This is a genomic window from Salinarimonas soli (genome assembly GCF_008386575.1).
GTDB lineage: Bacteria > Pseudomonadota > Alphaproteobacteria > Rhizobiales > Beijerinckiaceae > Salinarimonas_A > Salinarimonas_A soli.
Genome location: NZ_VUOA01000021.1, coordinates 54,339 through 109,144, shown reverse-complemented (window position 1 = coordinate 109,144; position 54,806 = coordinate 54,339). Strand labels below are relative to the sequence as shown.

The 54,806-nt window shown below is 70.2% G+C and carries 57 protein-coding genes (1 of these 57 only partly in view); 40 read left to right on the top strand and 17 right to left on the bottom strand.

The features are described from left to right. A protein-coding gene (locus F0L46_RS26165) for a hypothetical protein (protein WP_188311943.1) crosses the window boundary here: on the top strand, positions 1–120 show its 3' portion. 51 nt of this gene lie to the left of the window's left edge; the window shows 120 of its 171 coding nt (coding positions 52–171); the start codon falls outside the window, past its left edge; it ends in the stop codon at positions 118–120. 26 nt (positions 121–146) lie between these two features. Here F0L46_RS26165 and F0L46_RS26160 read toward each other — a convergent pair whose 3' ends face one another. Continuing rightward, positions 147–290, bottom strand: a complete 144-nt coding sequence (locus F0L46_RS26160; protein WP_188311942.1) for a hypothetical protein — start codon at positions 288–290, stop codon at positions 147–149. Between the two features lie 44 nt (positions 291–334). Then, positions 335–538: a hypothetical protein gene (locus tag F0L46_RS12280; RefSeq protein ID WP_149817889.1), complete on the bottom strand. Its 204-nt coding sequence runs from the start codon at positions 536–538 to the stop codon at positions 335–337. A 291-nt stretch (positions 539–829) separates the two neighbouring features. Between F0L46_RS12280 and F0L46_RS12275 the strand changes: the two genes are divergently transcribed. Then, the gene (locus F0L46_RS12275; RefSeq protein WP_149817888.1) at positions 830–1,918 is read left to right on the top strand and encodes an ROK family protein; all 1,089 of its coding nucleotides are present in this window, start codon (positions 830–832) and stop codon (positions 1,916–1,918) included. A gap of 16 nt (positions 1,919–1,934) precedes the next feature. Here F0L46_RS12275 and gph read toward each other — a convergent pair whose 3' ends face one another. Next, positions 1,935–2,729: a phosphoglycolate phosphatase gene (gph, locus tag F0L46_RS12270; RefSeq protein WP_149817887.1), complete on the bottom strand. Its 795-nt coding sequence runs from the start codon at positions 2,727–2,729 to the stop codon at positions 1,935–1,937. 92 nt (positions 2,730–2,821) lie between these two features. Here gph and F0L46_RS12265 point away from each other — a divergent pair, with 92 nt between their 5' ends. Continuing rightward, complete coding sequence (locus tag F0L46_RS12265; RefSeq protein ID WP_149817885.1) at positions 2,822–3,274, top strand: hypothetical protein; 453 nt, start codon at positions 2,822–2,824, stop codon at positions 3,272–3,274. Positions 3,275–3,543: 269 nt separating this feature from the next. Here F0L46_RS12265 and F0L46_RS12260 read toward each other — a convergent pair whose 3' ends face one another. The 4 genes from F0L46_RS12260 to gor all read right to left on the bottom strand — a co-directional run bounded on the left by F0L46_RS12260 (position 3,544) and on the right by gor (position 9,792). Then, entirely contained in the window at positions 3,544–5,277 is a 1,734-nt protein-coding gene (locus F0L46_RS12260; protein ID WP_240539971.1) for a methyl-accepting chemotaxis protein, read from the bottom strand. A gap of 232 nt (positions 5,278–5,509) precedes the next feature. After that, complete coding sequence (locus tag F0L46_RS12255) at positions 5,510–6,895, bottom strand: class II 3-deoxy-7-phosphoheptulonate synthase (protein ID WP_149817883.1); 1,386 nt, start codon at positions 6,893–6,895, stop codon at positions 5,510–5,512. A gap of 370 nt (positions 6,896–7,265) precedes the next feature. Further along, positions 7,266–8,396 carry a 4-hydroxybutyrate dehydrogenase gene (gene gbd, locus F0L46_RS12250; RefSeq protein WP_149817881.1) on the bottom strand — a complete coding sequence of 377 codons (1,131 nt, stop codon included), beginning with the start codon at positions 8,394–8,396 and terminating at the stop codon, positions 7,266–7,268. 4 nt (positions 8,397–8,400) lie between these two features. After that, positions 8,401–9,792, bottom strand: a complete 1,392-nt coding sequence (gene gor / locus F0L46_RS12245) for a glutathione-disulfide reductase (protein WP_149817879.1) — start codon at positions 9,790–9,792, stop codon at positions 8,401–8,403. Positions 9,793–9,974: 182 nt separating this feature from the next. Here gor and rpiA point away from each other — a divergent pair, with 182 nt between their 5' ends. The 3 genes from rpiA to F0L46_RS12230 all read left to right on the top strand — a co-directional run bounded on the left by rpiA (position 9,975) and on the right by F0L46_RS12230 (position 11,870). Continuing rightward, entirely contained in the window at positions 9,975–10,676 is a 702-nt protein-coding gene (gene rpiA / locus F0L46_RS12240; RefSeq protein ID WP_149817877.1) for a ribose-5-phosphate isomerase RpiA, read from the top strand. A gap of 69 nt (positions 10,677–10,745) precedes the next feature. After that, complete coding sequence (locus F0L46_RS12235; protein ID WP_149817875.1) at positions 10,746–11,273, top strand: DUF2059 domain-containing protein; 528 nt, start codon at positions 10,746–10,748, stop codon at positions 11,271–11,273. A 96-nt stretch (positions 11,274–11,369) separates the two neighbouring features. Further along, positions 11,370–11,870, top strand: coding sequence for a DUF2059 domain-containing protein (locus F0L46_RS12230; protein WP_149817873.1), 501 nt, complete (start codon positions 11,370–11,372; stop codon positions 11,868–11,870). A gap of 76 nt (positions 11,871–11,946) precedes the next feature. Here the strand turns inward: F0L46_RS12230 and hisI are convergent, their stop codons facing one another. Then, the gene (hisI, locus tag F0L46_RS12225; RefSeq protein WP_149817871.1) at positions 11,947–12,360 is read right to left on the bottom strand and encodes a phosphoribosyl-AMP cyclohydrolase; all 414 of its coding nucleotides are present in this window, start codon (positions 12,358–12,360) and stop codon (positions 11,947–11,949) included. A 77-nt stretch (positions 12,361–12,437) separates the two neighbouring features. After that, a complete protein-coding gene (gene folE / locus F0L46_RS12220; RefSeq protein WP_149817869.1) occupies positions 12,438–13,079 on the bottom strand; it encodes a GTP cyclohydrolase I FolE in 642 nt (213 codons plus the stop codon). Between the two features lie 163 nt (positions 13,080–13,242). On the opposite strand from folE, the gene F0L46_RS12215 reads away from it, so the two are divergent. After that, a complete protein-coding gene (locus F0L46_RS12215) occupies positions 13,243–13,683 on the top strand; it encodes an iron-sulfur cluster assembly scaffold protein (RefSeq protein WP_149817930.1) in 441 nt (146 codons plus the stop codon). A gap of 10 nt (positions 13,684–13,693) precedes the next feature. Continuing rightward, positions 13,694–14,050 (top strand): membrane protein insertion efficiency factor YidD, encoded by a 357-nt coding sequence (yidD, locus tag F0L46_RS12210; protein ID WP_149817867.1) that lies wholly within the window; start codon positions 13,694–13,696, stop codon positions 14,048–14,050. Here yidD and F0L46_RS12205 read toward each other — a convergent pair. Continuing rightward, positions 14,026–14,835, bottom strand: a complete 810-nt coding sequence (locus tag F0L46_RS12205; RefSeq protein WP_240539970.1) for a MipA/OmpV family protein — start codon at positions 14,833–14,835, stop codon at positions 14,026–14,028. The two genes, yidD and F0L46_RS12205, sit on opposite strands and share 25 nt — an antisense overlap. A gap of 204 nt (positions 14,836–15,039) precedes the next feature. Here F0L46_RS12205 and thrS point away from each other — a divergent pair, with 204 nt between their 5' ends. The 4 genes from thrS (at position 15,040) to F0L46_RS12185 (ending at position 19,384) form a co-directional block, all read left to right on the top strand. Continuing rightward, positions 15,040–17,070, top strand: coding sequence for a threonine--tRNA ligase (gene thrS / locus F0L46_RS12200; protein ID WP_149817865.1), 2,031 nt, complete (start codon positions 15,040–15,042; stop codon positions 17,068–17,070). Positions 17,071–17,179: 109 nt separating this feature from the next. Beyond that, positions 17,180–17,602 (top strand): MAPEG family protein, encoded by a 423-nt coding sequence (locus tag F0L46_RS12195; protein WP_149817863.1) that lies wholly within the window; start codon positions 17,180–17,182, stop codon positions 17,600–17,602. A gap of 127 nt (positions 17,603–17,729) precedes the next feature. Beyond that, complete coding sequence (locus F0L46_RS12190; protein ID WP_149817862.1) at positions 17,730–18,026, top strand: hypothetical protein; 297 nt, start codon at positions 17,730–17,732, stop codon at positions 18,024–18,026. A gap of 65 nt (positions 18,027–18,091) precedes the next feature. Next, a complete protein-coding gene (locus F0L46_RS12185) occupies positions 18,092–19,384 on the top strand; it encodes an RsmB/NOP family class I SAM-dependent RNA methyltransferase (RefSeq protein WP_149817860.1) in 1,293 nt (430 codons plus the stop codon). A 9-nt stretch (positions 19,385–19,393) separates the two neighbouring features. Here F0L46_RS12185 and F0L46_RS12180 read toward each other — a convergent pair whose 3' ends face one another. Then, positions 19,394–20,560, bottom strand: coding sequence for a patatin-like phospholipase family protein (locus tag F0L46_RS12180; protein ID WP_149817858.1), 1,167 nt, complete (start codon positions 20,558–20,560; stop codon positions 19,394–19,396). A gap of 318 nt (positions 20,561–20,878) precedes the next feature. On the opposite strand from F0L46_RS12180, the gene F0L46_RS12175 reads away from it, so the two are divergent. From F0L46_RS12175 to lpxB, 14 genes are all read left to right on the top strand, one after another. After that, complete coding sequence (locus tag F0L46_RS12175; RefSeq protein ID WP_149817856.1) at positions 20,879–21,907, top strand: 30S ribosomal protein S2; 1,029 nt, start codon at positions 20,879–20,881, stop codon at positions 21,905–21,907. A 118-nt stretch (positions 21,908–22,025) separates the two neighbouring features. Continuing rightward, a complete protein-coding gene (tsf, locus tag F0L46_RS12170; protein WP_149817854.1) occupies positions 22,026–22,949 on the top strand; it encodes a translation elongation factor Ts in 924 nt (307 codons plus the stop codon). Positions 22,950–23,041: 92 nt separating this feature from the next. Beyond that, on the top strand, positions 23,042–23,758 hold the full coding sequence (pyrH, locus tag F0L46_RS12165; RefSeq protein ID WP_149817852.1) for a UMP kinase: 717 nt from the start codon (positions 23,042–23,044) through the stop codon (positions 23,756–23,758). Positions 23,759–23,813: 55 nt separating this feature from the next. Then, complete coding sequence (gene frr, locus F0L46_RS12160) at positions 23,814–24,374, top strand: ribosome recycling factor (protein ID WP_149817850.1); 561 nt, start codon at positions 23,814–23,816, stop codon at positions 24,372–24,374. A 28-nt stretch (positions 24,375–24,402) separates the two neighbouring features. Next, positions 24,403–25,167 (top strand): isoprenyl transferase, encoded by a 765-nt coding sequence (locus tag F0L46_RS12155; protein WP_149817926.1) that lies wholly within the window; start codon positions 24,403–24,405, stop codon positions 25,165–25,167. Beyond that, positions 25,164–26,024 (top strand): phosphatidate cytidylyltransferase, encoded by an 861-nt coding sequence (locus F0L46_RS12150; RefSeq protein ID WP_438646672.1) that lies wholly within the window; start codon positions 25,164–25,166, stop codon positions 26,022–26,024. The genes F0L46_RS12155 and F0L46_RS12150 overlap by 4 nt, the downstream gene beginning before the upstream one ends. Next, on the top strand, positions 26,021–27,196 hold the full coding sequence (gene dxr / locus F0L46_RS12145; RefSeq protein ID WP_149817846.1) for a 1-deoxy-D-xylulose-5-phosphate reductoisomerase: 1,176 nt from the start codon (positions 26,021–26,023) through the stop codon (positions 27,194–27,196). The genes F0L46_RS12150 and dxr overlap by 4 nt, the downstream gene beginning before the upstream one ends. A gap of 38 nt (positions 27,197–27,234) precedes the next feature. Then, positions 27,235–28,398, top strand: coding sequence for an RIP metalloprotease RseP (rseP, locus tag F0L46_RS12140; RefSeq protein ID WP_149817844.1), 1,164 nt, complete (start codon positions 27,235–27,237; stop codon positions 28,396–28,398). A gap of 315 nt (positions 28,399–28,713) precedes the next feature. Next, complete coding sequence (gene bamA / locus F0L46_RS12135) at positions 28,714–31,242, top strand: outer membrane protein assembly factor BamA (RefSeq protein WP_149817842.1); 2,529 nt, start codon at positions 28,714–28,716, stop codon at positions 31,240–31,242. A gap of 76 nt (positions 31,243–31,318) precedes the next feature. Beyond that, positions 31,319–32,389: a UDP-3-O-(3-hydroxymyristoyl)glucosamine N-acyltransferase gene (gene lpxD / locus F0L46_RS12130; RefSeq protein WP_149817840.1), complete on the top strand. Its 1,071-nt coding sequence runs from the start codon at positions 31,319–31,321 to the stop codon at positions 32,387–32,389. Positions 32,390–32,433: 44 nt separating this feature from the next. Continuing rightward, complete coding sequence (gene fabZ / locus F0L46_RS12125) at positions 32,434–32,889, top strand: 3-hydroxyacyl-ACP dehydratase FabZ (RefSeq protein WP_438646673.1); 456 nt, start codon at positions 32,434–32,436, stop codon at positions 32,887–32,889. Then, a complete protein-coding gene (gene lpxA / locus F0L46_RS12120) occupies positions 32,886–33,713 on the top strand; it encodes an acyl-ACP--UDP-N-acetylglucosamine O-acyltransferase (RefSeq protein WP_149817836.1) in 828 nt (275 codons plus the stop codon). Before fabZ ends, lpxA begins: the two co-directional genes overlap by 4 nt. Before the next feature lie 26 nt (positions 33,714–33,739). Beyond that, positions 33,740–34,582 (top strand): LpxI family protein, encoded by an 843-nt coding sequence (locus tag F0L46_RS12115; protein WP_276315531.1) that lies wholly within the window; start codon positions 33,740–33,742, stop codon positions 34,580–34,582. After that, on the top strand, positions 34,579–35,754 hold the full coding sequence (gene lpxB / locus F0L46_RS12110; RefSeq protein WP_149817834.1) for a lipid-A-disaccharide synthase: 1,176 nt from the start codon (positions 34,579–34,581) through the stop codon (positions 35,752–35,754). The genes F0L46_RS12115 and lpxB overlap by 4 nt, the downstream gene beginning before the upstream one ends. Here the strand turns inward: lpxB and F0L46_RS12105 are convergent. After that, entirely contained in the window at positions 35,751–36,176 is a 426-nt protein-coding gene (locus F0L46_RS12105) for a YbaN family protein (protein ID WP_188311941.1), read from the bottom strand. The two genes, lpxB and F0L46_RS12105, sit on opposite strands and share 4 nt — an antisense overlap. 185 nt (positions 36,177–36,361) lie before the next feature. Here F0L46_RS12105 and F0L46_RS12100 point away from each other — a divergent pair, with 185 nt between their 5' ends. After that, the gene (locus F0L46_RS12100) at positions 36,362–37,087 is read left to right on the top strand and encodes a DUF502 domain-containing protein (RefSeq protein WP_149817832.1); all 726 of its coding nucleotides are present in this window, start codon (positions 36,362–36,364) and stop codon (positions 37,085–37,087) included. Here F0L46_RS12100 and F0L46_RS12095 read toward each other — a convergent pair. Next, the gene (locus F0L46_RS12095) at positions 37,080–37,727 is read right to left on the bottom strand and encodes a hypothetical protein (RefSeq protein ID WP_149817830.1); all 648 of its coding nucleotides are present in this window, start codon (positions 37,725–37,727) and stop codon (positions 37,080–37,082) included. The genes F0L46_RS12100 and F0L46_RS12095 overlap by 8 nt on opposite strands. 351 nt (positions 37,728–38,078) lie before the next feature. Between F0L46_RS12095 and F0L46_RS12090 the strand changes: the two genes are divergently transcribed. From F0L46_RS12090 to F0L46_RS27595, 4 genes are all read left to right on the top strand, one after another. Continuing rightward, positions 38,079–38,744, top strand: a complete 666-nt coding sequence (locus F0L46_RS12090; protein WP_149817828.1) for a trna delta -isopentenylpyrophosphate transferase — start codon at positions 38,079–38,081, stop codon at positions 38,742–38,744. 224 nt (positions 38,745–38,968) lie between these two features. Beyond that, entirely contained in the window at positions 38,969–41,200 is a 2,232-nt protein-coding gene (gene recD2 / locus F0L46_RS12085) for an SF1B family DNA helicase RecD2 (protein ID WP_149817826.1), read from the top strand. 88 nt (positions 41,201–41,288) lie between these two features. Then, the gene (locus tag F0L46_RS12080; protein WP_149817824.1) at positions 41,289–41,828 is read left to right on the top strand and encodes a BON domain-containing protein; all 540 of its coding nucleotides are present in this window, start codon (positions 41,289–41,291) and stop codon (positions 41,826–41,828) included. Positions 41,829–41,886: 58 nt separating this feature from the next. Next, the gene (locus F0L46_RS27595; RefSeq protein WP_149817822.1) at positions 41,887–42,405 is read left to right on the top strand and encodes a BON domain-containing protein; all 519 of its coding nucleotides are present in this window, start codon (positions 41,887–41,889) and stop codon (positions 42,403–42,405) included. Positions 42,406–42,665: 260 nt separating this feature from the next. Here F0L46_RS27595 and F0L46_RS12070 read toward each other — a convergent pair whose 3' ends face one another. After that, a complete protein-coding gene (locus F0L46_RS12070) occupies positions 42,666–44,936 on the bottom strand; it encodes a CDC48 family AAA ATPase (RefSeq protein ID WP_149817820.1) in 2,271 nt (756 codons plus the stop codon). Positions 44,937–45,034: 98 nt separating this feature from the next. Here F0L46_RS12070 and F0L46_RS12065 point away from each other — a divergent pair, with 98 nt between their 5' ends. The 6 genes from F0L46_RS12065 (at position 45,035) to F0L46_RS12040 (ending at position 50,415) form a co-directional block, all read left to right on the top strand. Next, positions 45,035–45,766 (top strand): glycosyltransferase, encoded by a 732-nt coding sequence (locus tag F0L46_RS12065; RefSeq protein WP_149817818.1) that lies wholly within the window; start codon positions 45,035–45,037, stop codon positions 45,764–45,766. Between the two features lie 151 nt (positions 45,767–45,917). Beyond that, the gene (locus F0L46_RS12060) at positions 45,918–47,000 is read left to right on the top strand and encodes a type III polyketide synthase (RefSeq protein WP_149817817.1); all 1,083 of its coding nucleotides are present in this window, start codon (positions 45,918–45,920) and stop codon (positions 46,998–47,000) included. A 6-nt stretch (positions 47,001–47,006) separates the two neighbouring features. Continuing rightward, complete coding sequence (locus tag F0L46_RS12055; RefSeq protein ID WP_149817815.1) at positions 47,007–47,708, top strand: methyltransferase domain-containing protein; 702 nt, start codon at positions 47,007–47,009, stop codon at positions 47,706–47,708. Continuing rightward, positions 47,705–48,832 (top strand): NAD(P)/FAD-dependent oxidoreductase, encoded by a 1,128-nt coding sequence (locus F0L46_RS12050; RefSeq protein ID WP_188311940.1) that lies wholly within the window; start codon positions 47,705–47,707, stop codon positions 48,830–48,832. Before F0L46_RS12055 ends, F0L46_RS12050 begins: the two co-directional genes overlap by 4 nt. A 78-nt stretch (positions 48,833–48,910) precedes the next feature. After that, positions 48,911–49,900 carry a ribonuclease Z gene (locus F0L46_RS12045; protein ID WP_149817811.1) on the top strand — a complete coding sequence of 330 codons (990 nt, stop codon included), beginning with the start codon at positions 48,911–48,913 and terminating at the stop codon, positions 49,898–49,900. Next, positions 49,897–50,415 (top strand): metallophosphoesterase family protein, encoded by a 519-nt coding sequence (locus F0L46_RS12040; protein ID WP_149817809.1) that lies wholly within the window; start codon positions 49,897–49,899, stop codon positions 50,413–50,415. The genes F0L46_RS12045 and F0L46_RS12040 overlap by 4 nt, the downstream gene beginning before the upstream one ends. 61 nt (positions 50,416–50,476) lie before the next feature. Here F0L46_RS12040 and arfB read toward each other — a convergent pair whose 3' ends face one another. Further along, entirely contained in the window at positions 50,477–50,896 is a 420-nt protein-coding gene (arfB, locus tag F0L46_RS12035) for an alternative ribosome rescue aminoacyl-tRNA hydrolase ArfB (protein ID WP_149817807.1), read from the bottom strand. A 135-nt stretch (positions 50,897–51,031) separates the two neighbouring features. Here arfB and F0L46_RS12030 point away from each other — a divergent pair, with 135 nt between their 5' ends. Further along, positions 51,032–52,099 carry a spore photoproduct lyase family protein gene (locus tag F0L46_RS12030; protein ID WP_149817805.1) on the top strand — a complete coding sequence of 356 codons (1,068 nt, stop codon included), beginning with the start codon at positions 51,032–51,034 and terminating at the stop codon, positions 52,097–52,099. 255 nt (positions 52,100–52,354) lie between these two features. On the opposite strand, the gene queF is transcribed toward F0L46_RS12030, so the two are convergent. After that, positions 52,355–52,807, bottom strand: coding sequence for a preQ(1) synthase (queF, locus tag F0L46_RS12025; protein ID WP_149817803.1), 453 nt, complete (start codon positions 52,805–52,807; stop codon positions 52,355–52,357). A 65-nt stretch (positions 52,808–52,872) separates the two neighbouring features. Then, complete coding sequence (locus tag F0L46_RS12020) at positions 52,873–53,400, bottom strand: redoxin family protein (protein ID WP_188311939.1); 528 nt, start codon at positions 53,398–53,400, stop codon at positions 52,873–52,875. A 102-nt stretch (positions 53,401–53,502) separates the two neighbouring features. Here F0L46_RS12020 and F0L46_RS12015 point away from each other — a divergent pair, with 102 nt between their 5' ends. Both F0L46_RS12015 and F0L46_RS12010 read left to right on the top strand, forming a co-directional pair. After that, positions 53,503–54,414, top strand: coding sequence for a DMT family transporter (locus F0L46_RS12015; protein WP_149817799.1), 912 nt, complete (start codon positions 53,503–53,505; stop codon positions 54,412–54,414). Between the two features lie 23 nt (positions 54,415–54,437). Then, on the top strand, positions 54,438–54,752 hold the full coding sequence (locus tag F0L46_RS12010; protein ID WP_149817797.1) for an FtsB family cell division protein: 315 nt from the start codon (positions 54,438–54,440) through the stop codon (positions 54,750–54,752). Positions 54,753–54,806: the final 54 nt, after the last annotated feature.

Genomic DNA, 54,806 nt, shown 5'->3' with positions numbered 1-54,806 from the left:
CACCTCCACCTCACGTCGGGCGCGCACTGCTTCGACCCCGGCACGACGGCCGCGGCGGGCTACATGCTTCTGGCCGTGCTCCTGACGCTCTCCGGCCGGCTGATCTTCAGCCGGGCCTAGAGCGGCTCCGAGAGGGCGCCTCGACGTCAGGCCCAGTTCCAGTCCTCGTCGCGCACCTTGGCGCCGAAATGCGGATCGAAGGGCACGACGGCCGGGCGTTCGCTCACAGGCGCGTCGTCGGTGTCGAATGTTTCGTCGGCGACGCCGTCGGGCTCGTAATCGTGGTCCATGGCAAAACCTCGAATGAATGATCGCGATGAAACGGTTCGGGCGGTCACGCCCGCCTGGCCAGCTCGCACAGGATGCCGAGCTGCGCCTTGAATCGGAAGTCGCTGAACCAGCGCGAGGACGCGATCGACGGGTCGATCTCCCGGAGGGCACCCAGAACCGCGTCGGCCGAGGTGTAGGCGCCGGATTTAGCGAGCCGGCGGGCCTGCTCGAGAACCCCGCCGCGGCGTGTCTTGGACTCTGTCGGCATGATCGATCCCTCCATGCCCACAGCTTTTTAGGATCATGGTTAACAATTCGTTAACCAAGCCGTCCCCATACTGACTGGGCGTTCGGTTCAACCGGCGCACAAAGGCCCGCCGACCGCGGATGTACCGGCGCCGGGCCTTTCGCTTTTCATGGGGGCGCTCCGGGCGGTCAGGCCCGTTCGGTGGCGAATGGAAGCAACCCCTGCGGGGCGCCGCCGCTCGCGGGAAACCGGGCTACTCACCTTGCGTTGATCCTGCTCGCGCGGCTGAGGCCGCCCGCGCCAGGAGCCCCCATGTCAACGCCCAGTCCCCTCGCTCACGGCTCGCCGCAGCTGCCGTCCGTCGTTCTGGACAACTACAATATCGAGCTGCGCGACGAGGAGGGCGGGTTCCTCGGCGACCGGGCGAGCAACCGGGCCTTTCGCGCCATCCTCGAGGATTGGCGGGAGCGTCTGCGCGAGACGAACGCGGACGGCGACGACCCGCTCGGCGACCAGCCGAGCCGCGACATCGGCAAGAAGCGCCTCGATAAGGCTCTCATCGAGGGCGATCCCGAGGCCGCGGGTCTCGTGATGGGCGCCATCGAGGAATTCGCCCAGGAGATGGCGAGCGTCACCCGCCGCTTCCTGCGCGCCAAGGGCTGGAAGGACACGCAGCGCGTGGTCGTGGGCGGGGGCTTGCGCGACAGCCGCCTCGGCGAGCTCGCCATCGGACGCGCGAGCGTCATCCTCAAGGCGGCGGGGGGGATCGAGATCACCCTCGTGCCGATCCGCCATCACCCCGACGAGGCGGGGCTTCTTGGCGCGGCCCATCTCATGCCGAGCTGGATGTTCACCGGCCACGACAGCCTGCTCGCGGTCGACATCGGCGGCAGCAACATCCGGGCGGGGATCGTCGCCCTCAACCTCAAGAAGGCGGCGGACCTGTCCCGGGCGAGCGTGTGGAAATCCATGCTGTGGCGCCACCGCGACGACGACAAGCCGACCCCCTCGCGCGACGACGCGGTCGCGCGCCTCGCCGGCATGATCGAGGAGCTGATCGGCAAGGCAGACCGGGAGGGGCTCAAGCTCGCGCCCTTCATCGGCGTGGGCTGCCCGGGGCTCATCCGGGAGGATGGCACCATCGAGCGCGGCGGCCAGAACCTGCCCGGCGGCAATTGGGAATCGAGCCGGTTCAACCTCGCCAAGAGCCTGCGCGAGGCCATCCCGAAGATTGGTGGGCACGAGACGGTGGTGCTCATCCACAACGACGCCGTCGTCCAGGGCCTGAGCGAGGTGCCGTTCATGAAGGACGTGGAGCGCTGGGGCGTCCTGACGATCGGCACCGGCCTCGGCAACGCCCGGTTCACGAACCGCGCGGCGCCGGAGGATGCGAAGCGGTAGGGGCGACCGGGCCCGATCAGCGATAGGCGCGAAGCCTCGGCCGCGCCGTGGCCTCGAGCGTGCAACGGCCGGCCGAGCCGTTGCCCTGGAGGCTGCCCCCGAGGGACTGGGCGGCGGTGGACTGCGGCCAGGCGAGCGGCACGAGGCGGTGGACCGCCTCGGCAAGCTCGTCGAAGTGGGAGATCACCCGGTCCGGGCTCAGGGTCTCGATCGGCACGTCCGTGTAGCCGAACGGCACCGCGATGACCGGAATTCCCGCCGCCCGCGCCGTCACGATATCGGTACGCGAGTCGCCCACCATCACGGCCCGCGTGGGGTCGCCGCCGGCGGCCGTGATGGTAAGGGTGAGGTGGCGCGGATCGGGCTTGCAGACGGGAAACGTGTCGCGCCCGCCGAGCGCCTGGAAGATGTCGAGGACGCCCAAGGCCGCGAGCAGGGCGCGGGCATGGGACTCGAACTTGTTGGTGCAGATCGCGAGCCTGTAGCCCTCGCCCGCGAGCCGATTCAGGGCCGCACGGGCACCGGGGTAGAGCCGGGTCTCGACGCAGACGTTCGCGGCGTAGCGCTCCAGGAACTCGGCGTAGAGGATGTCCAGCCGGCCCGGCGGCAGCGTGCGGCCGTTCGAGGCGACCCCGCGCTCGATGAGCGCGCGGGCTCCGACCCCGATCAGCGCGCCGGCCTCAGCGAGCGGCAGCGGCGCCAATCCCTCGTCGGCGAGGATGGCGTTGAGGGTCGCGATCAGGTCGGGCGCCGTGTCGGCGAGGGTCCCGTCGAGATCGAAGACGACGATGGGGTGCGCGGGTGCGGCCATGGGGATTCGCTAGCTGAGAACCGGGCGCGGGATCAAGCCGTCGCCCGCTCTGCTATTGTGCCGCTGATTCGTTAATCGAGTTGGAGGTTTTGATGCAACACGGGCAAGGCCTGATCAACCGTGCCGCGGCAGTTTCGTTCCTGGGGTTGGTCCTGGGGGCTCCGCTCGCGCAGGCGGGCGCGTACGACTTTACGCCCGCCCCGCAGACGGACCTCAACCGGATCTACCGCATCGACCGCGCGATGGGCGAGGTCTCGGCCTGCCAGTACGGGCTCCAAGAGGGATCGGTCGGCGCGACGCTGTGCTTCGGGCCCGGCGAGGGCGCGGGCGGGCAGCCGGCGGGCGATTACGGCCTCGTGGGGTCGCGCCACGAACGCGAGGGCGGGGTGTTTCGCGTCAACTTCCGCTCGGGCGAGATGAGCATCTGCTACGTCTTCGAGAGCAAGGTGGTGTGCACGCCCCAGGCGAACCCGACGAGCCCGGCGCCCGCGGCCGCGGTCCGCCCGCCGCAATCGGGCGCCACGACCTCGCCCGGCACGCGCTAAGCCTCCGCGGAGGCGCCCTTCAAAGAATCCGACAGTATGGAACCCGGGATCAGGCTGAGCCGTTGATCATCCAAATCACGGGAGATCAACATGTTGCGTGGCGGTCTGTTGTGGCTGATCGGCATTCCTCTTCCGATCATCCTGATCCTCTTCTTCCTCGGCTATCTCAGCTGAGGCGAGAAGCGTAAAGCGTAAAGCATTTGTTGCGTCGACCGGCGCCCGGGCAGCGTATCGCCCGGGCGCCGTCTCGCATTCGGGGGCTGGCGCGCTCAGCGCCAGGCGGTCAGGCTCTTTGTGATGTTCTCCACGCCTGCCGCCGCGGTGTGCATGTTGGACGAGATGTCCTGGGTCACGACGCTCTGCTCCTCGATCGCGCTGGCCGCGCCTGTGACGTAGTCCTGGACCGATACGACCGCGGTGCTGATCGCCTCGAGGGTCTTCACCACCTCCGTCGAGACCGACTGCATCGCGGTGATCTGCTCGGAGATGCGCGACGTCGCCGACGTGGTCTGGTTGGCGAGGTTCTTCACCTCGTTCGCCACGATCGCGAAGCCCTTGCCGGCCTCGCCCGCACGTGCCGATTCGATGGTGGCGTTGAGGGCCAGCAGGTTGATCTGCTCGGCGATCTTCGTGATCAGCTGCACGACGCCATCCATCGACTCCGCCGCCTGCTGCAGTTCCAGGGTCGACTTGTCGGCGTTGACGGTGTGCCCGTGGATCTGGTCCACCGCTTCCTTCGACCGGCCCATATTGACCGTGATCTCGCGCACGGAGGCGCTCATCTGCTCGGCCGCCGCCGCGACGGCCTGGACGTTGTGGAGCGTCTGGTCGGCCGCCTCGATGGCCGCGGTGCGGGCCGCCATGTTGCCCGTGATGTCGGTGGCGTATTTCACCACCTTGAACGGCTTGCCGTTCATGTCGAAGATCGGGTTGTAGGTCGCCTGGATGAAGACCTCGCGGCCGTTCTTGCCGCTGCGCTTGTAGACCGCCGAGTGGAACTCGCCGCGGCGCAGCTTCTGCCAGAACTCCTGGTACTCGCGGCTCGCCGAGGTTTGCCGGTCGACGAACATCTGGTGCGGCTGCCCGATCACCTCCTGGGCCCGGTAGCCCATCGCATCGAGGAAATTCTCGTTTGCCTGGAGGATGGTGCCGTCCATGTCGAAGTGGATCACCGCCTGGCTCTTGTTGATGGCGTCGATCTGGCCCGCGAAATCGGCGGCCCGCAGCCGCTCGGCCGTCACGTCGATCGCGTATTTCACCACCTTGAACGGCTTGCCGTTCGCATCGAAGATCGGGTTGTAGCTCGCCTGGAGCCAGAGCTCGCGCCCGCCCCGGCCGCGACGGCGGAACTCGCCGCTCTCGAACTCGCCGCGGTTCAGGCGCTGCCAGAAATTGGCGTAGTCCCAGCCCTTCGCCTCCTCCGGATCGAGGAACATCGAATGGTGCTGGCCGACCACGTCGGCGCGCTCGTAGCCCACCGCCGCGAGGAAGTTGTCGTTGGCGTCGAGGATGGTGCCGGTCATGTCGAAATGGATGACGGCCTGGCTCTTGTTGATCGCCGCGATCTGGCCGCCGAAATCCGCGTTCTGGCGCTTCTGGGCCGTGACGTCGGTGGCGAACTTCACCACCTTCACCGGCCGGCCGGCGCCGTCCAGGATGGGGTTGTAGGTCGCCTGGATCCAGACCTCGCGCCCGCCCTTGGCGAGGCGGCGGTACTCGGCGGACTGGAACTGGCCGCGCCGCAGGGCGGCCCAGAACTCCCGGTAGCCTTCGCCGTCGACTTCCGCCGGATCGACGAAGATCGCGTGCTTCTGCCCGACGATCTCGGCGAGCTCGTAACCCATGGCGGCGAGGAAGTTCGCGTTGGCGTGCAGGATCCTGCCGTCCATGGCGAACTCGATCGTGGCGAGCGACTTGTCGAGGGCGGCCAGCCTGGAATTGATCTCCCGCCGGCTCATGGAGCGCCCCTTGCTTCCTGTGGCGGCTCCGAACAGTCCGAACATGTCTCGTCACTCCGACCTTACGTTACGGGAGGCAAGGTCGCCGAAATGTCTTAATGCCGTCTTGTGACGTGAAATGAATCCGGGCGCATTCGCGCGAATTTTTCGAACAAATCGAGCTATTTTGACCTAGGTTAAAAAGGTACCGCGGCAATATGCCTGCTTTCGCGGCAGAATCGGCGAGATCGACGTTGTGCCTTCGCCCCATTCGCGGGACGAAGGCACTGGTCTCGTCCTATTCGGCAGCCTCGGTCTTCGGACGCACGCGGCCCTGGCGCTCGCGCTTGATCAGCTCGGCGGTCAGGAACGCGATCTCCAGGGCCTGCTCGGCGTTCAGGCGCGGGTCGCAATAGGTGTGATAGCGGTCCGAGAGATCCGCATCGGTGAGCGCGCGGGCACCGCCGGTGCACTCGGTGACGTTCTTGCCCGTCATCTCGAGATGCACGCCGCCGGCATGCGTCCCCTCTGCCTGGTGGACGGCGAAGAAGTTGCGCACCTCCTGCATGATCTTGTCGAAGGGCCGGGTCTTGTAGCCGGAGCCCGCCTTGACCGTGTTGCCGTGCATGGGATCGCACGACCACACCACGGTGCGGCCCTCGCGCTTGACCGCCCGCACCAGCGCGGGGAGGTGGTCGAACACCTTGTCGGCGCCGAAGCGGCAGATGAGCGTGAGGCGGCCCGGCTCGTTCGCGGGATCGAGCATCTCCATGAGCCGCAGCAGGCCGTCCGCCGTGAGCGAAGGGCCGCACTTGAGGCCGATCGGGTTCTTCACGCCGCGCAGGAACTCGACATGGGCGTGGTCGGCTTGGCGGGTGCGATCGCCGATCCACACCATGTGGCCCGACGTGTCGTACCAGTCGCCCGTCGTCGAATCGACCCGGGTCATCGCCTGCTCGAAGCCGAGCAACAGCGCCTCGTGCGAGGTATAGAAGTCGGTCACGCGCATCTCCGGATGGACCTCCGGGTCGATGCCGATGGCGCGCATGAAGTCGAGGGTCTCGGAGATCCGGTCCGCGATCTCGCGGTACCGCGACGATTGCTGCGCGTCCTTCACGAAGCCGAGCGTCCAGGAATGGACGTTCTCGAGATTGGCGTAGCCGCCGGTCGCGAAGGCGCGGATGAGGTTGAGGGTCGCGGCCGACTGCCGGTAGGCCATGAGCTGGCGGCGCGGATCGGGGATGCGGGCCTCGGGCGTGAACTCGATGTCGTTGATGATGTCGCCGCGATAGCTCGGCAGCTCGACGCCGTTCACGGCCTCCATGTCGGCCGAGCGGGGCTTGGCGAACTGCCCGGCCACGCGCCCGACCTTCACCACGGGGGAGCCGCCCGCGAAGGTGAGCACCACGGCCATCTGCAGGAAGACGCGGAAGAAGTCGCGGATGTTGTCGGCCGAGTGCTCGGCGAAGCTCTCGGCGCAATCGCCGCCCTGGAGAAGGAACGCCTCGCCCGCCGCCACCTTGGCGAGCTGGCGCTTGAGCTTGCGCGCCTCGCCCGCGAAGACGAGCGGCGGAAAGCCGGCGAGCTGTCGCTCCACGCCCTCGAGGGCCTGGGCGTCGGGATAGGCCGGCGCCTGCTGAATGGGCTTGCCCCTCCAGCTGTCGGGCGTCCACCGCTCGGTCATCGCGTTCCTCGTCTCGTGTCTGCGTCTGTCGCTGGCGTCGCGATCATCCTGGTTAACGGGAGGGCGGTCTATACACGAGGCGTCGCGCGAGGGCGAGACGGGTGTTTGCCGGAGGGAGGGCGGGGAGGGGCGGCACTCTCCAACTCCCTCATGCCGACGTGCGAGCGGGAGGAGAGCCTCGAAGCACGCAGCACGCGCGTGAGCCGGAGGGAGATCCCTGGAGCGCCCTTCGAGGCCCACCTGCGGTGGGCGCCTCAGGACGAGGATGAGAGTGGACTTGGCGGGGTGGGGGACAGCTGGATGGGCGTGGTACCCCCTCACCCCCTGGCACTGCGTGCATCCCTCTCCCCATGGGAGAGGAGAGGGTGCTTTACTTCAAGCTGTCCCGCAGAATGCGCTCGTAATCCGCGGCTCCGATCGGCCGTGGGTTCGTGGGCGTGGAGTGGTCGCGCTCGGCCTTCGCCGCGATCTCGGGCACCACGGCGTCCGGGATGCCGAGGCCCGCGAGCGAGGGCGGCAGGCCGATGCGGGTGTTGAGGGCCTCGATGGACCCGGCGAGGTCTGTGTCTGGGCTCAGGCCCATGGCCGCGGCGAGGCGGCTCTCCTTGTCGCCCGTGTGCCCCGCGTTGAAGCGCAGGACCGGCGGCAGGAGGACCGCGTTGAGGAGCCCGTGGTGGAGCGAGGGCTCCTTGAGAGAGCCAAGCGCGTGGGACAGGCCGTGGACGCCGCCGAGCCCCTTCTGGAACGTCATGCCGCCCATGAGCGCGCCCATCATCAGCTCGGCGCGGGCCTCCCTGTCCGAGCCATCCGCCACGGCGCGCTCCAGATGGCGGACGATGCGGCCCGCGCCGTCGAGCGCGATCGCGTCGGCCGGCGGGTTGAAGCGCGGCGAGAGGAACGTCTCGATGCAGTGCGAGAGGGCGTCCATCCCCGTCGCGGCCGTGAGGCGAGAGGGGAGGCCAAGGGTCAGGTCGGGGTCGCTGACGGCGCGGCGCGGGATGAGGTAGGGGCTGATGAGGCCCACCTTTCGGCCGTCGGCGAGGTTCATGAGCGAGCCGCGCCCCACCTCCGAGCCCGTGCCGGCCGTCGTCGGGATCGCGATGACGGGGGCGACCCGGTCGGTGATGCGGGCCACCCCGCCGTCGATCATCGCATATTGCGCGAGCGGCCCCGGGTGGGTCGCGAGGATCGCCACCGCCTTGGCGAGATCGATCGGCGAGCCGCCGCCGAACCCGATCACCCCGTCGCAGCCCTCGGCCCGGTAGAGATCGAGCGCCTGGAGCGCTGCCGCCTCGGTGGGGTTCGAGGGCACGTCGTCGAAGACGATGCGGGGGCGCCCGCCCAGCGCCGCGAACAGCCGCTCCACGAGGCCCGCCGCCGCGACGCCCCGGTCCGTGACGATCAGCGGCCGGCGCAATTCCAAAGCGTCGAGATCCTCGGGCAGCTCGGCCAGGACGCCTGCGCCGAAGCGGATTGTGGTGAGATAGGTGATCAGGGCCATGGTCTCACCCCACCGCCACGGGCTTCTTCACGACGAAGGGCGTGCGCATGGTGACGAGCTCCTCGGCGGCCGTCGGGTGCACCGCGACGGTGCGGTCGAAATCGGCCTTGGTGGCCCCCATCGTGACCGCGACGCCCGCCATCTGGATCATCTCGCCTGCGTCCGGCCCCATGACGTGGACGCCGAGCACCCGGTCGGAGACGCCGTCGACCACGAGCTTCATGAAGGTCCGCTCGTCCCGGCCCGAGAGCGTGGCGCGGATCGGGCGGAAGCTCGTCTTGAAGATCACCACGTCGTCGCCGTGGATGGCTCGCGCCGCCGCCTCCGACATGCCGATCACGCCGATCTCGGGCGTCGAGAACACGGCGGTGGGGATGAGATCGTGCTCCACGAGGGTCGGCTTGCCCCCGAACACCGTGTCGGCGAAGGCGTGGCCCTCGCGGATGGCGATGGGGGTGAGGTTCGCCCGGTTGGTCACGTCGCCCACCGCGAAGATCGAGGGCGCGATGGTGCGCGAATAGGAATCGACGGGGATCGCGCCTACCTGGTCCACCTCGATCCCGACCCGCTCCAGGCCGAGCCCCTCCGTGTTGGGCCGCCGGCCCGTGGCGACGAGCACCTGGTCGATCTCGATCGTGCGCCCGTCCGAGAAGGTGGCGCGGATGGCGCCGTCGCCCGTCCGGTCGAGGCGCTCCAGCGTGGTCTTGAGGAGGAGGTCGATCCCCCGCTTCACATAGGCCTCGCCGAGCAGATCGCGGATCTCATCGTCGAAGCCGCGCAGCAGGCGATCGCCCCGGTGGAGGAGCGTCACCTTCGAGCCGAGCCCCGCGAAGATGCCGGCGAACTCCACCGCGATGTAGCCGCCGCCGATGATGAGGATGCGCTCGGGCTGGGTCTCCAGATCGAACACCTCGTTCGAGGTGATGCCGAGCTCGCCGCCGGGGATCACGGGCTCCATTACGGGGCGCGCGCCCACCGCGACGAGGATGTTGCGGGCGCGGATCGTCCGGCCGGAGCGCTCCAGGTGCACCTCGTGGGGGCCCGCGATCACGGCCCGTTCGTCGAGCGTTTCGACGCCTGCCTTCTGGAGGTTGTTCCGGTAGATCTCCTCCAGACGGCCGATCTCGCGGTCCTTCTGCGCGATCAGGGCCGACCAGTCGAAGCGCGGCTCCTCTACCTGCCAGCCGAAGCCGCCCGCGTCGGTGAAGTCGTCGGGGAAGCGGCTGGCCAGCACCATCAGCTTCTTGGGCACGCAGCCCCGGATCACGCAGGTGCCGCCATAGCGGAACTCTTCCGCCACCATGACCCGCGCGCCGTGGCTCGCGCTGATCCGGGCGGCGCGCACGCCTCCCGAGCCACCGCCGATGACGAACAGGTCGACGTCGAACTCGCTCATGAACTCCTCCGCGGGGCGGCCCGGGCCGCTCGAACCCGACATGAGCGACAACATCGGCGCCCGGCGACGCTGCGGCAAGGGAAACCGGCGTCGCGGCGTGCGCGGGCGCTCGCGGCGGCGACTGGCTCCCGTGCCCGGCTTGGCGATTGCCCGCGACGGCCGGACGGGCTAAGGCCCCGTTCATGACAGATCCCGAACGCCTCAAGCGCGAAGCCGCCGCCCGCGCCCTCGCCCTCGTCTCCGACGGCATGGCCGTCGGCCTCGGCACCGGCTCGACCGCGAAGCATTTCGTCGCGCTCTTGGGCGAGCGCGTCCGCGCCGGGCTGCGGATCGTGGGCGTGCCGACGTCGGAGGAGACGCGCATGCAGGCCGAGGGGGAGGGGATCCCCCTCGCGACCCTGGACGAGCAGCCCGTGCTCGACCTGACCGTCGACGGCGCCGACGAGCTCGACGATCGCCTCCGCCTGATCAAGGGCGGCGGCGGCGCATTGCTGCGGGAGAAGATCGTCGCCGCGGCGAGCCGCCGCATGATCGTCATCGCCGACGGCTCGAAGCGCGTCGCGTGTCTCGGCCGCTTTCCGCTGCCGGTCGAGGTGAACCCGTTCGGCCTGGAGGCGACCCGGCGCGCCGTCTCGGCGGTGCTGGCCCGCCGCAATTGTCCCGATGACCTGCGCCTCAGAAGCGCCGCAAACGGCACGCCATTCGTCACCGACGGGGGGCACCTCATTCTTGACGCGCACCTGTCCCGCATCGACGACCCGGAGGCGCTGGCCGCCGATCTCGTCGCCGTTCCGGGCGTGGTGGAGCACGGCCTCTTCCTCGGTCTGGCGACCGGCGCGATCCTCGCCACATCGGAGGGGCTTGTCGAACTCGGGCAGGTCTGATCAGACGCCCCCGCGAACCCGAACAGCCCCGGCACCCCCGGACCGTGAGCCTTCCTGGAGTACGACGCGATGACCCGCCCCGCCTACCGCCTCGCCGCCACCCTTCTGGCGCTCGCCCTGCCGCTCGGCGCCGCCCACGCCCAGACGCCGCCCCGTCCCGCGGCCACCGCCGGCCAGCCGAGCGCGGCGCAGCTTGCGGTCGCCCGCGACATCGTGACGGCCTCCGGGATGAGCCGCTCCTTCGAGCCGATGATCCCGGCGCTCATGGACCAGCTCAAGCAGGCGATGGTCACCCGTCCCGAGGTCACCAAGGACCTCGACGAGGTGCTGAATGGGCTCAAGCCCGAACTCGATCAGCAGCGCCAGATCATGTTCAACACGGCCGCTCGCATCTACGCGACGAGCCTGACCGAGGCCGAGCTCAAGGACGTGCTCGCCTTCTTCAAGTCGCCCGCCGGCGTCCGCTACGTGGCGACCCAGCCTGCCGTGCTCGACGAGCTCGTGCGCGAGATGCAGAAGTGGTCGCAGGGCGTGGCCGAGTACATGATGGTGCGCGTGCGCGCCGAGATGGGCAAGCGCGGTCACGCGATGCAGTAGGCCGACCCGTCGCGCCCGCGCCCCCGAGGGGCCGCGCGGGCGCAACCGTTCGTTAACCATGCGGGCGTCCAATGGGGCATCGAAAGAGGTCGCCCCATGATCCGCCGTCTCACCCTGCTCGCCCTTGCCCTCGCCCTGCCGCTCCTGGGCGCTCCCGCCGCTCGCGCCGAGGGGCCGGTCGACGCCGCGCGCGTCGCGGCGGCCCGCGAGCTGATCGGCGCCATGCGCGCCGTCGACGGGGTCAAGGAAGCGATGCCGATGCTTGCGGGCAGCGTGCGCACGATGATCGTCAAGGCCAATCCGCAGACGGAAGCCGACATCGACGAGGTCATCGCGGTGCTCCATAACGCGATGGTGGCCCGGGTCGACGAGCTCGTCGATGACATCGCGCCGATCTACGCCGAGGGCTTCTCGCTCCAGGAGCTGGAGAGCATGACGGCGTTCTACCGCTCCCCCGCAGGCGCCAAGCTCGCCGCCCTTCAGCCGCACATGATGCAGATGACCGTGGCGGTCGGCCAGCGCTGGGGCGAGCGCATCGCAGCCGAGATCGAGGCCCAGGTGAAGGCGAGCCTGCGCGGCAAGGGGCACGCCATCTGAGGGCACGCAAGCGCCGACGGGCACCCTCCCCGCAAGGGGGAGGGGAGGGCGGTGCCGCCGGGCCAACCGCCGTCCGTCATGAGCGGGGCGTGTCGGCGCCCGTCAGCGTCCCGTCCCGCTCCACCACGCGATAGAAGCACGAGCGGCGGCCCGTGTGGCAGCAGCCGCCGTCGCCGGCGACGCGGACCTTGAGCCAGAGGGCGTCCTGGTCGCAGTCCACCCGCATCTCGACGACCGTCTGGATCTGCCCGCTCGTGGCGCCCTTGTGCCAGAGCTCGCCCCGCGAGCGCGACCAGTACCAGGCCTCGCCGGTCTCCAGCGTCCGGGCGAGCGCCTCCGCGTTCATATGGGCCACCATGAGCGGCGCCCCGGTGTCGGCGTCCGTCGCGATGCAGGTCACGAGGCCCGCCGCGTCGAAGCGCGGGGTGAGCACGGCACCCTCCTCGAGCTCGCGCTTGGAGCCAGGGGCCGGGAAGGTCGGGGCGGTCATCGGACGGTTCCGCGGATGTGAAAACGCCCGGCTCGGGGGCCGGGCGTTCGAACGTCAAGGCCGTGCGGCGGCCGGCGTCAAGACCGGCCAGCCCGCAGCAGGGTGAAGAAGCGCGCCTGCTCGGCCGGATCCTGCCGGAACACGCCCGTGAACTGGGTGGTGAGCGTCGAGGCGCCCGGCTTCTGCACGCCGCGCATGGTCATGCACATGTGCTCGGCGTCGACCATGACGGCCACGCCCCTGGGGCGCAGCACCTCGTCGATCACCTCCGCGATCTGCGCCGTCATGGTCTCCTGCGTCTGGAGCCTGCGGGCGAAGACGTCGACGACCCGGGCGAGCTTGGAGAGCCCCACCACGCCCGCGGACGGGTAATAGGCCACGTGCGCCTTGCCCATGAAGGGCACCATGTGGTGCTCGCAATGGGCATGGAAGGGGATGTCGCGCACGAGGACCATGTCCCCATAGCCCTCCACCTCCTCGAAGACCTTGTTCAGGATCTCCCGGGCGTCCTCGCCGTAGCCTGCGAAGAGCTGGCCATAGGCTTTCGCGACCCGGCGCGGGGTGTCCCGCAGGCCCTCCCGCTCGGGGTCGTCCCCCGCCCAGCGGATCAATGTCCGCACGGCGGCTTCCGCTTCCTCGCGGGTCGGCTTCTCGATCTTCGGCTTGTCGGCGGCGACCTCGGTCACACGCGCGGACAAGGACTTAACCACGGCATCCATGTGGCGCCTCCCGCTCAGTTGATGTCCAGCTTACGCTCGGTCAGCCGGCGTGGACCAGTCTCGCGGCTCTTCGCCGCACGTCCGGTCCCGACAGGTCAACGAGTCTCACATGGCGTCGGTGCCCCTCGCGGAGAAGGGGGCGGGCGACTACATAGTGATCACCATGCTGAACGACATCTACAATCGCCGCATCCTGGAGCTGGCCGCGGACATTCCCCGGATCGGCCGGCTGCCCGCGCCGCACGGCACCGCGACCGCGCATTCGCGGCTCTGCGGCTCGACCGTGACCGTGGACCTCTGCCTCGCGGACGGGGTGGTCACCGATTTCGCCCATGACGTGAAGGCCTGCGCCCTCGGGCAGGCCTCCTCCTCGGTGATGGCGCGCCATGTGGTGGGCGCGACCGAGGGCGAGCTCCGGGGCGTCCGGGACGCGGTGCGGCGCATGCTCAAGGAGGGCGGGCCCGCGCCGGACGGCAAGTGGAGCGATCTTGCGGTGCTCGAGCCCGTGCGGGAGTTCAAGGCGCGCCACGCCTCGACCCTTCTCACCTTCGACGCCGTCGTGGAGGCGATCGAGAAGGCCAAGGCCGGCGCCGCCCCGGCTTGAGGGCGGCGCCATGCCCTCGACCCTCGACCGGCTGTTCGACGGGGCCGCCGCCGCGCCCTCGCTCGCGGCTCGCGGGCTGATCCAGCTCTATCGCTATAGCCTGTCCGGGCTGGTGGGGCGCCAATGCCGGCACTGGCCGTCCTGCTCGGAATATACGGACGAGGCGATCCGCCGGCATGGGCTGTGGGCCGGCGGATGGATCGGGCTGGCGAGGATCTGCCGCTGCGGCCCCGGCGGCACCGACGGGATCGACGTCGTCTGCGAGGCTCTGCCCCCGGGCGCGCGCTGGACGACCCCGTGGCGCTACGGCCGCTGGCGCGGCGTGAACGCGCCGGGGATCGACTACCAATCGACTCCGAAGGAGTAGGAGGCCCGCAGGCCGATGTTGAACTGGTCGCGGGAGCCGAAGGCCTCCGTCACGGGGTTGTCGGCCGCCGAGCCCACGAGCCGCTTGTAGCCGCCATAGAGCGTCGTGCTGATCGAGGGCGTCCAATCGTAGGTGACCGCGGCCACGGCGCCGACCGAGGTGAACCCGGACTTGCCGCGATAGGCCGTGACGAACGGGTTCAGCGCGGCCTCGAACGGCGTCACGTCGTACACGTCGCGGGCATAACGGCCGTCGCCGAACTCGGCGCGGGGACCGAAGGAGAAGCTGACCGCCCCGGCGCGCTGCACGTAATCGAGGCCCAGCGTCCCGACCAGGCCCTGGTGGCCGAAGACCCCGTGCCGGAGCTCGACCCGGGCGCGGGCGAAGTCGGTGGGCCAGAACTCCAGGAACACGCCGGGCTCGATGGCCCAGCGCACGTCGTCGAGGCCTGCGAGCCGGCGGTCGTCGCCCGTATAGCGGCCGGGGCGATAGGCCACCACGGGACCTACCGCGAAGCCGGGCTGCTCGTAGAGCGCGATGCCGAGCCCGTCGTCGGGGGCGCTGAAGCGCGGGTTGGTGCCCGCGCGGCGCACCGAGAGCGTCGGGTAGGCGAAGAGCGTGCGCGCGTCGGAGCCCTCGAACTTCGGCGACAGGGTCACGTTCGCCCGCACGGTCACGATCCAGCCGGACGAGGCTACGGGCTCGGGCGCGAAGAGCGGATCGGCCGCGAGCGCCGGAGCGGCGGCGAGAAGGCTCAAGGCCATGAAGGCGAGACGACGGAGCACGGTGGCGGATCCTTAACCTTGAGGCTTCTCTAACCCGCCCCGGGTTAAGGCGTGTTGAACGCCCCGCGCAAGCTTTTCGGCCGAGATTGCGTCCCGCGCCCGGCCGGCGCGCGGCTTGCCTCGACTCCGGCGCCGCACTAAACGGGGCGCCCCGACACCCGCTTACCTGCCTCGTCTGCAGGAGTGAGCCCCAGGAGAAGACCGATGATCAACCTCACCTTTCCCGATGGCGCCCGCCGCGAATACGAGGCCGGCGTCACGGGCCGTGCCGTCGCCGAGGGCATCGCGAAAAGCCTTGCCAAGCGCACGGTCGCCATGGCCCTCGACGGGCGGGTCGTGGATCTCGACGACGCCATCGACCGCGACGCGCGCATCGAGTTCGTCTCCCGCGACGATCCCCGCGCCCTGGAGCTGATCCGCCACGACTGCGCGCACGTGCTGGCGGAGGCCGTGCAGAGCCTCTATCCCGGCACCCAGGTGACCATCGGCCCGGTGATCGAGAACGGGTTCTATTACGACTTCGCACGGCCCGATCCCTTCACCCCCGACGATTTCCCGGCGATCGAGGCGCGCATGCGCGAGATCATCGCCCGCGACAAGCCCTTCACGAAGGAGCTGTGGAGCCGGGACAAGGCGAAGCAGGTGTTCGCAGACAAGGGCGAGGGCTTCAAGGTCGAGCTCGTCGACGCGATTCCCGCGGGCGAGGACCTGCGCATCTATGCCCAGGGCGACTGGTTCGACCTGTGCCGCGGCCCGCACATGACCTCCACGGGCAAGGTGGGCACCGCCTTCAAGCTCATGAAGGTGGCGGGCGCCTATTGGCGGGGTGATTCCAACAACCCGATGCTCACCCGCATCTACGGCACGGCCTGGGCCACCCAGGAGGACCTCGACGCCTATATCCGGCAGCTCGAGGAGGCCGAGAAGCGCGACCACCGGCGGCTCGGGCGCGAGATGGACCTCTTCCACTTCCAGGAGGAGGGGCCCGGCGTGGTGTTCTGGCACGCCAAAGGCTGGACCGTCTTCCAGGAGCTCGTCGCCTATATGCGCCGGCGGCTCAAGGGCGACTACCAGGAGGTCAACGCGCCCCAGATCCTCGACAAGTCCCTGTGGGAGACCTCGGGGCACTGGGGCTGGTACCGCGAGAACATGTTCGCGGCTCAAAGCGCTGGTGACGAGGCCGAGGACAAGCGCTGGTTCGCCCTGAAGCCCATGAACTGCCCGGGGCACGTGCAGATCTTCAAGCACGGCCTCAAATCCTATCGCGATCTACCTCTGCGCATGGCGGAATTCGGCGTCGTGCACCGTTACGAGCCGTCGGGCGCGATGCACGGGCTGATGCGCGTGCGCGGCTTCACGCAGGACGACGCCCATATCTTCTGCACCGAGGACCAGCTCGCGGACGAGTGCCTCAAGATCAACGACCTGATCTTGAGCACCTACGCCGATTTCGGCTTCGACCAGATCGTCGTGAAGCTCTCCACGCGCCCCGAGAAGCGCGTCGGCACCGACGCCATGTGGGACCACGCCGAGGAGGTGATGACCCGCGTGCTGAAACAGATCGAGGCGGAGTCTGGCGGGCGGATCAAGACCGACATCAACCCGGGGGAGGGCGCCTTCTACGGGCCGAAGTTCGAGTACGTGCTGCGCGATGCCATCGGCCGCGACTGGCAATGCGGCACGACGCAGGTCGACTTCAACCTGCCGGAGCGCTTCGGCGCGTTCTATATCGACCCTTCGGGCGAGAAGACCACGCCGGTCATGGTCCACCGCGCCATCTGCGGCTCGATGGAGCGCTTCACCGGCATCCTGATCGAGCACTTCGCCGGCCACTTCCCGCTCTGGCTCGCGCCGGTCCAGGTCGTGGTCGCGACGATCACGCAGGAGGCCGACCCTTACGCCCGCGAGGTGATCGCGGCCCTGGAGCGCGCGGGGCTGCGGGTCGAGGAGGATCTTCGCAACGAGAAGATCACCTACAAGGTCCGCGAGCACTCGGTGGCCAAGGTCCCCGTGATCCTGGTGCTGGGCAAGCGCGAGGCGGCGGAGCGTACGGTCAACATGCGGCGGTTGGGCTCCCAGGACCAGCGCTCCATGGGTCTCGACGAGGCGCTCAAGGCGCTCACCGACGAGGCCGTCTCCCCGGACCGCCGGCGGGTCCGCGCGAGCGATCAGGGGCTCCAGAGCGCTGCGGTCGAGCTCGACGGCGAGCATGTGGTCGAGCGCACGATCGTCTGACCCGTCGGGGAAGCCGCTTCACGGCGGCTTCCCCTCGCGTACGACGCGGCGCTGGATCGAACCGGACTGACAAGGCTAAGCTTGAACCCGAGCGCATCCCGGAGCCCCGATGTCCATCGCCGCCATTCTCGCCCCTGTCTTCGTCCAGGTGGGCCTCACCTTCGTCCTGCTGTTCATGATGGGGCGCACCCGGTTCGCGGCCGTGCGGGCCGGCGAGGTGAAGATCCGCGACATCGCCTTGGGCGAGCGGGCGTGGCCGGCGCGTGTGACCCAGGTGGCGAATACGTTTCATAACCAGTTCGAGACGCCGGTGCTGTTCTACGCCCTGGTGGCGCTCGCGATCGTGACGCGGCAGGCGGATCTCCTCTTCGTGGTGCTGTCCTGGCTGTTCGTGACGGCGCGGCTCGTCCATGCCTACGTCTACACGACCACGAACAACGTCTTGACGCGCTTTCGCGTCTTTCTTGCCGGAACGGCCGTGCTGATGCTCATGTGGGCGATCTTCGCCGTTCGCATCCTGATCTCGGGCTGAGCGTGCCCGGGCGATATTTCGGCGCCGGGCCTTGGACCTTACGGTCACGTCTTGCGTTGGTCTTCCAGTTCATGCGAATCCGCTCGCGTAACATGGGGGCGGGTTCCAACCACTTGGGAGACGTCCGATGAAGACCACGTTTGCTTCGCTCTCGCTTGCGGCGCTCGGCTGCGCCTTCCTCGCGGCTCCGGCGTCCGCGCTTCCCGTCACCTCCGCCCCGTCCGTGGGCACGGGCGTGCACAACGTCCAGTTCTTCGAGAACCTCGAGCGCGCCGGCCAGCGCGGGCTGAAGACCATGCAGCGCAACTCCGACCGCCGCGAGCCCGCCTCCACCGGCACGACCGTGCACCCGAACCGCCCGGCCGTTCAGGACATCTACAGCAACCAGGTCTCGGGCGGCGATCGCGCGCGGAACCGTCGCTGACGAACCCGGCGGGGGAACGAGATCCCCGGCTTGCGGGCGGCGGTGCATGGTGCGACAAGCGCCCCATGATCCCCGCCGCCCGCATCTCCGCCGCCATCGAGGTCCTCGCCGACATCGAGACGCGCCGCCGCCCCGCCTCCGACGCGCTCAAGGATTGGGGCCTGTCCCATCGCTTCGCCGGGTCGAAGGACCGGGCCGCCATCGCGAGCCTCGTCTACGACGCGCTGCGCCGGAAGGCGTCCGCCTCCTGGCTGATGGGCGAGACCACCCCCCGCGCCACCCTGCTCGGCACCCTGCGGACGCTGCGCGGCCTCGACGTGAACGCCATCGCGGCGCTCTGTTCCGGCGACCGCTTCGCCCCCGAACCCCTGACCGCGGCCGAGCGCGAGCGCCTCGAGGCCGCCTCCCTCGACGGCGCCCCCGCCCATGTGGCGGGCGACTTTCCCGATTGGGTCGAGCCCTCGCTCCGCCGCCTCCTCGGCGACAATGTGATCCCCGAGATGACCGCCATGGCGTCCCGGGCGCCCCTCGACATCCGCGTCAACACGCTCAAGGCGGAGCGCGAGGAGGCCCATCAGGCTCTCGTCCATCTCGATATGATCGAGACCCCGCTGTCGCCGCTGGGCCTTCGCGTGCCGCCCGGACCGGACGGGCGCGGGCCAGCGGTTCAGGCGGAGCCCGAATTCGTGAAGGGCTGGGTCGAGATCCAGGACGAGGGCTCGCAGATCGCCGCGATGCTGTCGGGCGTCGAGTCCCACGAGCAGGTGGTCGACCTGTGCGCGGGCGGCGGCGGCAAGACGCTCGCGCTTGCGGCCCTCATGGGAAATGGCGGCCAGATCTACGCGACCGATTCCGACGCGCGCCGCCTCGCCCCGATCCACGACCGACTCCAGCGCGCCGGGGTGCGCAACGTCCAGGTTCGCACGCCGCGCGGCCGCAACGACGATCCCGTCGACGATCTCGACGGCCGCATGGGCTGCGTGCTCGTGGACGCGCCCTGCACCGGGTCGGGCACCTGGCGGCGCAATCCCGATACCAAGTGGCGGGTCCGCCCCAACAGCCTGGAATCGCGCCTCAAGGAGCAGCAGATCGTTCTCGACCGCGCGTCCCGGCTCGTGCGGCCCGGAGGGCGGATCGTCTACATCACCTGCTCCCTCCTGCCGGAGGAGAATGACGACGCCCTCGCCGCCTTCCTGGAGCGCAACCCCGGCTTCACGGTCGTGCCGCCTGGCGATGTCGCCGCGAGGGGGCCCGAGGGTTTCGCCGAGCGGGTGCGCCTCACGGAGCGGGGCGTGCAGATGACGCCGCTCAAGACCGGCACGGACGGCTTCTTCGTGAGCGTGCTGAAGCGGGGCTGACCCGGACGCTTATCGCCCCGCCACCGTGCGCGCCGCGATCCCGAGCGGGTCGCGGCGGAAGGCGTTGCCCGCGCGCCCGGCGTCCTCGCCATAAGCGAACAGGGCCTGCATGTAGCGGCGGTCGAAGGCCTTGCTCGTCGTCGCCTTGAAGCCGTCGTCGATATGCGCGAAGTCGATCGTGGTGCCGGTGCGGCGGGCGAATCCCGTCGCGCTCGCGATCGCCGCGCGCGTCCCGGCCTGGATCGCTGCCGCCATGGCGCGGCCGAGGATGGTCACCGTGGTCCGCTCGGTCACCTGGAAATCCGGTCTCAATCCGTAATTGATCAGGACGTAGACCCGTTCGGCGGGAAGGCGGGCCGTTCCGGCGAGAAGGGTGCGCTCGGGGGCGACGAAGAAGGGGCTCGTGACGCCGCCGTCCACATGCATCTCGCCGAAGCGCCGCCCCCCGGCCTCCGCCTCGAGATAGACGGGCGGGAAGGCGCCCGGGATGCTGGCCGATGCGAGCAGGACCCTCCGGAAAAGCGTCAACGCGTCGTCCCCGCCGCGGCTCGCGATGGCGCCCATGTCCCACACCACGGGGCGCTGGAGATCCACGTCGGTGGTGAGGACGAAGAGGCGGCGCCCCTCGGCATGACCCGCGGCGACGGCCCGCAGGAGCTCGGGCGTCACGAAGCGCTCCAGCATCTTCTGCATCGGCCACGTGTCGAGCAGGCTCTCGCCCTCGTTGCCGACCTCGAAGATATCGGCCGCGTCGATGGTGGTGTAGGCGGTTCGCAGGGACTCGTCGAAGGCGGGGCCTGCGAAGGCGAAGGGCGCGATGAGCGCGCCCGTGCTCGCTCCCGTGACCACGCCAAAGCTCGGCCGCGTGCCGGCCTTCATCCAGCCGTTGAGGACGCCGGCACCGTACGCGCCGTTCTCGCCGCCGCCCGACAGCACGAGCCAGGGACGCGTCGCTCCGGGGGCGGCCTCGACCGCGGCGCGGAACGCCTCCGGATCGTCGCCGAAGAAGCGTACCCCCGGTATGCCGACCGGCGTCGCCGCGACGGCCTCCTCCATCGTATAGGGCGTGCGATCCCGCGACCGCTCTTTGTCCGCCACCGTCCCGGCCGATGCGAGGGCAGGGGCAGCCAGCGCAAGGCCGAAGACGAATACACGAACACAACGCAAATTGGCCACGGCGACCTCCCGGGCGGAAGAGTACAATGATGAAACTCGTCGCTGGAAAGTTAGGTTCCGGCAGCCCGCCTGCTTGAAGGATGCCTCACCCTAAACTTCGGTATCACTTTACAGCCGAAGGAATGGCCGCCCGCCTGCGCGGCGGCGTCGCCCCGACTGCTCCGGTCGCGTCACGGGCGCTGCGCTTGCATTCGCCTCCGCCAGCCCGTATATGCGCGCGTATTCCACACGCGGAGCCTGCCTCGTCGCCGACGAGGGGTCCCGGTGGCCGGCAGGTCCGGCCAACCGCTCCGCGGAGGCACAACCGGAGAACTCAAGATGGCGCTTCCCGACTTTTCCATGCGGCAGCTGCTCGAAGCTGGCGCGCATTTCGGTCACCAGTCCCACCGCTGGAACCCGAAGATGCTCCCGTTCATCTTCGGCACCCGCAACAACATCCACATCATCGACCTCGCCCAGACGGTGCCGATGCTCTACCGCGCCCTCCAGGCGGTGAGCGACACGGTGGCCGCGGGCGGACGCGTGCTCTTCGTGGGCACGAAGCGCCAGGCTCAGGACGCCATCGCGGACGCCGCGAAGCGCTCCGCCCAGTATTATGTGAACTCCCGCTGGCTCGGCGGCATGCTCACGAACTGGAAGACGATCTCGGGCTCGATCCAGCGCCTGCGCAAGGTCGACGAGATCCTCGGCGGCGGGGCCAGCGGCCTGACCAAGAAGGAGCGCCTGATGCTCTCCCGCGAGAAGGAGAAGCTCGAGAAGGCGCTCGGCGGCATCAAGGACATGGGCGGCGTGCCCGACCTGATCTTCGTCATCGACACCAACAAGGAGCAGCTGGCGATCAAGGAGGCTCAGCGCCTCGGGATCCCAGTGGCAGCCATCGTCGACACCAACTGCGACCCGGACGGCATCACCTTCCCGGTCCCGGCCAACGACGACGCGGGCCGCGCCATCGCGCTCTATTGCGAGCTGATCGCCCGCGCGGCGCTCGACGGCATCTCCCGCGGCCAGGGTGACCTCGGCCTCGATATCGGCGCCTCCGAGTCCCCCATGGTCGAGGACCTGCCGGCCGCCGAGACCGCTCCGGTCGCGGCCTACGAGCCGGCCGAGCAGTTCGAGCGCCTCGCGGCTCCCCGCGGCGCGCCGGACGACCTGACGAAGCTCACGGGCGTCGGCCCGCAGCTCGAGAAGAAGCTCAACGACGCGGGCATCTATCACTACTGGCAGGTCGCCGCGATGCAGCCGGCCGACGTGACCGGCCTCGACGGCGACCTGAAGCTCAACGGGCGCATCGAGCGCGACGGCTGGGTCAACCAGGCCCGCACGATGCTCGAGACGGTGGCGGCCTGAGCCAGCCCCGGGAAGCGGCGCCGGGGCACCGGCGTCGACCCCATCGTGACGAATTCCAGCCCGGCGTTCTCTGAACCGAGCGCCGGGCTCCCTTATGCGAGCTGAGAAAGGACGAGCCATGGCGAACATCACCGCGGCGATGGTGAAGGACCTGCGCGAGAAGACCGGCGCGGGCATGATGGACTGCAAGGCGGCTCTCAACGAGACCGGCGGCGATATCGAGGCGGCGGTCGACTGGCTGCGCAAGAAGGGCCTCGCCAAGGCCGCCAAGAAGGCCGGCCGCGTCGCGGCCGAGGGTCTGGTCGCCGCCGAGTCGTCGGGCCGCACGGCCGCGATCGTCGAGGTCAACTCCGAGACCGACTTCGTGGCCCGCAACGAGCAGTTCCAGGCCTTCGCCCGCGAGGCCGCCAAGCTCGCCCTGATGGGCGAGGGCACGCTCGAGTCCCTCGAGGGCACGCACTTCCCCGGCGCCTCGACCACGGTCAAGGACCGCCTGCAGGAGCTCATCGCCACCATCGGCGAGAACATGACGCTGCGCCGCGTGGCGAAGCTCACGGTGGGCCACGGCGTCATCGCCACCTACCTGCACAACCAGGTGAGCGAGGGTCTGGGCAAGATCGCCGTGCTCGTCGCCATCGAGTCGACGGGCGACGTGGAGCAGATCTCGACGCTCGGCCGCCAGATCGCCATGCACATCGCGGCGATGAACCCTGCGGCCCTCGACGCCTCGGGCGTGGATCCCGCGGTGGTGGAGCGCGAGTCGGCGATCCTGCGTGAGAAGAACGCGGGCAAGCCCGACCACGTCATGCAGAAGATCGTCGAGAGCGGCCTCAAGAGCTACTACAAGGAGGTCACCCTCGTTGAGCAGCCCTTCGTGCACGACGGCTCGAAGACGGTGGCCCAGGTGCTCAAGGAGGCCGAGTCCAAGGTCGGCGCGCCGCTCAAGCTCACGGGCTTCGTGCGCTACGCGCTCGGCGAGGGCATCGAGAAGGAGGAGTCGGACTTCGCGGCCGAGGTCGCGGCTCAGGCGGGCGTGCGCTAAGAAGCGCGGGCCTTCCCGGTTCGAATCGGAAGGCGGCGCCCGGCGCCGCCTTTTTCTTGGAATGCCCACCTCGGCGAGACCCGGAGCCTCCTATGACCATGCCCTTCCGTCGCGTTCTGGTGAAGCTGTCGGGCGAGGCCCTCATGGCCGCCGACGGCTACTGGCTCGACACGCAGATCCTGTCGGCGCTCGCCCAGGACATCGCGGCCGCGACGCGGGCGGGGTTCGAGATCGCCATCGTGGTCGGGGGCGGCAACATCATCCGGGGCGCCCGCATGAGCGCGGCCGGCTGGATCGACCGTCCGACCGCCGATTCCATGGGCATGCTCGGGACGGTCATGAACTCGCTCGCCCTCGAGACGGCGCTCAACGCCGCCGGGGTCGCGGCCCGCACGATGTCCGCCGTCTCGATGCCCACCATCTGCGAGACCTATGCCCGCCAGCCGGCGCTTCACCACCTCGACAAGGGCCAGGTGGTGGTGCTCGCGGGCGGTACGGGCAACCCGTTCTTCACCACCGACACCTCCGCCGTCCTGCGCGCCGCCGAGCTGCGTTGCGATGCCGTCCTCAAGGCCACCCAGGTGGACGGTGTCTACTCGGCGGACCCGAAGAAGGACCCGTCGGCCACCCGCTTCGACCGCCTGTCGCACGACGACGCCATCGCCCGCGATCTCAAGGTGATGGATACCGCGGCCTTCGCTCTCGCGCGCGAGAGCCGGCTGCCCATCATCGTCGGCTGCGTGCACGCGCCGAGCTCCGTGACGGCGATCCTCGACGGGCGCTCGCGCTCGACCATCGTTGCCCCTTGAAGCCGAGCCCGCCGCGGCGTAAGCCCAAAAGGACGTTTGCGTAGGAACGAGGACCATGGCTGCGACCTTCGACCTGAACGACATCAAGCGCCGCATGCAGGGCGCCATCAATTCGCTGAAGCACGATCTCGGCGGCCTGCGCACCGGGCGCGCCTCGGCGAGCCTCGTGGAGCCGCTCACGGTCGACGCCTACGGGGCCGCGATGTCCATGAACCAGGTCGCCACGGTGAGCGTGCCCGAGCCGCGCCTCCTGTCGATCCAGGTCTGGGACCGCGGCATGGTCGCCGCCGTCGAGAAGGCGATCCGCGAGTCCGACCTCGGCCTCAATCCCCAGACGGAAGGGCAGGTGATCCGCCTGCGCATCCCGGAGATGAACGAGCAGCGCCGCAAGGAGATGGTGAAGGTCGCGCACAAATATGCCGAGGAGGCGCGCGTGGCCGTGCGCCACGTGCGGCGCGACGGCCTCGATCTCCTCAAGAAGCTCGAGAAGGACGGCAACATCAGCCAGGACGACGAGAAGCGTCAGGCCGACCAGGTGCAGAAGGCGACGGATCAGACGATCGCCGAGGTCGACCAGATCGTCGCCGCCAAGGAAAAGGAGATCATGCAGGTCTGAGGGCCTCATGATCGCGAGCGGGCACCCCATGGCCGTCGATGCGAGGAACCAAGCTGCCGTCGCCGCCGCTCCCCCGAGCGGCGGGGCGCCGGTTCACGTCGCCATCATCATGGACGGCAACGGCCGCTGGGCCGCCCGGCGGGGTCTGCCGCGCGTCGAGGGCCATCGCCGGGGCGTCGAGGCGGTGCGCCGCTCGGTGCGCGCCGCGTCCGATCTCGGCGTGCGCTACCTGACGCTCTACTCGTTCTCGTCCGAGAACTGGCGCCGCCCCGCGACCGAGGTGGCCGATCTCCTGGGCCTCCTCAAGCGCTTCATCCGGCATGACCTGGCCGAGCTCCACGCCGCCAACGTGCGCGTGCGCATCATCGGCGACCGCGACAGCCTGTCGGCCGACCTGCAGGCGCTCCTGTGCGAGGCCGAGGACCTGACGCGGGCCAATACGGGCCTCGTCCTCGCCATCGCCTTCAACTATGGCGGCCGTCAGGAGATCGTGCGCGCCGTGCGCCGGCTCGCCCGCGAGGTGAAGGCCGGACGGCTCGACCCGGAGGCCATCGACATGGCCCATATCGACGCCGCCCTCGACACCCACGGCATCCCGGATCCCGACCTCGTCATCCGCACCTCGGGCGAGCACCGGGTCTCGAACTTCCTGCCCTGGCAGGCGACCTACGCCGAATACGTCTTCCTGCCCGATCTCTGGCCTGATTTCGATCACGCGACCTTCGAGGCGGCGATCGGCGAGTTCATGCGGCGCGACAGGCGCTTCGGCGGCTTGAGCGCGCGGACCGCATGATGCCTGCGGCGAGCCCGTCCGGGCCCCAGGGGCCGCGGCCCTGGTACGCGACGGAGCTCGGCGCCCGCTTCGCCTCCGCCATCGTGCTCGGCATCGTGGCGCTTCTCGCCGCCTATCGCGGCGGCGGGCTCTTCGCCCTCTTCTGGCTCCTGGCCGGGGGTGCCATCCTTTACGAATGGACGACGGTCGCCCGCGTGCGGCCCACCCTGCCGCTGCAGGTGGCGTTCGGCCTCGCGCTCGCGGGCATGACGCTCGTGCTCGTCACGGACGCGCCCGCAGCGATCGGCTTCGGCCTCTTCGGGCTCGGCTGCATCGCCGGCGCCGTCGTCGCCCGGGACACGCGCAACCGGATCTGGGCGCTGGCGGGCTTTGCCTGCGCGGCCGTGGTGACGGTGGTGCCGCCCCTGGTGCGCGAGCACCCCGAGCTCGGCATCACGGGCCTTCTGTGGATGTTCGCCGTGGTCTGGACCACCGACGTCACGGCCTATTTCGTCGGGCGCAAGCTCGGCGGGCCGAAGCTCTGGCCGCGGGTGAGCCCCAAGAAGACGTGGTCGGGCTTCGCGGGCGGCTTCCTCGGCGGCGTCGGGGCGGGGCTCCTCGTCGCGTTCGTCGCCCAGCGGCTCGGCTGGGTGCCCGTGGCGAGCCTGCCCGTCGTCGTGCTGCTGTCCGGCATCGCCTCCCTCGTGAGCCAGGCGGGCGACCTCGCGGAATCGGCGCTGAAGCGCCGGTTCGAGGTGAAGGATTCGAGCCGCCTCATCCCGGGCCATGGCGGCGTGATGGACCGCCTCGACGGCTTCTTCGCAGTGGCGCTCCTCGTCGGCGCCGTGCTGCTCGGCGCCCGGATCGCGGCCGCATGAGCAGGCCTCGCCAGGTCACGGTCCTCGGGGCGACGGGGTCCATCGGTCGCTCGACCGCGGACGTGCTGCGCGCCGCGCCCGAGCGGTTTGCCGTCTCGGCGCTCGTGGGCGGCCGTGACGCGGCGGCGCTCGCGCGGCAGGCTGTGGAGCTCCGCGCGTCCTTCGCGGCGCTCGCCGATCCGGCCGGGCTCCCGGACCTGCGCGACGCGCTGCAGGGCACCGGCATCGCCTGCGGCGCCGGCGAGGCGGCGGTGCGCGAGGCGGCGGAGCGCGACGCCGACATCGTCGTGGCGGGCATCAGCGGCGTGGCAGGCCTTGCTCCCACCCGGGCCGCCATGAAGCCTGGGCGCAGCCTCGCGCTCGCCAACAAGGAGTGCCTCGTGAGCGCGGGCGAGGCCTTCATGGCCGACGCGCGCCGGATCGGGGTGACGGTGCTCGCCATGGACTCCGAGCACAACGCCCTCTGGCAAGCCCTGCAGGCCGGGCGTAGGGAAGACGTGGTGTCCCTCACGCTCACCGCGTCGGGCGGGCCGTTCCGCACGTGGCCGGCCGATCGGATCGCGGGCGCGACCGCCGCCCAGGCGCTGAAGCACCCCGTCTGGTCGATGGGCGCGAAGATCAGCATCGACTCCGCCACGATGATGAACAAGGGGCTCGAGATCATCGAAGCCCGGCATCTGTTCGACGTGCCTCCCGACCGGCTGGAGGTTCTGGTCCATCCGCAATCGATCGTGCACGGACTCGTCCAGTGGCGCGACGGCTCGGTCACGGCGGGCCTTGGCGCCGCCGACATGCGGATCCCCATCGCCCATTGCCTGGGGGAGGGCGGGCGGCTCGATTTCCCGGGGACGCGTCTCGATTTGGCCGCGATCGGGGCGCTTACCTTCGAGGCGCCCGACGTGGAGCGCTTCCCCTGCCTCAGGCTGGCCCGGGAGGCTCTCGTGGCGGGCGGCGCGGTGCCGACGGTGCTCAACGCCGCGAACGAGGTGGCGGTGGACGCCTTCGTCCGCGGACGGATCGGCTTCCTCGACATCGCGGGGCTCGTGGACGAGACCTGCGCGGCCTGGGGGGCACACGGCGCGAGCGCCGCACCGACCGTCGAGGAGGCCCTCGTCGTTGACCATGAGTCGAGACGGATCGCCGCCGGCCTGTTGTCCCGGCGCGGGTCGTGACAATTTAAGTTGAAGCGCTGCGACTGGAGAGCGAATCGATGGACGTGATCAGCACCGTGGGCGGTGGGGCCTGGACCCTCATCTTCGGCTATCTCCTGCCCTTTCTGGCGGTGCTGACGGTTGTCGTCTTCATCCACGAGCTCGGCCACTTCCTCGTCGGCCGCTGGTGCGGCGTGGGGGTTCACGTCTTCTCCATCGGCTTCGGGCCGGAGCTGTTCGGCTTCCACGACCGCCACGGCACCCGCTGGCGCTTCGCGGCCATCCCGCTCGGCGGCTACGTGAAGTTCGCGGGCGACGTGAACGGCGCGAGCGTGCCCGATTCCGAGCAGCTCTCCCGCATGAGCGCCGCCGACCGGGCGGTGAGCTTCCACCACAAGCCGGTCTGGAAGCGCGCGGCGATCGTGGCCGCCGGGCCGGTCGCGAACTTCATCCTCGCCGTCGCGATCTTCGCGGGCGTGCTCTTCGTCAACGGCCGGGACGTGCTCATCCCGCGGGTCGAGAGCGTGCAGCCGGGCAGCGCCGCCGAGCGCGCGGGCTTCCAGAAGGGCGACGTCGTCGTCTCCATCAACGGCCGCGAGCTCAAGGGCTTCTCGGACCTCCAGCGCATCGTCGGCACCAGCGCCGACGAGGCCCTGACCATCGTCGTGGACCGCAACGGGCGGCGCCTCTCCCTTGAGGCCACCCCGGACCGGCGCGAGACCCAGACCGCCTTCGGCCGCCAGCGCATCGGCCTTCTCGGCCTTCAGGCGACGCGCTCGCAGGAGGACGTGCGCCATCTCTCCTACGGGCCCGTCGAGGCCCTCGTCGCGGGCGCCTCCGAGTGCTGGTACGTGGTCGACCGGACCTTCAACTATATCGGCAAGCTCGCGACGGGGCGCGAATCCACGGACCAGCTCTCCGGCCCGATCCGCATCGCGCAGGTCTCGGGGCAAGTGGCGGGGCTCGGCGGCCTCACGGGGCTCATCAACCTGGTGGCGATCCTGTCGGTCTCCATCGGCCTGATCAACCTCTTCCCCGTCCCCATGCTCGACGGCGGGCACCTGATGTTCTACGCCATCGAGGCGCTGCGGGGCCGGCCCCTGAGCGAGCGGGCGCAGGAGATCGGCTTCCGCATCGGCTTCGCCCTCGTGATCATGCTGATGCTCTTCGCTACCTGGAACGACGTCCTCCACCTCGGCTCCACCTTCTCCCGAGGCTCCTGACGGCGGGGAGCGCGGCAGGGCTCTCCGGGGGCCCGGGCCGGGATCCGACGCGAACGACCGGCTCCAGCGGCCCGCCGACCCCTCGGCGGGCCGTTTCGCGTCGAAATGGTTCGTTCACCTTAAAGGTCCGTTTCCCATGCGGCCGCCGTGACACGAACGCCACGGCTCCCCAAAATGCGTGCCGGTGCCGTGGCGGGGCGATTTGCTTCCAGGCGGAACTTGAGTAGAAGCAGAACGGGACCAGAAGGGCCGGGGGCGCAGCCGCCGGTCGTGCGGCTGACAACCGCGGTACACAAAAACGAGACGGGTCACTTCATGATGTCGACGACGATGAAGCGCGGGCGGGGTACGGCGAAGTCCGCCACCATTGCCGCTCTTGCGATGGTTGCCACCCTCTCCGCCGGGAGCGCTCTGGCGCAGCAGGTGGTGATCGAGGGCAATCGCCGCGTCGATGCGGAAACCATCCGCTCGTACGTCTCGGGCTCCTCCACGGAGGAAGCGCGGCGCAACCTGCTTGCCACCGGCATGTTCTCCGACGTGCGCGTCTCGCGCCGCGGCGGCGCCACGGTGGTGAGCGTTCGCGAGAACAACCTCATCAACCGGGTCGTGTTCGAGGGCAATCGCCGCGTTCCGCGCGAGGTGCTCGAGCCCGAGGTGACGGCGCGGGCGCGCGGCCCGTTCACCGAGGCCATGCTCCAGGCCGACGCCGACCGGATCCGCGAGATCTACCGCCGCTCGGGCCGGGCGCTCGCGAACGTGACCCCGCGCGTCGTCGACCTCCCGAACGGCCGCGTCGACATCGTGTACACGATCGAGGAAGGCGGAAAGACGCCGATCCAGGCGATCAACTTCGTCGGCAACCAGTCCTATTCCGCCTCGCGCCTGCGCGGCGTGATGACCTCGGCCGAGACCAACCTGCTCAGCTTCATCAAGACGAACGACGTCTACGATCCCGACCGTCTCGCCTCGGATCTCGAGCTCATCCGCCGCTACTACCTGAAGAACGGCTACGCCGACTTCCGCGTGGTCAGCTCGGACGTGCAGTTCGACCAGGCCCAGGGCGGCTACGTGATCACGATCGCCGTCGAGGAAGGGCCGCAGTACCGCGTCGGCGAAGTGAGCGTCGATTCGCGCCTCGGCCCCGAGGTCGATCCCGCCGTGCTGCGCTCGCGCGTCACCACGAGCTCGGGCGCCGTCTACAACGCCGAGGCGGTGGAGCGTTCGCTCACGAACGTCACCACCGAGATCGCGCGCCGCGGCTACGCCTTCGCCCAGGTCCGCCCGGTCGGCCAGCGCGACCCCGCCACCCGCACGATCAGCGTCGCCTACGTGGTCGAGGAGGGCCCGCGGGTCTACATCGAGCGCATCAACGTGCGCGGCAACACCCGCACCCGCGACTACGTCATCCGCCGTGAGCTCGATCTCGGCGAGGGTGACGCCTACAACAAGGTGCTCGTGGATCGCGCGGAGCGCCGCCTCAACAACACGGGCTTCTTCAAGCGCGTCCGCGTCACCAACGAGCCCGGCAGCTCGCCGGACCGCGTGGTCGTGAACATCGATGTTGAGGATCAGCCCACGGGCGCCTTCTCGATCGCCGGCGGCTACTCGACGGCCGACGGGTTCATCGGCGAGGTCTCCGTCACCGAGTCGAACTTCCTCGGCCGCGGCCAGTTCGTCCGCCTCGCGGGCACCGCGGGCCAGAAGTCCCAGGGCGTCGACTTCTCGTTCACCGAGCCGTACTTCCTCGGCTACCGACTGGCCGCGGGCTTCGACCTCTTCACGAAGTTCTCGGACCAGACTCAGTACTCGCGCTATGAGAACCGCACGACGGGCGGCGCGATCCGTTTCGCGCTCCCGATCACGGAGGAGATCTCCGTCGGCATCCGCTACTCCCTGTTCCAGCAGGAGGTGAAGATCCCGAACTCGGAGAGCAAGCCCTACAACGACTGCTCGTTCCCGATCCCCGGCGTGACGTCGCTGCTGCCGGGTGGCATCCCGAGCCGGCTCACCACGGCCACCCCGACCGGCAGCAGCGGTTGCGAGGCGAACGGCGAGGCCTCGATCGCGATCAAGGAGGCGCAGGGCCGGACCCTGACCTCGCTGGTGGGCCTCAACTTCGTCTATAACAGCCTCGACAACTTCCGGAACCCGACGAGCGGCTTCTACGGCGAGATCAAGCCGGAGGTCGCGGGTCTCGGCGGCGATTCGCGCTACTTCCGCCTCTCCGGCGAGGGCCGCGCCTATTACGAGATCTTCGAGGAAATCGTCGGCATCGCCCGCGTCCAGGGCGGTCACATCGCGGCCTTCGGCGGCGACAACCTGCGGGTCATCGACCACTACTTCCTCGGCCCCTCGCTCGTGCGCGGCTTCGCCCCGTCGGGCCTCGGCCCGCGGGACGTCGGCACGGTCGACGCCCGGTCCAACGCTATCGGCGGCACCACCTATTTCGGCGGCTCGCTCGAGGTGCAGTTCCCGATCTTCGGCCTGCCACGGGATCTCGGCCTGAAGGGCGCGGTCTTCGCCGACGCTGGCACGCTGTTCGGGTACAAGGGCAACACGGCCTTCGACGTGAACCGCAACGGCATCATCGACGGTGTCATCGGTGGCGTCTGCACGGCCAACGCGGCGTCCCCGACCCAGCAGGAGTGCCTGAACGTCCGCGACAACAAGACGATCCGCTCGTCCGTCGGCGCCAGCCTCCTGTGGGCCTCGCCGCTCGGCCCGATCCGGTTCGACTACGCGGTCGCGCTCAGCAAGGACGAGGGCGTCGTTCTCCCGAACGGCAGCCGCGTCGGCGGCGACCGCACGCAGGCCTTCCGCTTCTCGGGCGGCACGCGCTTCTGATCGCCTGAATTCATCGCTGGGCCTCCAGGCACGGGCGTCGCTTGACCGCGACGCCCGTGCGCCTTTATGCCGGGGCATGGTCGATCCCGATTTCTTCCCGCGCACCGCGGCGATTCCGCTTCGCGACCTGGCCGAGCTGGCCGGCGCGTCCCTGCCCCAGGGCGCAGACCCCGACCGCCTCGTCGAAGGCGTCGGCCCCCTGGAGAGCGCCGGGCCCGGCGACGTGGCCTATATGGACAACCCGAAATACGCCGACGCGCTCGCGGCGACGCAGGCCGGCGTCTGCCTCGTCTCGAAGCGCTTCGCGGCCCGCGTCCCCGGGCACGTCATCGCTCTCGTGACGCCCGAGCCCTACAAGGCCTTCGCGCGGGTTCTCTCCCGCCTCTACCCCAGCGCCGACCGCCCGCAATCGGTCTTCGGCGCCACAGGCGTCTCGCCGGGCTCCTTCGTCCATCCCACCGCCCGCCTGGAGCCCGGCGTCACCGTCGATCCCGGCGCCGTCATCGGGCTGCACGCGGAGATCGGCACCGGCACGATCATCGGCGCCACCGCCGTCATCGGCCCGCATGTGCGCATCGGGCGGGGGTGCTCCATCAGCCCGAACGTCACGATCATGAACGCCTATGTGGGCAACCGGGTGATCCTGCATCCCGGCGTGCGCATCGGACAGGACGGCTACGGCTTCGCCATGGGCCTCGGCGGCCACCTGAAGGTTCCGCAGGTGGGGCGCGTCATCGTCCAGGACGACGTGGAGATCGGCGCCAACACCACCGTCGACCGGGGCGCCAACCGGGACACGGTGATCGGCGAGGGCACCAAGATCGACAACCTGGTCCAGATCGCCCACAACGTGGTCATTGGCCGCCACTGCATCATCGTCTCGCAGGTCGGCATCTCCGGGTCGTCGACGCTGGAGGATTACGTGGCGCTCGGCGGCCAGGTGGGCGTGATCGGGCACGTGCGGATCGGGGCCGGAGCCCAGATCGCCGCCACGAGCAACGTCAACAGCGACGTGCCGGCCGGCGCCCGCTGGGGCGGCACCCCCGCAAAGCCCCTGCGGGACTGGTTCCGCGAGGTGACGGCGGTCAAAATGCTTGCATCCCGCCGCGATCTCCTCAAAGACGGCTCAGGTACGGCCGAGGACTGACCCGGCCGCCTGCGCCTTGTCTTCTGGAGTACGCCATGACCGAGATGCCCACCCAGCTCGACACGGCGGATATCCTGCGGATCCTCGAACTGCTCCCGCACCGATATCCGTTCCTGCTCGTCGACCGGATCATCGAGATCGATGGCGACCGATCCTGCATCGGCATCAAGAACGTGACCTTCAACGAGCCGCAATTTGCGGGTCATTTCCCGACCCGCCCCGTTTTTCCGGGCGTCTACATCATCGAGGGCATGGCGCAGACGGCGGGCGCGATCTGCGTTGCCGCCACTCTCGCCACCAAGGCCCGTCCCAAGCAGGTCTATTTCATGACGATCGACAAGGCGAAGTTCCGCAAGCCCGTGCAGCCGGGCGACGTGATCGAGTACCACATGCGCAAGACGAACAACCGGCGCAACATGTGGTGGTTCTTCGGCGAGGCGAAGGTCAACGGCGTCGTGGTCGCCGAAGCCGAGGTGAGCGCCATGTTGGTGACCGAATGACGGATCGCGCCCAGATCCACCCCAGCGCCGTCGTCGAGGACGGCGCCCAGATCGGCGCGGGCTGCCGCATCGGCCCCTTCTGCCACGTTGGACCCGACGCGGTTCTCGGCGAAGGCTGCGAGCTGAAGAGCCATGTGGCGGTCGCGGGCCATACCCATATCGGGCCGCGCACCCTGATCTTCCCCTTCGCCTCCATCGGCCACCAGCCCCAAGACCTTAAGTTCAAGGGCGAGGTCACGCGCCTGCGGATCGGCGCGGACTGCATCATCCGCGAGGGCGTCACCATGAACCCGGGCACCGTCACGGGCACGTCCGAGACGGTGGTGGGGGATCGCTGCGTGTTCCTCACGGGCTCGCATGTGGCGCACGACTGCATCGTCGGCAACGACGTGATCTTCTCCAACAACGTGATGATGGCGGGCCATTGCACGATCGGCGACTTCGCCATCATCAGCGGCGGGGCGGGCGTGCACCAATTCGTGCGCATCGGCCATCACGCCTTCGTGGGCGGGCTGTCGGCGATCGAGAACGACATCATCCCCTTCGGCATGGCGCTGGGCAACCGGGCATATCTGGCGGGCCTCAACATCATCGGCCTGCGCCGCCGGGGCTTCTCCCGCGACGAGATCCACGGCCTGCGCCGCGCCTACCGCCTGCTCTTCGCCAACGAGGGCACCTTGAAGGAGCGCGTCGAGGACGTGGCGGCGGAGTTCGCGACCCACGCCACGGTGCAGGAGATCATCGACTTCATCCGCGCGGGCGGCGACCGGGCGATCTGCACGCCGCGCGACACGGGGGCACGCGAGACTTCGGGCACGGCGTGAGCGAGGCGGGCGGCGGAGGACCCCTGGTGATCCTGGCGGGCGCGGGCCGCCTGCCGGCGCTGCTCGCCGACGAGATGGCCCGCTGCGGCCGTGCCCACCGGCTCCTCGCCTTCCGGGGCTTCGCCGAGCGCGACGTGCGCCGCCGGGCCGACGCCGTCATCGATCTCCTCGACGTCGGACGGGCGCTCGGCACCATGCGCGGCTGGGGCGCGGGGGCCGTGACGCTTGCGGGCGCCGTGACCCGGCCGAACCCTGCGGCGGCGCTCGGCGCCTTCGCCTATTTCCGCAACCGGCACGAACTCGACGATCTCCTCTCCGGCGGGGACGACCACGTCCTGAGGCGCGTCGTCGAGCGGCTGGAGGCGCGCGGCTTTCCCGTGGTCGGCGTGCACGATCTCGCGCCCTCCCTGCTTGCCAAGGAGGGCGCCTACGGACGGGTGCGGCCGGCGCCCGAGGACGAGGCCTCGATCGCCGTCGGCCTCGGGCTCCTGCGGGATCTGTCGCCGCACGACGTGGGCCAGGCGGCGGTGGTGGCCTCGGGGCATGTCACCGCCGTCGAGGGGCCGGAGGGGACCGACCGCATGCTGGATCGGGCCCGCCGCTTCTCGATCCGGCGTCCCTTCGGGCGTCCGGTGGTCGGCGCGGGCGTGCTCGTGAAAGCGGCCAAGCGCGGCCAGGACATGCGCGTCGACCTGCCAACCATCGGGCCGCGCACGGTCGAGAACGCGGCGCGGGCGGGCCTCAGGGGCATCGCCATCGGGGCGGGCTCCACCCTCGTTCTGGAGGAGGCGCGCACCGTGGCGCTCGCGGACCAGCTGGAGCTCTACCTCGTGGGCGTCCCGTGGTCGATCGGGAGGGAGGACCCGTGAGCGCGCCTCTCAATCTCTGGCTCGTGGCGGGCGAGGAATCGGGCGACCAGCTCGGCGCGGGTCTGATGCGGGCGCTCAAGGCCGAGCTCGGGCCCGCGGGCGTGCGCTTCTCCGGCGTCGGCGCGGGCCGCATGGAAGGGGAGGGGCTGGAGAGCCTGTTTCCCATGAGCGACATCGCCGTCATGGGCATCACCGCCGTCGTGGCGCGCCTGCCGCTCCTGCTGCGGCGCATCCGCGAGACCGCGGCGGCGGCGGTTGCCGCCCGGCCCGACGCCCTCGTGATCATCGACAGCCCGGACTTCACCCATCGCGTCGCCCGGCGCGTCCGCGCCGCCATGCCCGCCCTGCCGATCGTGAACTATGTCAGCCCGTCGGTCTGGGCCTGGCGGCCGGGCCGGGCCAAGGCGATGCGGCCCTATGTCGACCACGTCCTGGCGCTCAAGCCTTTCGAGGTGGACGTTCACCTGCGGCTCGGCGGGCCCGACTGCACCTATGTCGGCCACCCCCTCACCGAGCGCCTAGGCGAGCTGCGCCCCACCCCCGGCGAGCGGGTCCCGGTCGGGGGGGGGCCGCTCCGGCTCCTGATCCTGCCCGGCAGCCGCCGCAGCGAGATCAGCCGGCTCATGGAGCCCTTCGGCGGGACGCTCGCCCGCCTCGCGGAGCGCCTGGGCCGTCCCGTCGAGGCGACCCTGCCGGCCGTGCCCCACCTCGCCGACGAGATCGCCCGCGCCGTGGAAGCCTGGCCCGTGAAGCCCCGCATCGTCCACGGCGAGGCGGCGAAGTTCGCGGCCTTCCGGGGCGCCCACGCGGCGCTCGCGGCCTCCGGCACCGTGACCCTGGAGCTGGCGCTCGCGGGCGTCCCCATGGTGGTGGCCTACAAGGTGTCGAAGCTCGAGGAGCAGCTGAAATACGTGATCACGGCGCCCTCCATCGTGCTGGCGAACCTCGTCATCGGCGAGAACGTCATCCCGGCGCTGTTGCAGGGCGATTGCGAGCCGGGACGCCTCACGAGGGAACTCGCGCCGCTCTGTGCCGAAACGCCTGAGCGGGCCCGCCAGGTCGCGGCCTTCGAGCGCCTCGACCGGCTGATGCATACCGGCGACGAGACGCCGAGCGAACGCGCCGCCCGCGTCATGCTCGCCACGATCGCCGCCAAGGCGGGGCGGGCCTAGAGGCCCGTGTCCTCGGGCCGGGTCGCCACATAGGCCCCGAGGCCGAGGAACAGCACGGCCATCCCGATCTTCACGAAGCCCGGGGCGCTCGTCAGCCACAGGAGCCCCCAGCTCGCGGCCATGCTGAGGCAGGCGACCGCCTTGGCCGGGCGTGGGATGGCGCCCGTCCGGCGCCAGCTCACGATCGGCGGTCCGAGCACGCGATGATTGACGAGCCAGGCTTCGAAGCGGGGCGAGGAGCGCGAGAAGCAGGCGGCTGCCAGGATGAAGAACACCACGCCCGGCATCAGCGGCAGGATGAGGCCGAGGACGCCGAGCCCCACGAACACCCAGCCCGCCGCGAAGAGCAGGTGGCGCAGCCAAGCGGGCTTCGCCGCGGCGCGGGCCGCCTCCGCCGGACGGGGCGGGGGCTCCGGCCTCATGCTGCGATGGTCCGGGTTGCGCGGCGTGTCAGGTCGATCCAAGCTTCACCGCCTTGATGAGGGGCTGCCCCGATGTCGGCAACGCGGGAGACCCCACATTTCGACAATCTAGCGCGGAAAACGGTTTCCCGCGCGAGGGAACGTGCTTTAAGTCCCCTCGATCAGCCCATGGTACGACCACTCCGATGACGCCGCTGCAAGTGCCAGGCCTGCCCCAACCGCCCGAGGCGCCGCACCGGGTCAGCGCCCGCGCGCGCCTGCGCAACTATTTCCTCACCGGCCTCGTCGTCGCCGGGCCGCTCACGATTACGATCTATCTCACCTGGTGGTTCATCACCCTCGTGGACGGATGGGTGAAGCCGCTCATCCCGCGCTATTACCTGCCCGACACCTACCTGCCCTTCGCCATCCCCGGGTTCGGGCTGATCATCGCCTTCTTCGGGCTGACCATGCTGGGCTTCCTCACGGCGAACCTCGTGGGGCGCTCGCTCATCAGCGCGGGCGAGCTGCTCCTGGAGCGCATGCCGGTGGTGCGGGGGCTCTATCGCGGGGTCAAGCAGGTCTTCGAGACCCTGTTCTCCACCACGGGCACCTCGTTTCGCACCGCGGGCCTGATCGAGTTTCCGGTGAAGGGCACCTGGTCGATCGTGTTCCTGTCCGCGCCGCCCGCCGCCGACGTGACGGATCGGCTGCCGGAATCGGGCGAGTACGTGAGCGTGTTCCTGCCCTGCACCCCCAACCCCACCACGGGCTTCTTCTTCTACCTTCCGCGCCAGGAGGTGATCGAGCTTGCCATGAGCGTGGACGACGCGGCGAAGCTCGTGATGTCGGCGGGCCTGATCCAGCCCGAGACCCTGCCGCGCCGCTATCCCGTGGAGCAGGCCGTGCGGGAGCCCGCCGAGCTCAGCTGACGGCAGGCGGGCTTTTGCGCCGCCGCACGGGCGTCTCCGGCACGATCGGCCGGTCGATGTCGAGGCTCACCAGCCCCTCCACCGCGAGCGCCAGCACCGCCGCGACGCCGTCGAGCGCGTTGTGGGCCGCGCCCGCGACCTCCACGAGGGGCGCCACGCCGCATTCGTCCAGGTGATGAAGGATGCGCACCCGGTCGCCGGCCGAGACCGTCACGTGGCGGCAGGCCGCGACGAGGCGCACAGTGGTGCGCCGCGGCTCGGCGGCGAGGCTCGATCCCGTCTCGACATGGAGCGCGCGCCCGTCGAGGGCCACCGCGCCGCCGATCAGGGCGGGGCCGAGGGGATGATGGATGAGGTCGGCATCCGCCACCACGTCGACGAGGAACGCCTCGCCGTCGCGCACCAGCTCGAAGTCGGGCAGGTGCTCGATCTCCTCGTCGCCCACGGGAAAGATCACCGGCCCCGCAGCCGGGCGGACCAGCTCGACCGCGGGGTCGAGCTCGCAGACGGCGAGGAAGTCGGCGAGAAGCGCGTTCCGGCTCTGGGCCGGCGCGGCCTTGCGGCGCCCGGACCGGCGCGGCCCCGCGACGCGCGCGGCGCTGATGCGGGCGGACCGGTCGGCACGGGCGATGGAGGGCATGGCGGGCTCGCGAGTGGAACGGGGCGTACGGCCAAGCATCCGCAGCGATGAGCCGGGGCCAGCGGGCCGCGCGCCAGGTTGGCTGCAAGGATCTCGATCCTGAACAGATAGAGAACGGTCCTGACTTCGTCAATCGAGCGCGGTGGGGAACGCTGGAGAGGGCCCGAAAAACAACTGCCGTGTCTTGGAAAATAGGGTGTGAATCCCCATCTTAGACAGGTCGCGCCCCGCTCCGGTGACTCACTTCGTCGCATGGAAAGCCGGGCGCGCGTGTGTCTAAGATCGGAACATATCAAGAACAAAACAGCGCCGGCCCACGCCATCGGGCTTGCGTCAGGAGACGTGACGGACATGAACAACGCGGACAAGCAGATCGCCGACATCCTGGCGAAGTACGGCGAGCCGCTCGCGGGCAACGTCTGGCGGGTTCAGGGCACGGCGGTCATCTACCACAAGGCGCTGGAGCGCATCGCGGCCCAGGCCGGCATCGTCTACGACAAGCCCGAGATCATCCGGGCCGAGCGCGACGAGGCGGTCATCCTGGTGAGCGGCCGCATGGGCGAGCGCACCGAGTGGTCGATCGGCGAGGCCCTGATCAACGTGAACTATCGCGTCAGCGGCAAGCAGGCGGCCTATGTCTATGCCATGGCCGAGAAGCGGGCGAAGGATCGCGTGATCCTCAAGCTCGTGGGCCTGCACGGCTTCCTCTACTCGGAGGAGGAGGCGGACGAGTTCAAGAACAACCGTCCGGCCTCCACCGCCGTCGAGGTGCTCGGCGAGACCGGCGTCGGCGCGGAGACGAAGCCCGAGACCGTGGGTGAGCCCGACCCGACCGAGGCCGACCTGAAGAAGCGGATCGACGCGGCGAAGACGATCAACGCCGTGACGGACCTCATGCTGCACGCCGACACCCAGAAGGCGCTCGCAGCCCTCCCGGCCGCCGCCCGCGACGAGGTCCGCGACCACGCCAAGGCGCGGCTGATGAAGCTCGGCTGGCCGTCGAAGAAGGCGGCGTGATCCCATCCTCTCCCCGCCGCGCGGGGAGAGGGCCTCAGCCCCCCTGGCCGGGGGCTGAGGCGAGGGCGGCAGCCCGGGGGTGAGGGGGCGCCTTACGGTGGAGTTCCACCGTCCAGGCCCCCTCACCCTCGCTCACCTACGTTCGCTTGCCGCGCCTGCCGTTCCGCAGGCGCGGCCCTCTCCCCGCCCGCGGGGAGAGGGGATCAGGGCCCGACCCACACAACATGCGTTCCTACGCCCTCGCGCGAGACGACGACGGTGATGCCTCGCTCTCGGGAGCGGGGACGCTCGCGGGCGCGGTGGAACGGGTGACCTTCCACAATCCCGAGACGGGCTTCTGCGTCCTGCGCGTCGCGCTCTCCGGCGTACGCGAGCCCGCGACCCTCGTCGGCCAGGCGCCCGCCGTGAACGCGGGCGAGATGGTCGAGGCGACGGGCGCGTGGGTGAACGATCCCGCCTACGGCATCCAATTCCGCGCCGAGGCGCTGACCGTGACGGCGCCGACGAGCGCCGAAGGGCTGGAGCGCTATCTCGGCTCCGGCCTCATCCACGGCATCGGTCCCGTCTGCGCCCGCCGCCTCGTCGACGTGTTCGGCGAGCGCGTGCTCGACGTGATCACCTGCGAGCCAGAGGCCCTGCGGCGCGTCGAGGGCGTGGGCCCCTGGCGGGCGCAGCGCATCGTCGAGGCCTTCGCCGAGCAGCAGGCGATCCGCGGCATCGTGCTGTTCCTGCATGGCCACGGCCTGAGCGCCGCCCGCGCCGTGCGCATCTACAAGACCTACGGCCCGGGCGCCGTCCGTGTGATCGAGGCCGATCCCTACCGGCTGGCGCGGGACGTGCGCGGCATCGGCTTCCATGGCGCCGACGCCATCGCGGCGCGCCTCGGCATCGCCCGGGAGAACCCGAACCGCATTCGCGCGGGCCTCGTCCAGACCCTCGTCGAGGCGCTGGAGGAGGGCCATTGCGGCCTGCCCGTGGACGAGGCCGTGGCCCGCGCCGAGGCGCTCCTGGGCGTCTCGGGCGCGCCCGTCGCGGCGGCCCTCGCGATCGAGCGGCTGGCGCCCGATCTCGTGGCGGACGAGATCGACGGACGCGACTTCCTGTTCCTGGCGGGCCTGCACGGCTCCGAGCGCGCCACCGCCGATCGCCTGCTCGCCCTGTGCCACGGCGTCCCGCCCTGGGGCGCGGTGGAGGCGGATGCCGACATCGCGGCGGCGCAGGCGCGCACGGGCCTCACCTTCGCGGCAAGCCAGCGCGACGCGCTGCGGGTGGCGCTGGGCTCCAAGCTGGTCGTGATCACGGGCGGGCCGGGCGTGGGCAAGACCACGCTTCTCGACGCCCTGCTCGGCCTCCTCGCCGACAAGGGCATGAAGATTGCGCTTTGCGCCCCGACCGGCCGCGCGGCCAGGCGCCTGTCCGAGAGCACGGGCCTCGACGCCTCGACCATCCACCGGCTCCTGGAGATCGACGCGCTGGGCGGCGGCTTCCGCCGCGGCCCCACCGCGCCGCTCCCCTGCGACGTGCTCGTGGTCGACGAGATGTCCATGATCGACGTGCGCCTCATGCACTCGCTCCTGCGTGCGCTGCCGGCGGACGCGGCCCTCGTGCTCGTGGGCGACGTGGACCAACTGCCCTCCATCGGCCCGGGCCAGGTGCTCGCCGACGTGATCGCGTCGGGCGCCGTGCCGGTGGTGCGTCTGCGGGAGGTCTTTCGCCAGGGCGCGGGCAGCCGCATCGTCGCGAGCGCGCACGCGGTCAACCGCGGCGAGGTGCCGGACCTGGAGCCCGTGCCGGACTCGGACTTCTACTTCGTTCCCGCCGACACGCCCGAGGACGGGATGCGCAAGGTGATCCAGCTCGTCACCGAGCGCATCCCGGGCCGGTTCGGACTCGACGCGGTCGCCGACATCCAGGTGCTGGCCCCTATGAACCGGGGCGGGCTCGGCGTGCGCTCGCTCAACCTTGCGCTCCAGCGCGCCATCAACCCGCCGGGCGCGGCGGCGATCGAGCGCTTCGGCTGGACCTTCGGGCCGGGCGACAAGGTCATGCATATCGTCAACGACTACGACCGCGACGTCTATAACGGCGACATCGGCGTGGTCTCCTCCCTTGATGCCGACCTGGGGGCGCTCTCCGTGGCGTTCGAGGGGCGCGAGGTGAGCTATTCCTTTGGCGAGCTCGACGAGCTGGTGCTCGCCTATGCCACCACGATCCACAAGGCGCAGGGCTCGGAGTACCCCGCCGTGGTGATCCCGCTCGCCATGGCGCATGCCCCGATGCTGCGGCGCGACCTCCTCTACACGGCGCTCACCCGCGGCAAGCGCCTCGTGGTGCTGGTGGGCAGCCGCGAGGCCCTGCGGCTCGCCGTGGGGCGGGGCAGGGGAGGCGGGCGCTGGTCGCGCCTGCGGGCTTGGCTCCAAGAGGGGACGCAGGGCGGGGCGCTCCCGGACGCCTGACGGGGTGCTCCCTTGCGGGGACGACCGGCCCCGTGGCGAACCCTTCCCCGCGTCCCGAGTTGACCGCACGCCAACCCGAGGACGAGCCATGCCCGACGACACCAAGCCCCGCCGCAACGATCCCTATTCCGGCAGCCCCGCCGGCTATGGCGGCGGCGGTTTCGGCACGAGCGGCTATGGCGGAGGCCTGCGCGGCGAGGCGGATCGTCATGTGAGCGGCCCGGTCCACGGCGAGCGGGACCGGCGCGAGAGCATCGGCGGCAACGGCTATGCGGGCGACCGCACGGACGGCCCCCATCGCGGTCGGGGACCCAAGGGGTATCGGCGCTCCGACGAGCGCATCCTGGAGGACGTCAGCGACCGCCTCATGGAGGATCCGCATGTCGACGCCCGCGCCATCGAGGTGCGGGTCGAGGAGGGCGAGATCACCCTGGAAGGCACCGTCGGCAGCCGCTGGGAGAAGCGCCATTCGGAGGATATCGCCGAGGCCGTCTCCGGGGTGAGCCACGTGCAGAACAACCTGCGCGTCCGCGAGAACACCGCCTTCGGCAAGGAGGAGATGTCCCCGGAGCGCCAGCCCGACGAGGGTCGCGGCCACTCGGTCGCGGGCCGTTCGCGTCCGCGCTGACGGAACCGCGCCCGCGGGCCTCCCGTTCTCCTCGGCAACCCGACGGCGGAGCACCCCGATGGCCGACCGCAAGCCCAACAAGGGCCCAGACCGCGACACGAACCGCTATAGCGGCCACGCCCGCGACGAGTTCGCCCGCAGCTCCGACGAGGAAGGGCGCGATCGCTATCTCGGCGATTCCAGCGGCGGCTACGGCACGGGCGGCGCGGCCATCGACTATCACGACGTGATGGGCTCGGGCGGCTACGGCGCCGAAGGCTACGCCAACGCCTATGCCGACCTCGACCCGGCCCGCGTCTTCGAGCGCATCGACCGCGGCGACGTGCCGAGCCAGCGCGGGCGCGGTCCTAAGGGCTACCAGCGCTCCGACGAGCGCATCCGCGAGGACGTGAGCGAGCGCCTGACCGAGGATCCGCACGTGGACGCGAGCGACATCGAGGTCTCCGTCCAGTCCCGCGAGATCACGCTCTCCGGCCATGTCGCGAGCCGCCCCGAGAAGCGCCGCGCGGAGGACATCGCGGAAGCGGTCTCGGGCGTCGCGCACGTGCAGAACAATCTGCGGGTCCGGGAGCGGTAGGGCGGGGCTTACGGTCGCGCTCGCCCGGTCGTCTCGTTGAGGCGGCGCTGTCGCGCCGCACCCTCCTCTCCATCTCTCCCCCGCAAGGGGGAGAGGGATTACCGGCATCCGCGACGCACACCTCTGGAACTCTGGCGAGACAGGCGTGCGCGCTCTATCCCCCCTTGCGGGGGAGATGCCCGGTCACGGGCAGAGGGGGGTCGGCGATGCGAATGCCTCGCCGCGCGACCGGACGAGCAAGCGCTCCCCGATCGAAGCCCTCACCCCCCGCCGCCGATGAACCCCACCCGCTGCCGCGTCGGGCCCTCTTGCTTCAAGGTGCGCACCATCTCCTCGTAGTCCCGCTCCATCTCCGGCGTCACGGAGGCGCGGGTCTCCTTCAGGGCCTGCTCGAAATGCGCCCGCGTGACCCGGTCGCTGTCGAGGGACTCGCGCAGCGCCAGGAGGCCGGCGCGGCGGGTGAGGTCCTCGAGATCGGCGCCCGTGTAGCGGGCCGTGCGCTCGGCGAGTTCGTCGAGGCTGATGTCTTCGGCGAGCGGCATGGTCTTGGTGTGGATCCCGAGAATATGGCGGCGGCCCTCCTGGTCGGGCACGGGCACGTAGATCAGCTCGTCGAAGCGGCCGGGGCGCAGGAGCGCCGGGTCGACGAGGGTCGGGCGGTTCGTCGCCGCCATGACGACGACGCCCTGCAACTCCTCCAGGCCGTCCATCTCGGCAAGGATCGTGTTGACGACCCGCTCCGTGACGGCGGGCTCGCCGAGGCCGCCGCCGCGCACGGGAGCGAGGCTGTCGAGCTCGTCGATGAAGATGACCGTGGGAGCCACCTGCCGGGCCCGCTGGAACAGGCGCGACACCTGCTGCTCGGATTCGCCGTACCACTTCGAGAGCAGGTCGGAGGACTTCGTCGCGACGAAGTTCGCCTGGGCCTCCCGCGCCACCGCCTTGGCGAGGAGGGTCTTGCCGGTGCCGGGCGGGCCGAACAGCAGGAAGCCCTTGGCGGGGCGGATGCCGATGCGCCGGAACGCGTCCGGGTTCTTCAGCGGGAGCTCGATGCCTTCGCGAAGCCGCGTGCGCACCTCCGTGAGGCCGCCGATGTCGTCCCAGGTGACGTTGGGCACCTGGATCATGATCTCGCGCAGGGCCGAGGGCTGGACGCGCTTCAAGGCGCCCAGGAAGTCCTCGCGGGAGACGCGCAGGCTCTCCAGGACGTCCGCCGGGATGCCGTCCTTGAGGTTGATGTCGGGCAGGATCTTGCGCAGGCGCTCCATGGCAGCCTCGCGGGCGAGCGCCGAGAGGTCGGCGCCGACGAAGCCGTAGGTGACCCGCGCCACCTCGTCGAGGTCGACGTCCTCGGTGAGCGGCATGCCGCGGGTGTGGATGGCGAGCACCTCGCGCCGCCCGTCCTGGTCGGGCACCCCGATGATGATCTCGCGGTCGAAGCGGCCCGGGCGGCGCAGGGCCTCGTCGATGGCCTCGCGCCGGTTGGTGGCGCCCATGACGACGATGTTCTGGCGCGGCTCGAGCCCGTCCATGAGGGTGAGGAGCTGCGCCACGATGCGCCGCTCCACCTCGCCCTGCACGTTCTCGCGCTTAGGCGCGATGGAGTCGATCTCGTCGATGAAGATGATGGACGGCGCGTTGCGCTGCGCCTCGGTGAACACGTCGCGCAGGCGCTGCTCGGACTCGCCGTAATGCTTGCCCATGATCTCGGGGCCGGCGATGTGGTAGAACTGCGCCTCGCACTCGTTGGCCACCGCCCGGGCCAGAAGCGTCTTGCCGGTGCCGGGCGGGCCGTAGAGCAGCACGCCCTTCGGCGGGTCGATGCCGAGCCGCTGGAAGAGCTCCGGATGGCGAAGCGGCAGCTCCACCATCTCGCGCACTTGGTCGACCGTGTCGCCCAGCCCCCCGATGTCGTCGTAGGTGACGTCGGCCCGGCGCGTCTCCTTGGGCTCCTCGTATTGCGGCCGCAGCTCCACCTCCGTCTCGGCCGTTACCTGGACGATGCCCTTCGGGGAGGTCTGGACCACCACGAGGCGGATCTCCTGGAGCCCGTAGGCCGGCTTGTCGAATAGCCCTCGGAGCTCCTCCGGCATGCGCCGGTCCATGGCCGGGCGCTGGTGCACCGAGGTCGAGACCACGTCGCCCGCGACGAGGGGGCGGCGGTAGAACGTGCGGCGAAGCGCGTCGCCCGACCCTTGCAGGCGCAGGTTCTTCTGCGCGGGGGCGAAGACCACGCGGGTGGCGGGCCTCGCCTCGGCGCGCTTGATCTCCACGTGGTCGCCGGAGCCGACCCCCGCATTGGCGCGCTGCAGGCCGTCGAGGCGCACGAGCTGGAGCCCCTCGTCCTCGCTGTAGGGGCGCACCGCGATCGCGGTGGTGTGGCGCCGCCCGATGATCTCGACCGCGTCCCCCTCGGACAGGCCGAGATCCGTCATCACCGCCTGGCTGATGCGGGCGACCCCGCGGCCGGCATCCTCGGGCCTCGCATTGGCGACCTGAATCCTCAGGCCTGCGCCATCCTGATCGGCCATGGGATCGGTCTCCGGATCTTCGAGGGGTGCGGCTCTAACGCCACCCTATCGTGACCGTTCCCGCGCAACTTTCCGCCTCGCACGGCGTCGACGGGGCCATGAAGCTCTCCGTCGTCATCCCCGCCTGGAACGAGGCTCCCCTGATCGCCGACGCGGTCGCCTGCGCCGCCGCCTTCGCCGACGAGGTGATCGTCGCCGACGCCCGCAGCCCCGACGGCACGGGCGAGGAGGCCCGCCACGCCGGGGCGGTCGTGGTGCAGTCGCAGCGCAAGGGCAGGGGGCCGCAGCTCCTCGCCGGCGCCGGCGCGGCCACGGGCGACGTCCTCCTCTTCCTGCACGCGGACGCCCGCCTGCCGCCCCGCGCCCGCGACGCCATCCTGCGCGCCATGGAGGATCCCCGCTGCCCCGGTGGCGCGTTCTTCATCCGCTTCCTGCCCCGCTCCTGGTTCACGCGGATCCTGGAGCCCGGCAACGACATCCGCCGGGGGATCACGAAGCGCTATTACGGCGACACCGGCATCTTCGCCCGCGCCTCGGTCTATCGCGATCTCGGCGGGCACAAGCCCTGGCCCGTGATGCACGACTACGAGTTCTCGGGGCGGCTGGAGGCGGCGGGCCCCTGCGTCTATATCCGCGACCCCTGCATCTGGGCCGACGCGCGCCGCTTCGACGGGCGCGAGATGCGCACGCTCCTGAACTGGATCCTCGTCCAGTCCCTCTACCGCTTCGGCGTCTCGCCGCACCTGCTGGGCTTGCTCTACCCGGACATCCGGGGCTATCAGCCCCAGCGCTTCGTGGCGCTCGCCAAGCGGGAGATCGAGCGGGGGTGAGGGGGCCTGTGCGGGCATATTGCACGGAGCTGCTGCGCAAAGAGCTGCGCGCAAGGCGCTCCTTATCGAGAAGGGTGCGCCATCGGCCCGCAGGGGCAAACCATGTGCAGGCTTCGCGGTTGTCTCTCTGCCCTATCGAGCCGGAGCGTTCATGACCGTCGCGTACATCAACCGCATCGGGACCGCCGTCCCCGACCACGACGTGCACGAGGCCTATATCCGGTTCGTCGACTCCGTCCTCCCCGACCGGCGCTCGCAGCTCCTGTTCCGCCGCATGGCGCAACGGGCCGAGATCCAGCACCGCTACTCGTTCCTCAAGCCGGGCGAGACCATGGAGGAGGCCGTCGACACCGAGGGCTTCCTGCGCCGCGGCGCGTTCCCGACCACGGGCGCGCGTATGGCCCGCTACGCCCGCTACGGCGTCGAGCTCGCCGAGCGGGCGGTGGACGCCCTCGACCTCGGGGCGGCGCGAGACGAGATCACCCATCTCGTCGTCGCCTCCTGCACGGGCTTCTCGGCGCCGGGCGTCGACCAGCAGCTCCAGGAGCGGCTCGGGCTGCGGGCGGATCTGGAGCGCACGCAGGTGGGCTTCATGGGATGCTCGGCCGCCGTCAACGCCTTGAAGGTCGCCCACCACATCGTGCGCTCCGAGCCCGAGGCGAAAGTGCTCGTGATCAACCTGGAGCTCTGCACGCTCCATATGCAGGAGACCCCCGACCTGGAGCGCAGCCTCAGCTCGCTCCTGTTCGGCGACGGCTGCGCCGCGACCCTGGTCACGGCCGAGCCGGCCGGCGTGGCGCTCAAGGACTTCCGGGCCAAGACCATCCCCGGGACGCAGGGGCTCATCACCTGGGACATCGGCGACCAGGGCTTCGACATGCACCTGTCGGGCGACGTCCCGTCCCAGATCCAGCGCGCCCTGCGCCACGAGGCGGCGCTCAACGACGAGAGCGGAATCTTCCGGGGCCAGACGAAGCACGACTTCGATCTTTGGGCCGTGCATGCGGGCGGCCGCACCGTCCTCGACGCGGTGGAGCAGGGCCTGGAGCTCGACCCGGAGAAGCTGCGCTGGTCGCGCGGCGTGCTCGCCGATTTCGGCAACATGTCGTCGGCCACCGTGATGTTCGTCCTCGACCGCATGATGCGCACCGTGAAGGGCGCGGCGGAGGGCTTCGGCATGGCCTTCGGCCCGGGCCTCGTCGCCGAGACCTTCCGCTTCCGGCTGACGGGGTGAGGTGGGATGCCGGACTTCGCGTCGCGCAGCACCCAGCCTGAGCTGATGGACGAGGAGGGGATCGCCTACGAGGATTTCCGCGCCTGCCTGCGCGACCTCGCGGTGGTCAACACCGTGACGCTGGCCCGCCCGCCGACGCTCGCCTGGCTGAAACGCGCCACCCGGGGCATGAGCCGCTTCACGCTTCTCGACGTCGGCTTCGGCCAGGGCGACATGCTGCGCACGATCCTGGCCTGGAGCCGGCGCAACGGCATCAAGGCGGATCTGATCGGCGTCGATCTCAATCCCTGGAGCGCCGCCGCCGCCCGGGAGGCGACGCCGCAGGCGGACGGGATCGAGTACCACACGGGCGACGTGTTCGCCTTCGAGCCCCAGCGGTCGGTCGACTTCGTGGTGAGCTCCATCTTCACCCATCACCTCCCCGACGACGCCCTCGTGCGCTTCGTCGCCTGGATGGAAGGGCGCGCCGGGCGCGGCTGGTTCGTCAACGACCTCCACCGGCTCGCCTTTCCCTATTACGGCTTCGCGCTGCTCGCGCGCCTTGCGCGCTGGCACCGCTTCGTCCAGCACGACGGCCCCGTCTCTATCGCCCGCAGCTTCCGGCCCGAGGACTGGCAGCGGGCGGTCACCGGGGCCGGGCTTCCCCTCGACGCCGTCGAGATCCGCCCGGTCTTCCCGTTCCGCCTCTGCGTCGGGAGGCTGCGGTGACCCCGGAGATCGCCGTGATCGGCGGCGGGCCGGCAGGCTCGATCGCGGCCTGCGCGCTGGCCCGGGCGGGGCGCCGGGTGGTGCTTTTGGAGCGCGAGCGCGAGCCCCGGCACAAGATCTGCGGCGAGTTCGTCAGCATCGAGGCGCAGGGCGCACTGGCCCAGGTCGGCATCGATCCAGCGGCCCTGGGCGGCGCGCCGATCGATATGGTGCGGCTCGTCCATGGCGAGTCCGCGGCGGAGAGCCCGCTGCCGTTTCGCGCCTACGGTTTCACCCGCCGCAGGCTCGACGAGGCGCTGCTCGACGCGGCGCGGGCGCACGGCGCCGAGGTGATACGCGGCGCCTCCGTGCGACGCCTGCACGCCGCCGACGACGGCTTCCGGATCGAGGCGGAGGGGAGCGAGGATCTCTCGGCCGGTACGGTCTTCCTCGCCACGGGCAAGCACGACCTGCGCGGCTTCAAGCGCGATACGGCCGGCACCCGCGACAGCCTCGTGGGCTTCAAGACCTACTTCCGCCTGCCGCCCGGCGAGCGGCGGGCGCTGGCCGGCGCCATCGAGGTGATCCTGTTCGCGGGCGGCTATGCCGGGCTCCAGCTCGTCGAGGAGGGGATCGCCAATCTCTGCCTCCTGGTGGAAGCCGACCGGTTCGAGGCCCTGGGCCGGAGCTGGGACGCGCTCTTCGCCCATCTCCTGGCCACCTGCCCGCATCTCGACAGGCGGCTCGGCGACGCCGAGCCTGTCCTCGACAAGCCCCTCGCCATCGCACGGGTACCCTACGGCTTCCTGCATCGGCCGGCGGGGGACGAGCCCCACGGCCTGTTCCGCCTCGGCGACCAGGCGGCGGTGATCCCGTCCTTCTCCGGCGACGGCATGGCGATCGCGATGCATAGCGGGCGGCTTGCGGCTCGGACCTACCTGGAGCAGGGGCGTGCCGCCTCCCTGTTCCACGCGCGCCTGCGCCGGGACGTCGGCCCTCAGGTTCGGCTTGCGGGAGCGCTCTATGCCGCGAGCCGGTCGGGGCTCGGGCGACGCGCCCTCGTCGCCGCCTGCCGGCTCTGGCCCGGGGGCTTGCGGGTCGCGGCGGAGCGGACGCGCGTGCCGGTCCACGCCCGCCTCGCTTAGAGCCGATGCACCGCCTCGGCTCAGACACGGCGGCTCGGCGGGAGAGCGCGCCGTGAGGCAAACGGCGGGGAGGGACCGATGAGCCCGCTCGTCCAGCCGCGCCTGATCAACGGTCCCTACGACGATCCGGGCCTGATCCTCGACTTCCGCCATGCCCGGCGGGCGATCCTGTTCGATCTCGGCGACAACCACGCGCTCTCGGCCCGCGAGCTGACGCGGGTCTCACACGTCTTCGTGTCGCACGCCCACATGGACCATTTCGGCGGCTTCGACCGGCTCCTCCGCCTGTCCCTGCACCGCGACGGTCCGCTCTCGCTCAGCGGGCCGCCGGGCTTCATCGAGCGGGTCGAGCACCGGATCCGCTCCTACACCTGGAACCTCCTCGACGAGAGGTCGGCCGATTGCGTTCTCGCAGTCGCGGAGTTCGATGGGACGGCGCTGATCCGCGCCGCGCGCTTTCCGGCGCGTCGCGCCTTCGCCCGCGAGGACGCGACACCGCCCGATCTGAGGCCCGGCCTGGTACACGACGAGGCGGCGCTCTTCATCGCGTCGGCGGCCCTCGATCACGGCATTCCCTCCCTCGCTTTTCGTCTTCAGGAGCGGATGCGGGTCAACGTGCATCGGGACGGGCTCGCCGCCTTGGGGCTGCCGGTCGGGCCCTGGCTCAACGTCGCGAAGGCGGCGGTGCGGGAGGGGGCGGCGGACGATACGCCGATCGTCATCGGCGAGGCTTCGATCCCGCTCGGGCGCATCCGCGAGCACGCGCTCGCCGTCGGGCCGGGGCAGTCGGTCGCCTATGTGGTCGACGCCCTCGGCAGTCCCGCGAACGAGGCGGCCATCCTGGATCTGGCGCGGAACGCCGATCAGATCTTCATCGAGGCGGCGTTCCTCGACGAGGACCGTGACATCGCCGCGGCGCGGCGGCATCTCACGGCGGGGCAGGCCGGGCGGCTCGCGCGCCGCGCGGGCGTGCGCCGCATGACCCCGCTGCATCATTCGCCGCGCTACCTCGACCGACCCGACGCCCTGCGTCTGGAGGCGGAGGCGGCCTTCGGGAGCGAGCCATGACCCTGTTCTTCACGAGCGACACCCACTTTGGGGACTGGCGCCCGCTGCGCATCGACAAGCGCCCGTTCAAGGCGCCGCCCGAGATGGACGAGGCCCTCGTCGCCGCCTGGAACGAGGCCGTCGCCCCGGGCGACGTGGTCTGGCACCTCGGCGATTTCGCCCTGGGGCCACCGGCGGACTATATCGCCGGGCTTCTCGACCGGCTGCACGGGGAGAAGCACCTCGTCACGGGCAACAACGACGGCCCGTCGACCCTGTCCCAGCCGGGCTGGCGCAGCGTGCAGGCCTATGCGGAAATCGATGTCGAGGGGCACCGGCTCGTGATGTGCCACTACGCCTTTCGCACCTGGAACGGCATCGGGCGCGGCGCGCTCAATCTCCACGGCCATTCCCATGCGCGCCTCAAGCCGCAGACCCGGCAATACGACGTTGGCGTCGACGCCTTCCCCTATCGCCCCGTGACCCTGGACACGATCCTCGCCTCGCGCCGCCGCGGGCGGGAATCTGCTCCCTAGTAGGGGCGCGCCACCTTGCTCCCTCCCCCCTTGCGGGGGAGGGGAGAGGCGAGCTCACCGCTCAATCGGCGTCGGGGCGTCCCTGGCGCAGGCTCTTGATCCGGCCCCGCGTCGTCTTCGCCGTGAGCCGGCGCTGCTTGGAGGCGAGCGTCGGCCGCGTGGCGCGCCGAATCTTCGGCGGCACGGCGGCCTCGCGGATGAGGGCGATCAGACGCTCCAGCGCGTCCTCCCGATTGCGCTCGCGGGTGCGGTGTTGCTGCGCCTGGATGACGAGCACGCCCTCCTTCGTCATGCGCTGGCCGGCGAGCCGGATCAGGCGCGATCGCACGTCCTCGGGCATCTCGGCGGCGGCCACGTTGAAGCGCAGCTGGACGGCGGTCTCGACCTTGTTGACGTTCTGCCCGCCCGGGCCCGAGGCGCGCAGGAACGTCTCCTCGAGATCGCGCTCGTCGATGGCGATGCGGCGGGTGACTGGAATCATGCGTGCGTCCTGACCTTTCCCCCCTTCAACGCATGCCTGCGGCGATCCGTCCAGAACCGCGCTTCACGATGCGACGTTGCCACCCTGTCGTGCCGGGGTGCCCGGCACGATGACGGCAAACCACGATAGGACCGCATGGCCGCGCCCAGACGCCTCGTCGAGGTGGACACGATCTACATGGAGCCCGGCGTCGAGGCCTATGAGCGCGGCCGGGAGGTGCTGGCACGCTATCCGGACGCCTGGCGTATCCCCGTGGACTCGCACTGGAAGATTCCCGAGCTCCACGGCAACGCGGGCAACGTGGACGATTGGGTGCGGATCAAGCGCACCACGCTCGTGCTCGGCGTCAAGAAGGCGATGACGATCCGCCCGAACGGGCGCAGCGCCGACTTCATCGCGCCGTCCACCTCGAACGGCTGCGCCATGGCCTGCGCCTATTGCTACGTCCCGCGCCGGAAGGGCTACGCCAACCCGATCACGGTCTTCGTCAACATCGACCAGATCGGCCGCGCCATCGCCCGCCACGCGGGCAAGCTCGGGCCCAAGACCATGCCCGACCAGATCGACCCTGTAGCCTGGGTCTACGACATCGGCGAGAACGGGGACCTCTCGGTCGACGCCCTCATCTCCGAGAACGTGCGCGATCTCGTCGGCGTGTTCCGCGATCTGCCGAACGCCAAGGGCTCGTTTGCCACAAAATACGTGAACCGCGACCTCCTGGACTACGACCCTGCCGGGCGCACCCGCATCCGCTTCTCGCTCATGCCTGAGACGGTGGCCCGGGTGGTCGACGTGCGCACCTCGCCCATGGAGGACCGGATCGCCGCCGTCGACGACTTCGTGCGCGCGGGCTACGAGGTGCACCTGAACTTCTCGCCCGTGATCGTCTACGAGGGCTGGGAGGCGGATTACCGCCGTCTGTTCGAGGCGGTGGACGCGCGCCTCTCGCCCGCGGCCCGCGACCAGATCAAGGCCGAGGTGATCTTCCTCACCCACAACCGCGACCTCCACGAGGTCAACATGCGCTGGCACCCCAAGGCCGAGGACCTGCTCTGGCGCCCCGACCTGCAGCAGGCGAAGCTCTCGGAATCGGGGCAGTGGAACCTGCGCTACAAGAGCCGGGACAAGCAGCTCTACCTTGCGCGGTTTCAGGAGATCCTGGGCGAGATGATGCCCTATTGCGGGGTGCGGTACGCGTTTTGAGGGGGCTGGCTCGATTGTGGCTCTCCCATGTCATCCCCGGCCGGAACTCACGAAGCGAGTGGAGGGGAAGGGGATCCAGCATAGCTCTTGTCGCGCAGCGACGCCTTACGCCCGTCCAGGGCCCTTGGCGGGCCCGAGAGAGCTGCTTCGCAGCAGTACCATTGCGCTGGATCCCCTTCCCCTCCGGCGGACAAGCCGCCTGCGGCCGGGGATGACAGGGGAAGCCGCGTGAAGGTCAGAATGCGCAGCCGGACATCACCGCGCCCGGTACGGCGGCACGCCCTGGTCCGGCAGGAACACGTTCCGCGGCAGCTCGCCCGTCTGCCAGAACACGTCGATGGGGATGCCGCCGCGGGGGAACCAATAGCCGCCGATGCGGAGGAATCGCGGGCCCAGCAGATCGGCGAGCTTGCGCCCGATCGCCACCGTGCAGTCCTCGTGGAAGGCCCCGTGGTTGCGGAAGGAGTTGAGGTAGAGCTTCAGCGACTTCGACTCCACGAGCCAGTCGCCGGGCACGTAGTCGATCACGAGTATCGCGAAATCGGGCTGCCCCGTGACGGGGCAGATGGAGGTGAACTCGGGGGCCGTGAACCGGGCCACGTAGTCGGTGTCGGCGTGGGGGTTCGGCACGCGCTCCAGCACCGCCTCCTCGGGCGAGTTCGGCTGCGCGGTCGGCCGGCCGAGCTGGCTGACGTCGAGATGGGACATGATCGTTCCGCTGGTTTGGCGATGCGTGCGGGTCGTGAAGCGCAAAAAAGCCGCCCGGGCAACGCTCAAATCGACGCGGAGAGCCGGGATTTCAACACCGTGCGCACCCATTCCTCCGTCAGGGCGCCGGGATGGCGGGCGATGATCGCCCCCGTCCCGTCCACGAGATAGCTCGACGGCACCCCGCGCTGGCGCAGCGCGCCGGCGATGACGCCGTCGGCGTCGAGGGCGACCGCGTGGAACGGGTTGCCGCGCTGGGCGAGATAGGCCGCGGCCGTCTCCGCCTTGTCCTGCCACACGAGGCCGACGAGGCGCAGGCGCCGGTCGCCCGCGAGTTCCTCCAGGATGCCGTGCTCGCTGCGGCAATAGGGGCACCACGAGGCCCAGATGTTGAGGAGCGCGAAGCCGCGCCGGAACGTGTCGGGCTCGATGCCGGGCACGGGCTGCCCTGTCCGGTCGCGAAGCCCGGGCAGACCCGGCAGTGTGACGGCCGGGAGGGCTGAGGCGGCGGCCGGGCCGCAGCCCGCAGCAAGGAGCGCGGGGGCGGCAAGGAGCAGGGCGCGGCGAAGGCGATCGGGATGGGCGTGCGTCATGGGTCGACCTCGTAGCCTCGATCCTGGCAGGCAACGGTAAAGCAGGGGTGCCCTGCGTCGCGCCATCTACCGGAATGCTTCACGATCGGTTCTCATAGGCCCATGAACGGACTGCTTGCGACCCGTCGTGGCGCGATCACGGCGATGCTGCTCGCCGTCGTCATCTATGGCGGCAACTTCGTCGTCACCCGCCACGCGACCCTCAACGGCCTGAGCCCGAACGACCTCGCGGCGTTGCGCTTCGGCGTCGGCGGGCTGCTACTCCTGCCCGTGTTCCTGCGCGCGGGCGCGGCGACCTGCGCGGGCGTCGGATGGGGGAGGGGACTCGTCCTCGCCGCCATGAGCGGCCTGCCCATGGTGCTCCTCATGAACACCGGCCTGTCGCTGGCGCCCGCCGCCCATGGCGCCGCGATCCAGCCCGGGACCGTCACCGTGATCGGCGCGGTGGGCAGCATCGTCATGTTCGGCGTGCGTCCGCCGCGCATCGTGGCGGCGGGCATCCTCACCGTGCTGGCGGGGCTCGCCTGCATCGGCATCGCGGGCGGGACAAGCGGGTCGCGCAGCATCGTGACGGGGGACCTGTGCTTCCTCGCGGCGGGCGCCCTCTGGGGGCTTTATCCGCTCCTCCTCCAGCGCTGGCAGGTGGGCGCCATCGTCTCGACCTCGATCGTCGCCGTGCTCTCGATGGCCTACCTCCCGGTCTACCTGCTGGGAAGCCCCGGCATCATGCGGGTCGATGCGCTCGTCGTAGCCTTCCACGCCGTCAACCAGGGCCTCCTCAACATGATCCTCGGGCTCTGGCTTTGGGGAAGCGCGGTACGAACCCTCGGCGCGGCGGAAGCCCAGCGCTTCCCGCCGCTGATCCCCGTCGTCGGCACGCTTCTCGCCATCCCGCTTCTGGGCGAGTGGCCCGCGCCGGTTCAGGCGGTGGGCGTCGCCCTCATCGTGGGCGGGCTCGCCATCGCGTCGGCCGGACCGTTTTTCGCCGCGCGCCGCGTGGCAACGAGATCTTAACTACGCCGGACCATGATTCGGGCATGGTCGTCAGAAAACGCGCACGCGCCTTCCTGATCCCCCTGGCGCTTTATGCGGTCTCCGGGGCGCTCGTCGGCTATTTCGTGCACCACGCCCATAACGGCAGCCGCGGGCTCGAGGCCAAGCGCGAGCTGAAGGCCCAGATCGTCCAGCTCACGGCGGATTTCGACGGGATCAAGAATGAGCGCGCCGAATGGGAGCGCCGCATCGCGCTCCTGCGCAGCGACCAGATCGACCGCGACCTCCTCGAGGAGCGCGCCCGCACCATGCTGGGACGCGTGCACCGCAACGATCTCGTGATCATCACCGGCCCCTGAGCGCGACCCGGACGCGCCTTGCGGCGGCGTTGCGCCTTGGGCGTGGCGATAGGT

Coding starts and splice junctions, on each gene's coding strand:
- F0L46_RS26160 (WP_188311942.1), bottom strand. CDS start 290: ATGGACCACGATTACGAGCCCGACGGCGTCGCCGACGAAACATTCGAC.
- F0L46_RS12280 (WP_149817889.1), bottom strand. CDS start 538: ATGCCGACAGAGTCCAAGACACGCCGCGGCGGGGTTCTCGAGCAGGCC.
- F0L46_RS12275 (WP_149817888.1), top strand. CDS start 830: ATGTCAACGCCCAGTCCCCTCGCTCACGGCTCGCCGCAGCTGCCGTCC.
- gph (WP_149817887.1), bottom strand. CDS start 2,729: ATGGCCGCACCCGCGCACCCCATCGTCGTCTTCGATCTCGACGGGACC.
- F0L46_RS12265 (WP_149817885.1), top strand. CDS start 2,822: ATGCAACACGGGCAAGGCCTGATCAACCGTGCCGCGGCAGTTTCGTTC.
- F0L46_RS12260 (WP_240539971.1), bottom strand. CDS start 5,277: ATGTTCGGACTGTTCGGAGCCGCCACAGGAAGCAAGGGGCGCTCCATG.
- F0L46_RS12255 (WP_149817883.1), bottom strand. CDS start 6,895: ATGACCGAGCGGTGGACGCCCGACAGCTGGAGGGGCAAGCCCATTCAG.
- gbd (WP_149817881.1), bottom strand. CDS start 8,396: ATGGCCCTGATCACCTATCTCACCACAATCCGCTTCGGCGCAGGCGTC.
- gor (WP_149817879.1), bottom strand. CDS start 9,792: ATGAGCGAGTTCGACGTCGACCTGTTCGTCATCGGCGGTGGCTCGGGA.
- rpiA (WP_149817877.1), top strand. CDS start 9,975: ATGACAGATCCCGAACGCCTCAAGCGCGAAGCCGCCGCCCGCGCCCTC.
- F0L46_RS12235 (WP_149817875.1), top strand. CDS start 10,746: ATGACCCGCCCCGCCTACCGCCTCGCCGCCACCCTTCTGGCGCTCGCC.
- F0L46_RS12230 (WP_149817873.1), top strand. CDS start 11,370: ATGATCCGCCGTCTCACCCTGCTCGCCCTTGCCCTCGCCCTGCCGCTC.
- hisI (WP_149817871.1), bottom strand. CDS start 12,360: ATGACCGCCCCGACCTTCCCGGCCCCTGGCTCCAAGCGCGAGCTCGAG.
- folE (WP_149817869.1), bottom strand. CDS start 13,079: ATGGATGCCGTGGTTAAGTCCTTGTCCGCGCGTGTGACCGAGGTCGCC.
- F0L46_RS12215 (WP_149817930.1), top strand. CDS start 13,243: ATGCTGAACGACATCTACAATCGCCGCATCCTGGAGCTGGCCGCGGAC.
- yidD (WP_149817867.1), top strand. CDS start 13,694: ATGCCCTCGACCCTCGACCGGCTGTTCGACGGGGCCGCCGCCGCGCCC.
- thrS (WP_149817865.1), top strand. CDS start 15,040: ATGATCAACCTCACCTTTCCCGATGGCGCCCGCCGCGAATACGAGGCC.
- F0L46_RS12195 (WP_149817863.1), top strand. CDS start 17,180: ATGTCCATCGCCGCCATTCTCGCCCCTGTCTTCGTCCAGGTGGGCCTC.
- F0L46_RS12190 (WP_149817862.1), top strand. CDS start 17,730: ATGAAGACCACGTTTGCTTCGCTCTCGCTTGCGGCGCTCGGCTGCGCC.
- F0L46_RS12185 (WP_149817860.1), top strand. CDS start 18,092: ATGATCCCCGCCGCCCGCATCTCCGCCGCCATCGAGGTCCTCGCCGAC.
- F0L46_RS12175 (WP_149817856.1), top strand. CDS start 20,879: ATGGCGCTTCCCGACTTTTCCATGCGGCAGCTGCTCGAAGCTGGCGCG.
- tsf (WP_149817854.1), top strand. CDS start 22,026: ATGGCGAACATCACCGCGGCGATGGTGAAGGACCTGCGCGAGAAGACC.
- pyrH (WP_149817852.1), top strand. CDS start 23,042: ATGACCATGCCCTTCCGTCGCGTTCTGGTGAAGCTGTCGGGCGAGGCC.
- frr (WP_149817850.1), top strand. CDS start 23,814: ATGGCTGCGACCTTCGACCTGAACGACATCAAGCGCCGCATGCAGGGC.
- F0L46_RS12155 (WP_149817926.1), top strand. CDS start 24,403: ATGGCCGTCGATGCGAGGAACCAAGCTGCCGTCGCCGCCGCTCCCCCG.
- F0L46_RS12150 (WP_438646672.1), top strand. CDS start 25,164: ATGATGCCTGCGGCGAGCCCGTCCGGGCCCCAGGGGCCGCGGCCCTGG.
- dxr (WP_149817846.1), top strand. CDS start 26,021: ATGAGCAGGCCTCGCCAGGTCACGGTCCTCGGGGCGACGGGGTCCATC.
- rseP (WP_149817844.1), top strand. CDS start 27,235: ATGGACGTGATCAGCACCGTGGGCGGTGGGGCCTGGACCCTCATCTTC.
- bamA (WP_149817842.1), top strand. CDS start 28,714: ATGATGTCGACGACGATGAAGCGCGGGCGGGGTACGGCGAAGTCCGCC.
- lpxD (WP_149817840.1), top strand. CDS start 31,319: ATGGTCGATCCCGATTTCTTCCCGCGCACCGCGGCGATTCCGCTTCGC.
- fabZ (WP_438646673.1), top strand. CDS start 32,434: ATGCCCACCCAGCTCGACACGGCGGATATCCTGCGGATCCTCGAACTG.
- lpxA (WP_149817836.1), top strand. CDS start 32,886: ATGACGGATCGCGCCCAGATCCACCCCAGCGCCGTCGTCGAGGACGGC.
- F0L46_RS12105 (WP_188311941.1), bottom strand. CDS start 36,176: ATGAGGCCGGAGCCCCCGCCCCGTCCGGCGGAGGCGGCCCGCGCCGCG.
- F0L46_RS12100 (WP_149817832.1), top strand. CDS start 36,362: ATGACGCCGCTGCAAGTGCCAGGCCTGCCCCAACCGCCCGAGGCGCCG.
- F0L46_RS12095 (WP_149817830.1), bottom strand. CDS start 37,727: ATGCCCTCCATCGCCCGTGCCGACCGGTCCGCCCGCATCAGCGCCGCG.
- F0L46_RS12090 (WP_149817828.1), top strand. CDS start 38,079: ATGAACAACGCGGACAAGCAGATCGCCGACATCCTGGCGAAGTACGGC.
- recD2 (WP_149817826.1), top strand. CDS start 38,969: ATGCGTTCCTACGCCCTCGCGCGAGACGACGACGGTGATGCCTCGCTC.
- F0L46_RS12080 (WP_149817824.1), top strand. CDS start 41,289: ATGCCCGACGACACCAAGCCCCGCCGCAACGATCCCTATTCCGGCAGC.
- F0L46_RS27595 (WP_149817822.1), top strand. CDS start 41,887: ATGGCCGACCGCAAGCCCAACAAGGGCCCAGACCGCGACACGAACCGC.
- F0L46_RS12070 (WP_149817820.1), bottom strand. CDS start 44,936: ATGGCCGATCAGGATGGCGCAGGCCTGAGGATTCAGGTCGCCAATGCG.
- F0L46_RS12065 (WP_149817818.1), top strand. CDS start 45,035: ATGAAGCTCTCCGTCGTCATCCCCGCCTGGAACGAGGCTCCCCTGATC.
- F0L46_RS12060 (WP_149817817.1), top strand. CDS start 45,918: ATGACCGTCGCGTACATCAACCGCATCGGGACCGCCGTCCCCGACCAC.
- F0L46_RS12055 (WP_149817815.1), top strand. CDS start 47,007: ATGCCGGACTTCGCGTCGCGCAGCACCCAGCCTGAGCTGATGGACGAG.
- F0L46_RS12045 (WP_149817811.1), top strand. CDS start 48,911: ATGAGCCCGCTCGTCCAGCCGCGCCTGATCAACGGTCCCTACGACGAT.
- F0L46_RS12040 (WP_149817809.1), top strand. CDS start 49,897: ATGACCCTGTTCTTCACGAGCGACACCCACTTTGGGGACTGGCGCCCG.
- arfB (WP_149817807.1), bottom strand. CDS start 50,896: ATGATTCCAGTCACCCGCCGCATCGCCATCGACGAGCGCGATCTCGAG.
- F0L46_RS12030 (WP_149817805.1), top strand. CDS start 51,032: ATGGCCGCGCCCAGACGCCTCGTCGAGGTGGACACGATCTACATGGAG.
- queF (WP_149817803.1), bottom strand. CDS start 52,807: ATGTCCCATCTCGACGTCAGCCAGCTCGGCCGGCCGACCGCGCAGCCG.
- F0L46_RS12020 (WP_188311939.1), bottom strand. CDS start 53,400: ATGACGCACGCCCATCCCGATCGCCTTCGCCGCGCCCTGCTCCTTGCC.
- F0L46_RS12015 (WP_149817799.1), top strand. CDS start 53,503: ATGAACGGACTGCTTGCGACCCGTCGTGGCGCGATCACGGCGATGCTG.
- F0L46_RS12010 (WP_149817797.1), top strand. CDS start 54,438: ATGGTCGTCAGAAAACGCGCACGCGCCTTCCTGATCCCCCTGGCGCTT.